Origin of the sequence: Mycobacterium simulans (assembly GCF_900232995.1) — a bacterium.
Taxonomy (GTDB): Bacteria; Actinomycetota; Actinomycetes; order Mycobacteriales; family Mycobacteriaceae; genus Mycobacterium; species Mycobacterium simulans.
The window spans coordinates 2,479,445-2,531,507 of the sequence record NZ_OCVX01000003.1 but is presented as its reverse complement, the minus strand read 5'-3'; the positions used below and the strand labels follow the sequence as shown (position 1 = coordinate 2,531,507).

41 protein-coding genes and 6 pseudogenes are annotated in these 52,063 nt (G+C 65.1%); 22 read left to right on the top strand and 25 right to left on the bottom strand.

The window, feature by feature from the left end; all coding sequences use genetic code 11:
* Positions 1-229 precede the first annotated feature (229 nt).
* From MSIMFI_RS12280 to MSIMFI_RS12250, 7 genes are all read left to right on the top strand, one after another.
* Positions 230-1,402 (top strand): acyl-CoA dehydrogenase family protein, encoded by a 1,173-nt coding sequence (locus MSIMFI_RS12280; RefSeq protein WP_191497409.1) that lies wholly within the window; start codon positions 230-232, stop codon positions 1,400-1,402.
* 10 nt (positions 1,403-1,412) lie between these two features.
* The gene (locus MSIMFI_RS12275) at positions 1,413-2,351 is read left to right on the top strand and encodes an enoyl-CoA hydratase family protein (RefSeq protein ID WP_191497408.1); all 939 of its coding nucleotides are present in this window, start codon (positions 1,413-1,415) and stop codon (positions 2,349-2,351) included.
* Between the two features lie 87 nt (positions 2,352-2,438).
* Positions 2,439-3,041 carry a DUF1707 SHOCT-like domain-containing protein gene (locus tag MSIMFI_RS12270; RefSeq protein WP_191497407.1) on the top strand — a complete coding sequence of 201 codons (603 nt, stop codon included), beginning with the start codon at positions 2,439-2,441 and terminating at the stop codon, positions 3,039-3,041.
* A 96-nt stretch (positions 3,042-3,137) separates the two neighbouring features.
* Positions 3,138-3,467, top strand: coding sequence for a hypothetical protein (locus tag MSIMFI_RS12265; protein WP_224770165.1), 330 nt, complete (start codon positions 3,138-3,140; stop codon positions 3,465-3,467).
* The gene (locus MSIMFI_RS12260; protein ID WP_191497406.1) at positions 3,464-5,158 is read left to right on the top strand and encodes an alpha/beta hydrolase family protein; all 1,695 of its coding nucleotides are present in this window, start codon (positions 3,464-3,466) and stop codon (positions 5,156-5,158) included. Before MSIMFI_RS12265 ends, MSIMFI_RS12260 begins: the two co-directional genes overlap by 4 nt.
* Entirely contained in the window at positions 5,155-5,820 is a 666-nt protein-coding gene (locus MSIMFI_RS12255; RefSeq protein ID WP_191497405.1) for an LppA family lipoprotein, read from the top strand. The genes MSIMFI_RS12260 and MSIMFI_RS12255 overlap by 4 nt, the downstream gene beginning before the upstream one ends.
* A 347-nt stretch (positions 5,821-6,167) precedes the next feature.
* Positions 6,168-7,442: an Rv1453 family transcriptional regulator gene (locus MSIMFI_RS12250; protein ID WP_191497404.1), complete on the top strand. Its 1,275-nt coding sequence runs from the start codon at positions 6,168-6,170 to the stop codon at positions 7,440-7,442.
* A 33-nt stretch (positions 7,443-7,475) separates the two neighbouring features.
* Here MSIMFI_RS12250 and MSIMFI_RS12245 read toward each other — a convergent pair whose 3' ends face one another.
* From MSIMFI_RS12245 to MSIMFI_RS12220, 6 genes are all read right to left on the bottom strand, one after another.
* Complete coding sequence (locus tag MSIMFI_RS12245; RefSeq protein WP_191497403.1) at positions 7,476-9,512, bottom strand: vWA domain-containing protein; 2,037 nt, start codon at positions 9,510-9,512, stop codon at positions 7,476-7,478.
* Positions 9,505-10,899, bottom strand: coding sequence for a sigma 54-interacting transcriptional regulator (locus MSIMFI_RS12240; RefSeq protein WP_191497402.1), 1,395 nt, complete (start codon positions 10,897-10,899; stop codon positions 9,505-9,507). The genes MSIMFI_RS12245 and MSIMFI_RS12240 overlap by 8 nt, the downstream gene beginning before the upstream one ends.
* 52 nt (positions 10,900-10,951) lie before the next feature.
* Entirely contained in the window at positions 10,952-12,520 is a 1,569-nt protein-coding gene (purH, locus tag MSIMFI_RS12235; protein WP_191497401.1) for a bifunctional phosphoribosylaminoimidazolecarboxamide formyltransferase/IMP cyclohydrolase, read from the bottom strand.
* A complete protein-coding gene (gene purN / locus MSIMFI_RS12230; RefSeq protein WP_191497400.1) occupies positions 12,517-13,146 on the bottom strand; it encodes a phosphoribosylglycinamide formyltransferase in 630 nt (209 codons plus the stop codon). Before purN ends, purH begins: the two co-directional genes overlap by 4 nt.
* Positions 13,147-13,341: 195 nt before the next feature.
* Complete coding sequence (locus MSIMFI_RS12225) at positions 13,342-14,646, bottom strand: cell division protein PerM (protein ID WP_191497399.1); 1,305 nt, start codon at positions 14,644-14,646, stop codon at positions 13,342-13,344.
* Between the two features lie 39 nt (positions 14,647-14,685).
* A complete protein-coding gene (locus MSIMFI_RS12220) occupies positions 14,686-15,588 on the bottom strand; it encodes a DUF5336 domain-containing protein (RefSeq protein ID WP_191497398.1) in 903 nt (300 codons plus the stop codon).
* Between the two features lie 180 nt (positions 15,589-15,768).
* Between MSIMFI_RS12220 and MSIMFI_RS12215 the strand changes: the two genes are divergently transcribed.
* Together MSIMFI_RS12215 and MSIMFI_RS30005 are read left to right on the top strand one after the other, a co-directional pair.
* Positions 15,769-16,617 (top strand): LLM class F420-dependent oxidoreductase, encoded by an 849-nt coding sequence (locus MSIMFI_RS12215; protein ID WP_191497397.1) that lies wholly within the window; start codon positions 15,769-15,771, stop codon positions 16,615-16,617.
* A gap of 89 nt (positions 16,618-16,706) precedes the next feature.
* Positions 16,707-17,333 (top strand): annotated as a pseudogene (locus tag MSIMFI_RS30005) (PE family protein); the annotation flags it as partial.
* Between the two features lie 711 nt (positions 17,334-18,044).
* Here the strand turns inward: MSIMFI_RS30005 and sucD are convergent.
* Together sucD and sucC are read right to left on the bottom strand one after the other, a co-directional pair.
* A complete protein-coding gene (gene sucD / locus MSIMFI_RS12205; protein ID WP_191497396.1) occupies positions 18,045-18,947 on the bottom strand; it encodes a succinate--CoA ligase subunit alpha in 903 nt (300 codons plus the stop codon).
* Positions 18,948-18,967: 20 nt separating this feature from the next.
* The gene (gene sucC / locus MSIMFI_RS12200; protein WP_191497395.1) at positions 18,968-20,131 is read right to left on the bottom strand and encodes an ADP-forming succinate--CoA ligase subunit beta; all 1,164 of its coding nucleotides are present in this window, start codon (positions 20,129-20,131) and stop codon (positions 18,968-18,970) included.
* Between the two features lie 306 nt (positions 20,132-20,437).
* Here sucC and MSIMFI_RS12195 point away from each other — a divergent pair, with 306 nt between their 5' ends.
* Complete coding sequence (locus MSIMFI_RS12195) at positions 20,438-21,466, top strand: M23 family metallopeptidase (protein ID WP_191498157.1); 1,029 nt, start codon at positions 20,438-20,440, stop codon at positions 21,464-21,466.
* A gap of 3 nt (positions 21,467-21,469) precedes the next feature.
* Positions 21,470-22,066, top strand: a complete 597-nt coding sequence (locus MSIMFI_RS29250) for a hypothetical protein (protein ID WP_191497394.1) — start codon at positions 21,470-21,472, stop codon at positions 22,064-22,066.
* A gap of 4 nt (positions 22,067-22,070) precedes the next feature.
* On the opposite strand, the gene pcrA is transcribed toward MSIMFI_RS29250, so the two are convergent.
* From pcrA to MSIMFI_RS29645, 3 genes and pseudogenes are all read right to left on the bottom strand, one after another.
* Positions 22,071-24,383, bottom strand: a complete 2,313-nt coding sequence (gene pcrA / locus MSIMFI_RS12185) for a DNA helicase PcrA (RefSeq protein ID WP_191497393.1) — start codon at positions 24,381-24,383, stop codon at positions 22,071-22,073.
* A 54-nt stretch (positions 24,384-24,437) separates the two neighbouring features.
* Positions 24,438-25,322: pseudogene (locus tag MSIMFI_RS29650) on the bottom strand (hypothetical protein); the annotation flags it as partial.
* A gap of 42 nt (positions 25,323-25,364) precedes the next feature.
* A pseudogene (locus tag MSIMFI_RS29645) lies at positions 25,365-26,462 on the bottom strand (PPE family protein); the annotation flags it as partial.
* 331 nt (positions 26,463-26,793) lie between these two features.
* Here MSIMFI_RS29645 and MSIMFI_RS12175 point away from each other — a divergent pair.
* From MSIMFI_RS12175 to pgi, 4 genes are all read left to right on the top strand, one after another.
* Positions 26,794-27,102, top strand: coding sequence for a chorismate mutase (locus MSIMFI_RS12175; protein WP_186244419.1), 309 nt, complete (start codon positions 26,794-26,796; stop codon positions 27,100-27,102).
* 60 nt (positions 27,103-27,162) lie between these two features.
* Entirely contained in the window at positions 27,163-28,137 is a 975-nt protein-coding gene (locus MSIMFI_RS12170; protein WP_191497391.1) for an esterase family protein, read from the top strand.
* A gap of 9 nt (positions 28,138-28,146) precedes the next feature.
* A complete protein-coding gene (locus MSIMFI_RS12165; RefSeq protein WP_191497390.1) occupies positions 28,147-28,959 on the top strand; it encodes an SDR family oxidoreductase in 813 nt (270 codons plus the stop codon).
* A gap of 198 nt (positions 28,960-29,157) precedes the next feature.
* Positions 29,158-30,822 carry a glucose-6-phosphate isomerase gene (pgi, locus tag MSIMFI_RS12160; RefSeq protein WP_191497389.1) on the top strand — a complete coding sequence of 555 codons (1,665 nt, stop codon included), beginning with the start codon at positions 29,158-29,160 and terminating at the stop codon, positions 30,820-30,822.
* A 72-nt stretch (positions 30,823-30,894) separates the two neighbouring features.
* On the opposite strand, the gene MSIMFI_RS12155 is transcribed toward pgi, so the two are convergent.
* The 7 genes and pseudogenes from MSIMFI_RS12155 to cobF all read right to left on the bottom strand — a co-directional run bounded on the left by MSIMFI_RS12155 (position 30,895) and on the right by cobF (position 36,455).
* Entirely contained in the window at positions 30,895-31,644 is a 750-nt protein-coding gene (locus tag MSIMFI_RS12155; protein ID WP_191497388.1) for an SDR family oxidoreductase, read from the bottom strand.
* A gap of 16 nt (positions 31,645-31,660) precedes the next feature.
* Complete coding sequence (locus tag MSIMFI_RS28060) at positions 31,661-32,128, bottom strand: zinc finger domain-containing protein (RefSeq protein ID WP_224770259.1); 468 nt, start codon at positions 32,126-32,128, stop codon at positions 31,661-31,663.
* Between the two features lie 165 nt (positions 32,129-32,293).
* Positions 32,294-32,524, bottom strand: a pseudogene (locus MSIMFI_RS28055) (DNA-formamidopyrimidine glycosylase family protein); the annotation flags it as partial.
* A gap of 48 nt (positions 32,525-32,572) precedes the next feature.
* Entirely contained in the window at positions 32,573-32,950 is a 378-nt protein-coding gene (locus tag MSIMFI_RS30000; RefSeq protein WP_449869707.1) for a hypothetical protein, read from the bottom strand.
* A gap of 265 nt (positions 32,951-33,215) precedes the next feature.
* Positions 33,216-33,731: pseudogene (locus tag MSIMFI_RS29995) on the bottom strand (PE family protein); the annotation flags it as partial.
* 118 nt (positions 33,732-33,849) lie between these two features.
* Positions 33,850-35,547, bottom strand: a complete 1,698-nt coding sequence (locus MSIMFI_RS12140) for a PE family protein (RefSeq protein ID WP_191497386.1) — start codon at positions 35,545-35,547, stop codon at positions 33,850-33,852.
* A 149-nt stretch (positions 35,548-35,696) separates the two neighbouring features.
* Positions 35,697-36,455 (bottom strand): precorrin-6A synthase (deacetylating), encoded by a 759-nt coding sequence (gene cobF, locus MSIMFI_RS12135; RefSeq protein ID WP_191497385.1) that lies wholly within the window; start codon positions 36,453-36,455, stop codon positions 35,697-35,699.
* 152 nt (positions 36,456-36,607) lie between these two features.
* On the opposite strand from cobF, the gene MSIMFI_RS12130 reads away from it, so the two are divergent.
* The 4 genes from MSIMFI_RS12130 (at position 36,608) to MSIMFI_RS12115 (ending at position 40,912) form a co-directional block, all read left to right on the top strand.
* Entirely contained in the window at positions 36,608-37,555 is a 948-nt protein-coding gene (locus MSIMFI_RS12130) for an AurF N-oxygenase family protein (protein WP_191498156.1), read from the top strand.
* A gap of 188 nt (positions 37,556-37,743) precedes the next feature.
* Positions 37,744-38,712, top strand: a complete 969-nt coding sequence (locus MSIMFI_RS12125) for a DUF4873 domain-containing protein (RefSeq protein WP_224770258.1) — start codon at positions 37,744-37,746, stop codon at positions 38,710-38,712.
* 470 nt (positions 38,713-39,182) lie between these two features.
* Positions 39,183-39,947: an STAS domain-containing protein gene (locus tag MSIMFI_RS12120; RefSeq protein WP_191497383.1), complete on the top strand. Its 765-nt coding sequence runs from the start codon at positions 39,183-39,185 to the stop codon at positions 39,945-39,947.
* A gap of 95 nt (positions 39,948-40,042) precedes the next feature.
* Positions 40,043-40,912, top strand: a complete 870-nt coding sequence (locus MSIMFI_RS12115) for an LLM class flavin-dependent oxidoreductase (protein WP_191497382.1) — start codon at positions 40,043-40,045, stop codon at positions 40,910-40,912.
* 119 nt (positions 40,913-41,031) lie between these two features.
* Here the strand turns inward: MSIMFI_RS12115 and MSIMFI_RS12110 are convergent, their stop codons facing one another.
* From MSIMFI_RS12110 to MSIMFI_RS12100, 3 genes are all read right to left on the bottom strand, one after another.
* The gene (locus MSIMFI_RS12110) at positions 41,032-42,435 is read right to left on the bottom strand and encodes a WS/DGAT/MGAT family O-acyltransferase (RefSeq protein ID WP_191497381.1); all 1,404 of its coding nucleotides are present in this window, start codon (positions 42,433-42,435) and stop codon (positions 41,032-41,034) included.
* A 274-nt stretch (positions 42,436-42,709) separates the two neighbouring features.
* A complete protein-coding gene (locus MSIMFI_RS12105; protein ID WP_191497380.1) occupies positions 42,710-43,408 on the bottom strand; it encodes a GAF and ANTAR domain-containing protein in 699 nt (232 codons plus the stop codon).
* A gap of 171 nt (positions 43,409-43,579) precedes the next feature.
* Entirely contained in the window at positions 43,580-44,410 is an 831-nt protein-coding gene (locus MSIMFI_RS12100) for an enoyl-CoA hydratase/isomerase family protein (RefSeq protein ID WP_186244432.1), read from the bottom strand.
* A 75-nt stretch (positions 44,411-44,485) separates the two neighbouring features.
* Between MSIMFI_RS12100 and MSIMFI_RS12095 the strand changes: the two genes are divergently transcribed.
* Positions 44,486-45,403, top strand: coding sequence for an SAM-dependent methyltransferase (locus MSIMFI_RS12095; RefSeq protein ID WP_191497379.1), 918 nt, complete (start codon positions 44,486-44,488; stop codon positions 45,401-45,403).
* 395 nt (positions 45,404-45,798) lie between these two features.
* Here the strand turns inward: MSIMFI_RS12095 and MSIMFI_RS12090 are convergent, their stop codons facing one another.
* Positions 45,799-47,733: a fumarylacetoacetate hydrolase family protein gene (locus tag MSIMFI_RS12090; RefSeq protein ID WP_191497378.1), complete on the bottom strand. Its 1,935-nt coding sequence runs from the start codon at positions 47,731-47,733 to the stop codon at positions 45,799-45,801.
* Entirely contained in the window at positions 47,730-50,006 is a 2,277-nt protein-coding gene (locus MSIMFI_RS12085) for an ATP-dependent DNA ligase (protein ID WP_191497377.1), read from the bottom strand. The genes MSIMFI_RS12090 and MSIMFI_RS12085 overlap by 4 nt, the downstream gene beginning before the upstream one ends.
* Positions 50,007-50,028: 22 nt before the next feature.
* Between MSIMFI_RS12085 and MSIMFI_RS12080 the strand changes: the two genes are divergently transcribed.
* On the top strand, positions 50,029-50,955 hold the full coding sequence (locus MSIMFI_RS12080; protein WP_191497376.1) for a carbohydrate kinase family protein: 927 nt from the start codon (positions 50,029-50,031) through the stop codon (positions 50,953-50,955).
* 63 nt (positions 50,956-51,018) lie between these two features.
* Here the strand turns inward: MSIMFI_RS12080 and MSIMFI_RS28035 are convergent.
* Together MSIMFI_RS28035 and MSIMFI_RS12075 are read right to left on the bottom strand one after the other, a co-directional pair.
* Positions 51,019-51,154, bottom strand: a pseudogene (locus MSIMFI_RS28035) (IS3-like element ISRhosp1 family transposase); the annotation flags it as partial.
* Complete coding sequence (locus MSIMFI_RS12075) at positions 51,153-51,347, bottom strand: hypothetical protein (protein ID WP_224770162.1); 195 nt, start codon at positions 51,345-51,347, stop codon at positions 51,153-51,155. The pseudogene MSIMFI_RS28035 and the gene MSIMFI_RS12075, both read right to left, overlap by 2 nt.
* A 205-nt stretch (positions 51,348-51,552) precedes the next feature.
* Between MSIMFI_RS12075 and MSIMFI_RS12070 the strand changes: the two genes are divergently transcribed.
* On the top strand, positions 51,553-52,063 hold a 511-nt coding region (locus tag MSIMFI_RS12070; RefSeq protein WP_191497375.1), incomplete at its 3' end, for a PE family protein.

Sequence of the window (52,063 nt, the reverse complement as noted above, 5' to 3'; positions counted from 1 at the left end):
CTTCACTTGACGTTACGGACCGTTCGGTTGCACACCCCGCCACGCGGGATGCTCGACGCTGGGCTTCGGCCCCGCCCGTTTCCAGACGACACCGCCAGCCTGCTACCGGGCCTCCTGACAGCTACCCGGACCGGACTTACACCGGCAAGCGACGACGAGCTTTCGAATCAGCCGTCAACCGTTCACACGATCAACCACCTTTCACAACTGGACACACAGGAGATCCGTCATGACCGATACCAGTTTCATCGAAAGCGAGGAACGCCAGGCGCTGCGCAAGTCGGTGGCCGAGTGGGCGTCCAACTACGGCGCCGAGTACTACCTGGCGAAGGCCCGCAAGCACGAGCACACCGACGAATTGTGGGCCGAGGCAGGAAAACTCGGCTTCCTTGGCGTGAACCTGCCGGAAGAGTACGGCGGCGGGGGCGCCGGGATGTACGAGCTGTCACTGGTTATGGAGGAGATGGCGGCCGCCGGCAGCGCCCTGCTTCTCATGGTGGTGTCCCCCGCCATCAACGGAACCATCATCAGCAAGTTCGGCACTGACGAACAAAAGAAGCGCTGGATTCCCGGCATCGCCGACGGCTCCTTGACGATGGCCTTCGCCATCACCGAGCCCGACGCCGGTTCGAACTCGCACAAGATCACCACCACCGCCCGCCGCGACGGTAGTGACTGGATCATTAAGGGCCAGAAGGTATTTATTTCCGGCATCGACCAGGCGCAGGCGGTGCTGGTGGTCGGTCGCACCTACAAGGACACAGGGGCGAAGTCCTCCTTGCGTCCCGCGCTGTTCGTGGTGCCTACCGACGCGCCCGGGTTCACCTATACCCCGATCGACATGGAACTGGTTAGCCCCGAGCGCCAATTCCAGGTCTTCCTCGACGACGTGCGGTTACCCAGTGACGCGCTCGTCGGCGCCGAAGACGCAGCCATCGCACAGCTTTTCGCGGGCCTGAACCCCGAGCGCATTATGGGAGCGGCCAGCGCAGTGGGGATGGGGCGGTTCGCGCTCAGCAAAGCCGTCGACTACGTCAAGACCCGCAAAGTCTGGTCCACGCCAATCGGCGCGCATCAGGGCCTGTCACATCCGCTCGCGCAGTGCCACATCGAAGTAGAGCTGGCCAAGCTGATGATGCAGAAGGCAGCGACGCTCTACGACCACGGCGATGACGGCGGCGCCGCTGAAGCGGCCAATATGGCGAAATACGCTGCGGCCGAGGCGTCGTCACGCGCGGTCGACCAGGCAGTGCAGTCAATGGGCGGCAATGGGCTGACCAAGGAGTACGGCGTTGCCGCCATGATGACGTCAGCCCGGTTGGCGCGGATCGCGCCGATCAGTCGGGAGATGGTGCTGAACTTCGTCGCGCAGACGTCACTGGGCCTGCCGAGATCCTACTGAAACCCTACTGATGGACACACTCGTCGAGTATGCGTGCGATGGACCGGTTGCCAGGCTGACGCTGAACTCTCCGCACAACCGCAATGCGTTGTCCACCACGCTGGTCAGCCAGCTACATCAGGGTCTGCGGGACGCGGCCACCGATCCGGCGGTACGCGCAGTGGTGCTCGGGCATACCGGTAGCACGTTCTGTGCGGGCGCGGATTTGAGCGAGGCCGGCGGTGGTGAACCCCGTGGCGATCGCGAGGGCGGCGTAGCCGGGCGAAGCGGGTCGCCACCATCGGCCCGTGGCGATCGCGAGGGCGGCGTAGCCGGGCGAAGCGGGTCGCCACCATCGGCCCGTGGCGATCGCGAGGGCGGCGTAGCCGGGCGAAGCGGGTCGCCACCATCAGCATTCGACATGGCCGTGGCGCGGGCCCGGGAAATGACCACGCTGCTGCGCGCAATGGTCTCCTCGCCGCTGCCGGTGATCGGCGCCATCAACGGGCATGTCCGGGCGGGCGGCTTCGGTCTGGTCGGTGCGTGCGACATTGTGATCGCTGGCCCACGCTGCACTTTCGCCTTGACCGAGGCCCGGATTGGCGTAGCCCCGGCGATCATCTCGCTGACCTTGCTGCCCAAACTGTCGCCCCGCGCAGCGGCCCGTTATTTCCTGACCGGGGAAACGTTCGGCGCCAGCGAAGCCGCCGATATCGGCTTGGTGACCATAGCGGCCGAAGATGTCGACGCGGCGGTGGCCGCGCTGATCGCCGACGTGGGCCGCGGTTCACCTCAGGGGCTGGCGGCGACAAAGGCGCTGACCACCGCCGCCGTACTCGAAGGATTCGACCGTGACGCCGAACGGCTCACCGAGGAGTCGGCCCGGCTATTCGTTTCCGACGAGGCGCGCGAAGGCATGCTGGCCTTCTTGCAGAAACGTCCTCCTAGCTGGGCACCCGCTGGCCAATAGCGTTACGGTGGGCCAGGGTCCCGGTGAAGGTTGCAGTTTAGCCAACCCCTCTTGCAGCAAAATCTCTACGTCGTACGCTCGTGGGTGATGAGCAACTCAGCGCAACGTGACGCGAACCCAGCTCGCGACCAGTCTTCGCGTGCGGCCGATACCGATCGCATCCAACTTGCGCAATTGCTGGCCTACGCCGCCGAGCAGGGACGCTTGGAGCTGAACGAGTACGAAGACCGTCTTACCAGGGCCTATGCCGCAACGACGTACCAGGAACTGGATCGGCTGCGGGCCGACCTGCCGGATTCGCCGGTCAATCCCCGTAGGGGCGGCACGTGCAATCCGGCGCCGTCCACGCTGCTGCTGGCCCTCATGAGTGGGTTTGAGCGACGCGGCCGATGGAACGTGCCGAAGAAGCTCACGACGGTCACGCTCTGGGGCAGCGGGGTGGTGGATCTGCGCTATGCCGACTTCACCTCGACCGAGGTCGACATCCGTGCGTACTCAATCATGGGCGTACAGAACATCCTGTTACCGCCCGAAGTCAACGTCGAAATCCATGGCCGCGGTCTGATGGGTGGCTTCGACCGCCACGTCGTGGGAGACGGCACGCCCGGCGCGCCGACAGTGAAGATTCGTGGCTTCTCACTGTGGGGCGGTGTGGGCATCAAGCGCAAGGCCCGCAGGCCGCGCAAGTAGCACCCGAAGACGCTCCAAGCCGACTGGCCCGCACTTTTGTCGTGTGCCATACTCCGCCGGAAGCACGGCGTGCATCGGGCGAAAGTTGGGCTAGTTATGGCGGCGGAGTTGCGGGCGATTCCTGAGCTGCTGTGCCATGTGGGTAATGAACTTGCCAACCATGGTGAGTCGTTGCTGGCTGTGCAGCAGTCTTGCCACAGTGAGGCAGCGGGTGCGCGGTCGGGCTGGGTTGGCTCGTCGGCGGGTGCGTTGTTGGGGTTGCTTGATCGGTGGGCGACGGACAGCACCACCCACATCGGCCGCTTCGGTGAGCATTCCCGTGGTATGCATTTCGCCGCTACCGGGTTCGCCGCGATGGAGCAACGTCACGCCGCGGCGCTGGCGCAGATCGCTGCGGACGGCGGTGCCGCCCGGTCCGCGCGATGACGTTGACTTTGGCCGATATTGAGCGCTGGGATCCCGCCGCGATCGCGGCCGTGTTCGATGCCGCGATCAAGCGCTCATACGGCGCCCACACCGCGTCCGCTGCACTCGGTGAAACCATGCGGTTGCTCGACTTTGGCGGCGACGCCGCCGAAGCCGCGCGTGCGGCAACCCACCGCACGACGCTTATCCTCGACACTCACGCCGACGCCTGCGAGACGGTCGGGCACGCGGCGGCAAAGTCGGCCGAAGAGGTCGCCGCGATCAAGTTGCGCCTGCAGACAATCCGAGAGACCGCTCGGGATTTTCACCTGACAATCGACAACGCGACCGGTGCGGTGTCTCCGCCGACGAACTTGTTGTCATTCTCGCCTGGCGATCAGCGCGTCATCGTTGACGAAGCGGTCCGGCTGACCGAAAGCATCAACCGGCTGTTGGCTGACGCCGAGTGCGCCGATGAGGATTTGGCGGCCGCGATTCGTGGCGCCGACGGAGATCTGTCACCCGAGCAGATCAATGCTCAACTCAGCCACGAGCCACCCAAGATGCCGCAGGTGCCGCCACCAGGCAGCGATCCAGAAACGGTCAAGAAGTGGTGGCATTCGCTCACCCCGAGCCAGCAGGACCGGGTCAAAGAGTGGTACCCCAATGCCGTCCGCAACCTCGACGGCATCCCGACCAATATCCGTGATGAACTCAATATTCCTGTGCTGCAACGCGAAATCATCCGGCTACAGCACGGTTGGTTAGACCGCAACGGCGTGTGGCACACCGACCCTGAGAAGTTGGCAGACTTGCGGGCGCTACGAGATGCGCTTGCCGCAAACCCCGGCACCAGTCTGATCTTGCTGGACACCACCGGCAATCCGCGAAAAGTGCTGGCGGCAGTCGGAATTGGCGATGTCGACAATGCCGAACGGGTCGGCGTCACCGTGGGTGGCCTCAACACCAGGGTGAGCTCAAGTGTGGGAGATATGGTGCGGGAAGCCGAAGCACAACGCAACAAGGCGAGCGACCTGCGCAAGTACGCGGGCACACCGAATTACGATGCAGTGGCGTCGATTGCGTGGCTAGGGTATGACGCACCGGACAGTCTCACAGACGTGACGCACGATTGGCTTGCACGCGCGGCCGCAGGGCCACTCAACAGGTTCTATAGGGGGCTAGCCGGTGCCGCGAATGTCTCGGATCAGCACATCACGGCGTTCGGCCACTCCTATGGGTCGCTGGTGACTAGCCTTGCGCTGCAACAGGGTGCACCGGTGAGCGACGTCGTCCTGTACGGTTCGCCAGGCACCGAGCTGACCAATGTCTCACAGCTGGGCGTTGAAACCGGGCATGCCTACTACATGATCGGCGTGAATGACCATGTGTCCGATATCATCCCCGATTTCGGAGCATTCGGTGCAGCCCCGCAGGATCTACCTGGAATGACCGAATTGTCCACCAGTACCGGGCTGGCCCTCGGCGGTGACTATGGTGACGGCCAACTCCATGAGCGGGCCTACGGCCACTCCGAATACGCACGCATGGGCAGCAACGGGCAACTGCGCATGAGTGCTTACAATATGGCGGCGGTGTTGGCCGGGCTCCCCGCCGCCCTCACCCCCCCTCGCGCGGTGGGTGTGGACGCGCTCCCCGACGGGTCAGGTCCTTACGAAGTCCCCCCGCCGATCCCCCTTCACCACGAATGAGCCGAACACACCGCGTCCTGATTGCTGGGTTGCTCAGCACTTCTTTGCTGCTCGCCGGCTGTATCAAGCCGACAACACTTGATCCCCACGCCAATCCCGGGCGCGATGAACTAGACCGCTTGCAGAAGATCGTCAACGGCCGACCCGATTTGGAAACAGTCGAACAGCAACTAACCAACGTGGACGCCACGATTCGGGCGGCGATCGCGAAATACTCACCACAGACCCAGTTCTCAAGCACTGCAATCATCCATCCGACCAACGGATGCAAGGACCCGTTCAACCGCACCATCGGCAAGCAGGAGGAAAGCGATCATTTCTTCGGCGAACCAGCACCCAATAACGAACAATGGCTGCAGGTCGTTACCGAGCTGGCACCGGTGTTCTCGGCCGCGGGATTTCGGCCAAACAATTCCGCACCCGGCATGCCGCCGCCAACACCTGGTGCGCCCAACGACTCTCAGATCCGCGATGATGGCGCTTTGATCAATTTGGTGAACCACGGAAAGTTGGTGGATTACAACTATGACACCGGTTGCCACCTTCCCGCCGCTTGGCGCACCGCTCCGCCGCCGCCGGATATGCGGCCCCCGAACGACCCCAACGTGTACTACCCATACTTGTACGGATCGCCCGGCGGCCGAAGCGTCGATGCGTACTGATGAACTGGCCCAACTCGACCGCTTGCAGAAGATCGTCGACGAAGAGCGAAATATGCTCCTTAATCCCCCCTGCTACCTGGGCACGACGGTAACCGGGCACCGGGCTTGGTGGTGTTGCAGAGCCGAGCGTCCGCTGTGACTAGCACACAGTCGAGGTTTTCCGCCAGGGCGACGTAGCCTGCGTCGTGTGCGGACGGGTTCTCGCGGGTTTCCCAGATTCGCTCGAAGAGGCCGGGGCGAGCGACGCACAATGACGATCCCGACGATGCGGCGCCGAGATATATGCGTTCAGCTCGAACAAAAGCCAAAACTCGATGCAAAATGAACGAACGGCGTACAGTCCGGACGTGGTAGCCGATCAACCCACACCACGCATACGTGAACTCATCCGTCAGGCGGCCTGGATTGCCCTCAATCCCAGCCCGCAGTGGCTCGACGAGTTTGACCGAGCCACGCTGACCGCCCACCCGGCCCTCGCCGCGGACCCCAAGCTCGCGCAAACGGTCAGCCGCTCCAACCGCACCAATCTGTACCGCTTCACGGTCGCGCACCTGCGTGACCCCGGTGGCCCCGTGCCCGCAAACCTCGGCGGTAATCCGCTGCGCCTGGCCCGGGAGCTGATGCGCCGTGGCCTCGACGCATCGGCCGCCGCCATCTATCGCAACGGACTCAACATGGCCTTGGGGCGCTGGACGGACATCGTGTTCGACCTCACCTCTGACCGTAATGAGCTGCGCGAGCTACTCGACGTCGTCTCTCGATCGGCCAACGACTATCTGGACGCCACCCTTGCCGGCATCGCCAAGCAACTGCAGTTTGAACACGACGAGCTGCTGCGAGACATTTGTACCGAGCGGCTCAACCTCGTCCAAGCTCTGCTCGACGGCCGCCCAATGAACCGTGCCCACGCCGAAGCGCGATTAGGGTATGCCCTGAACAGACGTCACACCGCCGCCATCATCTGGTGCGACGAAGTCGATGCCGGCCATAGCCATCTTGACCGTGCCGCCGACGCGTACAGCCAAGCCGTCGGATGCCCCCAATCCCTGAAGGTGACCCCTAACGCCGCGACTCGCTGGGTATGGGTCAAAGACGTCGGTGCACTCGATAGCGACCAGGTCCAGCCGGTACTTCAGGACATCCCCAACGTGCGTATCGCGATCGGGACCAACGCGCTAGGAATCGACGGATTCCGGCGCAGCCATCAGGAAGCACTTAACACCCAGCAAACGTTGGTCCGTCTAGGGTCATCCCAGCCGATCGCCTTCTTCGACGCCATCCAAATGGTCGCGTTGCTCACGCAAGACCGCAAGGGCGCCGACGCTTTCATCCAAACCACCCTCGGCGACTTCGCCTCAGCCAGCCCTGTTCTGCAGACAACGCTGCTGACATACATCAACGAAAGCTGCAACGCCGTCCGCACCGCGCAACGACTGCATATCCACCGCAATACCTTGCTGTACCGGCTCGAATCCGCTCAGCGACTGCTCCCCCGACCGCTTGACAACAGCGCCGTTCGCGTTGCTGTCGCACTCGAAGCCCTGCAATGGCGCGGCCATCCTGCCATTCCAGCGAAACACCCGACCGAAGAGCCGTCCGAGGAGACCGCGTCACAGCACTGAGCATCAAGTGGCTGAACGCCGCCAAAGCATCGTCTACCGTCGCCGTCGCCGCGACCGCAGGTAGTCGCCTACCACGGCCGCACCCAGCCCGTCGAGATCAGGCACCACCACGCGTCCTTCGACTCGCCGCGCGACCTGGTCGATGAACCGCGCAAGCCCGGGGTCACTGCCCAGCCGGAAGATCGTTACCTGCGCGCCCAGCCTGGCCATGTCGTCGAATCCGCGCACGGTGTGGGCAATCGTCCGGGGATGCGGCGGGTAATCGAAAAACACCGACGAACCGTCCCCGTCAAAATCCTCCAGGTGAGCGGTCGGCTCACCGTCAGTCACCACCAGCACAACAGGCTGCGCGTTGGGGTGCCGGCGCAGATGCCGACCCGCTAGCGCCAGCGCGTGATGCAGGTTGGTGCCCTGCTCGTAGACGCCCTCCAAACCCGTCAGCTCCGCGGCTGTCACCGTCCGCGCATATCGGCCAAATGCAATGATCTGCAACGCATCCGAACGGAACCGCGTGCACACCAGATGATTGAGCGCCAGCGCCGTACGCTTCATCGGCAGCCAGCGATTCTCCATCACCATCGAAAACGAGGTATCCACCAGCAGCGCCACCGCCGCCTGCGTGCGGGTCTCGGTCTCGGAGACTTCCACGTCGTCGACGGTGATTTGAATGGCCGAGCCTGGGCCGTCCGCTGAACTTCCAGCCTGACGCAGCACCGCATTTGTCAGCGTGCGCGAGATGTGCCACGGCTCGGTGTCGCCGAACTGCCAGGGACGGGTCGCACCGGTCAGCTCGCCGGCGGCCCCCGCACGCCTGTGATCGCGTTCGCCGTGTCGACCGGAAAGCTGTTGCACCACATCACGTAATGCCGTCTCACCGAGCCTGCGCATGGCCTTTGGCGAAAGCCGCCACTGGCCGTCAGAACCGCGATCGAGAAAACCTTGATTGACCAACGCGCGTTCCAATTCGGCCAAAGTTCGGGCATCAATGGACGCCTGGTCGCCGAGCTGGCGTGCCAGCGCGTCGACGTCGACGTCGTCCATGGTGGCACCCGGATAGCTCTGCGACAGCTGCTCGGCCAGCTGCTCCAGCTCACCGATATCGGCCAGCGCTTGGGCGCCCTCGCCCATGCCGAACGGATTGTCGCCGGAGAACTGCTGCGACCCGGTCCAGTCTTCACCTGGGCGCGCGGACTGCAGATGTGCGTCCAGTCGGCTGAGCGACTGCATCAGCCGAGGGGATCCAAATGCTTGCTGCGCCAAGGCATCCAGTTCGTCTCGCTGTTCCTGGGTAAGGCTGTTGCGGAATCGCTGCGCGGCGGCCGCGCGCTTGGCCAGCGAGTCCAGCAGCTCCTCGACATTGCGCGGGTTCTCCGGGAAGAACTCTCCGTGCTTGTTCATGAAGTCTTGAAAATCCTGCTGGGTGTCTTCGCCGCGTGCGTGTTTGTCCAGCAGGTCGTTGAGGTCGTCCAGCATCTCGTTGACGCGCTGGCGATCCTCATCGGTGGCACGTGAAAGTGCCTGCTTCATGCCCGCGAAGCGTTGGTCCAGCATCTCGCGGCCGAGCAAATCCTGGATCTGCTCATACTTTTCGCGGGCTTCCGCGCTGCGCCAGTTGTAATCGGACAGTTCCTGGACGGCTTTGGCCGGCGACGCCGGAAGCGCATCCAACTGCAGTTCAGCGAACCGGGCGTCGTCGTCCAGGGCGCGCGCCAGTTCCTTGCGTTCGGCCAGCACCGCCTCGTCGAGCAGCTTTTTGATCTCCTGCAGAGTGCCGTCTAAGTTGTTGCGGCGCAACAACTCCCGTCGACGACGGTTCGCCTCCGCCGCCAATCGATCGGCGCCGGTCAGGTTCTTGGTGCCCCGCCGCAGTAGCTCGGACAACGCCCGCCGCGGCGAGGTGCCCGCCATGACGTCCTGTCCGATCTGTTCGAGCGCCTCACGCAGATCCACCGGCGGCGCCAGCGGGTCAGGTCCGCCGGTATATGCCGAGTAGCGTGACGAGTGCGCTCGTGACGATCGCAAGCGCCGCGAAGCCGGGCGCAGCGGGTCGTCACCATCAGACTTAGCCATAAACGGTTTGGCCCTCCCCGGACACCTTGTCGATTCGCTTCGCGAGGTACAACGCCTCCAACGCGAGCTCCAGCGCCGCGGCGCGCTCCCCCTCGGACTCGGCGCCCAGTTTTCGCGCGATTCGGTCCACGACTGCCAGCCCCGGAACCGCGGCCAGCACATCCTTGGCCGACACCCGCTCACCCGTCGTCACCACGGAACCGCCCTCGACGGCGGCCACCAACGAGCCGACGTCCACGGCGTTCGGGCCGCCGAGCACTCGCGACGCGGTATCGGCGGTCGCACGCCGCAACAGATGCTCGAGTACGGCCTGTTCGCGACCCTCCTCACCGGACTCGAACTCCAGCTTGCCGCGCAGGACGTCGATCACCGTGCCCAGATCGACCACTCGGGCCACCGGATCCGTCTCCCCCAGTACCGCACCGCGGTGCCGGGCCGCGGCGGCGACCGTCTCGGCGGCCGCGATAGCGAACCGCGCCGACACTCCGGATCGCTGGTCGATCGAGTGGGATTCCCGCAGGTACCGAGCAAATCGCGCGATCACCTGGTTCAGGTAGTCGGGTACCTGCGCGCTCAGGTGCGCCTCCTGGGCGATGAGGCCCATTTCCGCGTCCAACTCCAGGGGGTAATGGGTGCGGATCTCGGCGCCGAACCTGTCCTTGAGCGGGGTAATGATGCGACCGCGGTTGGTGTAGTCCTCCGGGTTGGCGCTGGCGACCACCAACACATCCAACGGCAGGCGCAGCGTGTAACCGCGGACCTGGATGTCGCGCTCCTCCATGACGTTGAGCATCGACACCTGGATGCGCTCGGCCAGGTCGGGCAGTTCGTTGACCGCGACGATGCCGCGGTGCGCACGCGGGATGAGCCCGTAGGCGATGGTCTCGGGGTCCCCGAGGCTGCGGCCCTCGGCGACCTTGATCGGGTCGATGTCACCGACCAGGTCGGCGACGCTGGTGTCGGGCGTGGCCAGCTTCTCGGTGTAGCGCTCGCTGCGGTGCTTCCACGCGACCGGCAGGTCGTCGCCGAGTTCATAGGCCCGCCGGATCGATTCCGGCGTGATCGGCGTATAGGGGTGCTCACCCAGTTCGGCCCCGCCGATCACCGGTGTCCACTCGTCGAGCAGTCCCGCCAATGCCCTTAGCAGCCGGGTCTTGCCTTGGCCGCGTTCGCCGAGCAGCACGAAGTCATGACCCGCGATCAGTGCGCGTTCTACCTGGGGTATCACGGTGTCGTCGAAGCCGACGATGCCTGGCCACATATCGTCACCCTCGGCCAGCGCGGTCAGCAGATTCTCCCGGATTTCCTGCTTGACCCCTCGTTCGCGGTGACCAGCGGCACGGAGCTCGCCGACGGTGCGGGGCAGGTTGCGCGGTGAAGTCACCACTCCACGCTACGACGCGTTGCAAACAGGCGCCGAAAAACCCGGGCCAGTGGCCTTAATGAGCAAAGTGGCGTGCGCCGGTGAGATACAACGTGACTCCGGCGTTGGCCGCCGCTTCGGTCACCTCATCGTCGCGCACCGAGCCTCCGGGGTGCACTATCGCCTTGACCCCGGCGGCGGCCAGCTTCTGTAAACCGTCAGGGAACGGGAAGAACGCATCGGATGCCGCGACGGCGCCGTCAACCCGGTCGCCGCCTCTTTCAACGGCCAGCCGCGCGGCGTCGACCCGGTTGACCTGACCCATGCCCACACCGATGGTGGCGCCGTCGGCAACGATCACGATGGCATTCGACTTGACCGCGCGACACGCGCGCCAGGCGAACACCAGGTCGGTCAATGTCGCCGGGTCGGCCGGTGATCCGGTCGCCAGGGTCCAATTCGCCGGATCGTCACCGTGCGCATCGAGTTCGTCGCGCTGCTGCATCAGCAGTCCCCCGCTGATCGGACGCAGTTCGGTGCCCCCGGTCAGCGGCGCGGAGGCCACCAGCACCCGGATGTTCTTCTTGCGTGTCAGCAGATCAAGAGCGCCCGGCGCGTAGGCCGGCGCGACGATCACTTCGGTGAAGATGGTGCTCACGTACTCCGCCATCTCCGCGCTGACCTCAGTGTTGGCCGCGATCACTCCGCCGTAGGCGCTTAGCGGATCGCATTCGTGGGCCTTGCGATGCGCGTCGGCAACCGAGGTACTCGAGATCGCGATGCCGCACGGGTTGGCGTGCTTGATGATCGCCACGCACGTCTGTTCGTGGTCGAAGGCCGCTCGCCAGGCCGCGTCGGCATCGGTGAAGTTGTTGTAGGACATGTCTTTTCCATGCAGCTGCTCGGCTTGCGCCAGCCCCGGCCAAGCGCCTGGGTCGATGTACAGCGCCGCCTGCTGGTGCGGGTTCTCCCCGTAGCGCAACATCGCCGTGCGGCTCCAGTTTCTGGCGAACCACCGCGGGAAAGATACTTCGGGATGCTCGGGCGCCAGGGTCGACTGCATCCAACTCGCGACCGCGATGTCGTACTCCGCGGTGTGCTGAAATGCCAGTGACGCCAGCCTTTTACGCTCGGCGAGGGTAAATCCGCCGTTGTGCACCGCGGCGAGCACCCCGTCATACCCGAGCGGGTCGGTGACCACGGCGACGCTGGGATGATTCTTCGCCGCCGCCCGCACCATCGAGGGGCCACCGATGTCGATCTGCTCGACGCATTCGTCGATGCCCGCGCCGGATTCAACCGTCTGGCTAAAGGGATACAAGTTGACCACAACCAGTTCGAATGCCGCTATCCCGAGCTGCTCGAGCGCTGCGGCGTGCTCCGGCTTGCGCAGGTCAGCCAGCAACCCAGCGTGCACTCGCGGGTGCAGTGTCTTGACTCGGCCGTCAAGTACCTCGGGAAAGCCGGTCAGCTCCTCCACTGGCGTCACCGGAATCCCTTTGCTAGCAATAGTTTTCGCCGTCGATCCGGTCGAGACGATATCGACACCGGCCGCGGCTAGGCCGTTGGCAAGCTCGACCAGCCCGGTCTTGTCGTACACGCTGATCAACGCGCGCCGGATCGGCCTTCTTGCCTCGTCGGTCATCCTAGGGTCGCCTTTCGTCCGTTCACCGTCATGCCGCCGTTCGCTATCGCGGCCACCACGTCCACCAACAGCCGCCGTTCGATGACCTTAATGCGTTCATGCAACGTTGCATCGTCGTCACCGTCGATCACTGGAACGGGTTGCTGCGCCAATATCGGCCCGGTGTCCGTGCCGGCATCCACCAGGTGCACGGTACAACCGGTGACCTTCACACCGTAGGCCAGCGCGTCGGCCACTCCGTGCGCACCCGGGAACGCCGGCAACAGCGCGGGATGGGTATTGATGATGCGTCCGTAGTAATGTGAAAGAAATTGCGGGCCAAGGATTTTCATGAAACCTGCGGACACGATAAGGTCGGGCGAGTGGGCCGCGGTGGCGTCGGTGATGGCGGCGTCCCAGGCGTCGCGGTCCGCATAGTCCTTGAGCCGCACGGTAAAGACCGGCAGTGAAGCCTGAGCAGCGATCTCGGTGGCCCGGCAGTGGCGATCCACACCGACGGCGACGACCCGCGCCGGGTAGTCGCCGACGGCCGCATCGATCAATGAGTTCAGCAGCGAACCGGTGCCCGATGCCAGTACCACCAGCCGCGCGGGCGCACTCGGGGGCACACGGAGCGGTTCCTGCACACGGGCGAGCCTAGTCTGGCGACGATGCCGGCCGCGCGAGCGGCCGGAGGAGGAGGCAGACAATCGAGCCTAGTCTGGCGACGATGCCGGCCGCGCCAGCGGCCGGAGGAGGAGGCAGACAATCGAGCCCCAGTGGGTACCGCGCGGGCGTCGAGTCTGCGTCCAGGGCTATATCCGCTCGGCGTGTCGACACCATCAGCGCAGGCTCGGCTCTTCCGGGTTCTCGTCGTCGGTCGACTCATCCAGCGGCTCGTCCGGGTCGGACGGCTCATCCGGTTCGGGCGGCTCATCCGGTTCGGGCGGCGGGGCCGGTTCGGGCGGCGGGGCCGACTTGGGTTTGGGCCGCTTGGGAGGCCGGCTGACCCCGCCCGTCATCACCACCGTGACCCAACCAACGACCGCGAACCAGAAAAAGACACCGATCACCATGGCGCCTTCGTCCACGCCGACGTCGCCGAAGTTGCCCAGTTGTCCGCCACCGCCGTAACCAAGCAGTCCCATCACCAACGCTCCGGCGGCCGCCGCAACCAGCAGCTTGGCCGTTGCCGGGACTATTGGTAGGGCACGGCGAGCACACTGCTGCCCGACCGCGACGCCAGACGATGCACCGATGATCAATAGGGCGACCCACGCCGGCCCGAGCGGTGGCGTGGGGGCGGCCGCCAATATCGGCAACGCCGGGACGTCGCCGCCGAACACGGTGAACGAACTGAACGTCGCGAAGCCAATATGAGCACTGGAGCCAACCGCGACGGCTGAGGCGCCGACGATGACGTTGGGCGCGTAAAGCACCGACAGCACGGTCAGGCTCAACTGGCCGAAAATCGAATCGGTGATCCCGTAGAGCTCTTGCATCGTTGCCCAATGCACAACCAGCGACCCCGCGGTCACCACGCCGGAGAGCCCCAGTAACGCCAATACCCCGGCCGCGGCGGCCCGTACCGAGTCCCCCAGCCAGTTGGGCAGGGGCGAGGCCGCCAGCGCACGTCGACCCACCCGGGACCACACGCCGATGGCCGCACCTATGGCGTGCACCACCAGTACGCTGACGAACGCGCGCAGGGCGCTGGGCGTCTGCAACTCCGTGATCACCGACGACGCGTCGTGGATCACCGCCAACGCAATGGCCGCCATCAGCAACGGCCCGCCCAGCGCTGAGGCGAATACCCAACGGACCACTAGCCACGACGAGTGCGGTGAGGTGGCTCGCGCCGTGGTACGCGCGGTACCCCACACCATCAACAAGACCGGCAATAGCGGCATTACGCCCAGTTCGCGGCCACCGATGGAGATCGGCACTTGGTGCACGCCGAGCCACATACTGGCGATGGCGCCCAACGCGCCGGTCATGTCGCTGTTGGCGATCAGCAACTGCAACAGTGTGACCGCGGCGATGACGACCAGCGCCACCACCGCAGGAGCGAAGGCGACCCTGACGAGGTCACGCGCCTGGCGAGCACCCGCTGACCGATTCTCGTCGCTTTTTGACACGCGTTTCACTCGCGGCGCACGTGCCCGACTCGGCGCGAGAGCGCCCGGTTAGACCGGCGCCGGCCCGGAGGACGACGACTGCTGGCCTTGACCGTAGGACTGCTGCTGGCCACCGGCGGGGCTTGAGTAGTTGACCGGGGCCGAACCAGCCTGGGATCCCGCCCCAGCGCTGACCGGCGGGGGTGGGCTGAAGCTCGGGAAACCCGTTGGCGGCGTCGATGGTCCCTGGTGCGCTGCCTGGGGCGCCTGCTGCGTGGCGGCCTGGGCGCCGAATCCGCCGCTCGGCGGGTTCGGGTTGGATGAATAGCCGCCGCCGTACTGCTGCTGCTGCGGCGATCCATACCCGGAAGCTTGTTGCGGGTTGGCCGCGGGCTGTTGCGCACCCGGCTGACCGTAATACCCGCCCGGCTGGCCCCCGTACTGGCCGTACTGTCCGTACTGGCCGTACTGGCTGTATGGGTCAAACTTGGGCCGCGGCGCGGGCGCGGTGATGACACCCGCATCCAGCAGCAGCGCGCCCACTGCGGCCACCGCCTGGAACACGCTGAAAACCAGGACAATCCACAGCGCCCAGCCGAACGAAAGGGCACCGGGTTTGTTGACGGTCGCCGAGATGACCAGCAGCACACCCAGCACCGCGAGCACCGCGACGACCGCGAGGTAGCTCTTTGCCTTGGGCAGCAAACCCACCCCGGCAAGCAGCGCCGCCAGCAGCGCCACGCTGACCGCCAGCCCCGCGTCGCCGGACACCGCGCCACCGCCCGCTCCGAGTTCAGAGCTGATGGTGAATAGCGGACCGAAGCTCGCAAAATACGCCGCCAGGCCAAGCGCCACGACCGCGATGCTCAGGTACATCGGAAGCTTGCTCTGTCCGTCACCCGACGTGACACCTCCGTAGGAGCCGGCAGGCTGCGCGGGTGGATATCCGGGGCTGCCGGGCGAGTAGGTCATGGCTCCTCCTGTTGCTTCCGGTGCCATCGCGGCGCCACTGTTGCCGTGCGACGCTGTGCTCCTGCGACGCGACTCGATCAACAACGCTAGCGCACCCCCTGGTGCCCCCGCCGAACCCACTGCTAGCCGGTCGGCCCGGCCGCTTGCCCGTCGTAGGTAGAACACGTTCTAATTCGGTACATGGATTACGGGCTCGTGCTCTTCACCAGCGACCGTGGCATCTCTCCGGCGGCAGCCGCGAAGCTTGCCGACGACCATGGCTTTCAGACGTTCTACGTACCCGAACACACCCACATCCCGGTCAAGCGTGAGGCTGCGCACCCGACGACGGGTGACGCGTCGCTGCCCGACGATCGCTACATGCGCACGCTCGACCCGTGGGTGAGTTTGGGTGCGGCGTGCGCGGTGACGTCGCGAGTCCGGCTGTCCACCGCCGTGGCGCTACCGGTCGAGCATGATCCCCTCACGCTGGCAAAAAGCATTGCGACGCTGGACCATCTGTCCGGGGGTCGGGTGAGCCTGGGCGTCGGGTTCGGCTGGAACACCGACGAACTCGCCGACCACGGAGTGCCGCCCGGACGCCGCCGCACCATGCTGCGTGAATACCTCGAGGCCATGCGGGCGTTGTGGACACAGGAAGAAGCGGCCTACGACGGAGAGTTCGTGAAGTTCGGCCCCAGCTGGGCGTGGCCGAAGCCGGTGCAGCCACACATCCCGGTGCTAGTCGGCGCGGCCGGCACCGAGAAGAACTTCAAGTGGATCGCACGAAGCGCCGACGGCTGGATCACCACTCCGCGCGACTTCGACATCGAGGAACCGGTGAAGTTGTTGCAGGACATCTGGGTGGCCGCGGGCCGCGATTGCGCGCCGCAGATCGTGGCGCTGGACTTCAAACCAGTGCCCGAGAAGCTCGCGCGTTGGGCCCAACTGGGTGTGACTGAGGTGCTGTTCGGCCTGCCGGACCGTTCCGAAGACGAGATCGCCGCCTACGTGGAGCGCTTGGCCGGCAAACTGGCCGGTTTGGTCTGAGCGACTACGGCCGAAACCAAAGCAAGAGCACCGGATGGCGATACGATCAATAGTCACCCGAGTGGTCACGCCACAATCGGAGGTGGCACATGTCGTTTGTGATCGCGGCGCCGGAGTTCGTGGCGGCGGCCGCTTCGGATCTAGCGAATATCGGTTCGGCTATCGGTGCGGCCAATTCGGCCGCGGCGGCCTCGACCACTCAAGTGCTGGCCGCGGGCGCCGACGAGGTGTCGGCGGCCATCGCGGCGGCCTTCACGGCGCACGCTGAGGGCTATCAGACGCTGAGCGCTCAGGCGGCGGCCTTTCATCAGCAGTTCGTAGCGCTCATGAACGCGGGTGCGGCACAGTATGCGACGGCCGAAGCCGCCGCGGCCACGCCGCTGCAGACCTTGGAGCAGCAGCTGCTCGCCGCGATCAATGCGCCCACCCTCGCGTTCTTAGGACGCCCGCTGATCGGCAACGGCGCCAACGGCGCCCCTGGCACCGGCGCAGACGGTCAACCCGGGGGGTTGCTGTGGGGCAATGGCGGCGCCGGGGGATCCGGCATGGCCTCCGGCAATCGAGACGGTGGCAACGGCGGGGCCGCCGGGCTATTCGGCAACGGCGGAGCCGGCGGTGGCGCGGCGGGGGGCGGGGGGGGTGGGGGGGACGGCGGGGGGGGGGGGGCCCCCGGGGGGGGCGGGCGGGTGGCGTTGCAACACGCGGCGGCCCGGGGGGACGCCCCGGGGGACGTGAGGAACAGGAAGCCCCCGGTGCCCCCTGCGCCGCCGGCGCCGCCGGTAAGGCCGGACGCCCCGGCGCCGCCTGCACCGAAGAGCGGAGTGCTACCACCCATGCCGCCGGTGCCGCCGACGCCCATGAGCGCGCCACCGCTGCCGCCGTCGCCTCCCGCGCCGCCGGTTCCGCCGGTGGAGAACCCACCGGGCCCGCCGGCACCACCGAAGCCGAAGAGCCCGGCGTTGCCGCCGGGTCCGCCGGCACCGGCGGCGCCGGCGGAGCTAGCGACTTCGGTGGGGCTGGCGGAGTGGGTGGGGCCGGCGCGATGCTGTCCGGCTCCGGCGGCGTCGGCGGCAACGGCGGGTTCGGCACCGACCGCGGGGGTATCGGCGGAGACGGCGGCAACGGCGGTCTCATGTTCGGTTCCGGTGGCAGCGGTGGCGTCGGCGGCCGAGCGTTCTTTGCCATCATTGGCCAGGCCGGGGCCGGCGGAAACGGCGGCGCCGCAATCCTCTTCGGCAACGGCGGGAATGGTGGCAACGGCGGCAGCGGCGGCAACACCGGGGCCGGCGGGGCGGGCGGTGCCGGCGGGCAGCTGTTCGGGGTGGACGGCGTGCCCGGATTACATGGGTAACGGGCGTGACGCGGCGCGAGCAGACGCAAACGCCCCGCGAACACGGCGTGTCGCGGGGCGTTTGTGTCTGCTCGCGCTAAAGGGTCTTCAGGATCTCCCGGGCGAGCGCCGCCGTCTCCGACGGGGTCTTGCCGACCTTGACGCCGGCCGCCTCGAGTGCATCTTTCTTGGCGGCCGCGGTTCCCGACGAGCCGGACACGATAGCGCCGGCATGGCCCATCGTCTTGCCTTCTGGCGCAGTGAATCCGGCGACGTAGCCCACCACCGGCTTGGACACGTTGGCCTTGATGAAATCCGCCGCCCGCTCCTCGGCGTCACCACCGATCTCACCGATCATCACGATGAGCTTGGTGTCGGGATCCTTCTCGAACGCCTCGATGGCGTCGATGTGGGTGGTACCGATAACCGGGTCGCCGCCGATGCCGATCGAGGTAGTGAACCCGAAATCGCGCAGTTCGTACATCATTTGGTAGGTCAGCGTGCCCGACTTGGAAACCAGCCCGATGGGCCCGGGTCCGGTGATGTTGGCCGGAGTGATGCCGACGAGTGACTGACCGGGGCTGATAATGCCCGGGCAGTTCGGCCCGATGATGCGAGTCTTGCCACCCTTGTCCAGGTTGTAGGCCCAGGCATATGCGGTGTCCTGCACCGGAATTCCCTCGGTGATGACCACCAGCAGCGGAATTTCGGCGTCGATCGCCTCGATAATCGCGTCCTTGGCGAACTTCGGCGGCACGAAGATGATCGACACGTCTGCGCCGGTCTTCTCAATGGCCTCGACGACGGTGCCGAACACCGGAAGCTCGATGATTCTGCCACCTTTGTCCTCGTGCGTGACGGTGGTGCCCGCCTTGCGCGCGTTGACCCCACCGACGATCTGGGTGCCCGCCTTGAGCATCCGCGCGGTGTGGACGGTGGCCTCAGAGCCGGTGATGCCCTGGACGATGACCTTGTTTTCGGAGGTCAGGAATATTGCCATGAGTCATCGGGTCCTTTCGCTCAGGCGCTCGCCAGCTCGGCGGCCTTGTCGGCGGCCTCGTCCATCGTCGGCACCAGCGTCACCAGCGGGTGGTTCGCCTCGGCCAGAATGCGGCGCCCTTCGTCGACGTTGTTGCCGTCCAGTCGCACCACCAGCGGCTTGTTGGCCTCGTCGCCCAGGATTTCCAGCGCCTTGACGATCCCGGTGGCAACCGCGTCGCACGCGGTAATACCGCCGAAGACGTTGACGAACACGGCCTTGACCTGCTCGTCGTGCAGGACCACGTCCAGGCCGGCGGCCATCACCTCGGCCGAAGCGCCGCCGCCGATGTCCAGGAAGTTGGCCGGCTTCACGCCACCATGCTTCTCGCCCGCATACGCGACGACGTCGAGGGTTGACATCACCAAACCGGCGCCATTGCCGATGATCCCCACCTCACCGTCGAGCTTGACGTAGTTGAGGTCGTGCTCTTTGGCCTTGAGCTCCAGCGGGTCGGTGGCCGCGCGATCCTCGAACGCGTCGTGGCCGGGCTGTCGGAAGTCGGCGTTGGCGTCGAGGGTGACCTTGCCGTCCAGCGCCAGGATCCGGGAGTCGGGGGTGCGCACCAGCGGGTTGACCTCGACCAGCGTGGCGTCCTCGCCGACGAAGACCCCCCACAACTTCTCGATCGTGACCGCGGCGGCGTCGAGCACCTCGGCCGGCAGGTGCCCCTGCTCGGCGATGGAACGCGCGAACGCCAGGTCAACGCCTTTGACGGCGTTGACAGGAACCTTGGCGAGCCGCTCCGGTTTGGTGGCGGCCACCTCTTCGATCTCCATGCCGCCCTCCACCGAGCACATCGCCAGATAGGTGCGGTTGGCCCGGTCGAGCAGGAAAGACAGGTAGTACTCCTCGGCGATGTCGCTGGCCTCGGCAACCAGCAACTTCTTGACGATGTGGCCCTTGATGTCCAGGCCAAGAATGTTCTTGGCGTGCTCGTAGGCCTCGTCGGGGGTAGCGGCATATTTGACGCCGCCCGCCTTGCCGCGCCCGCCGGTCTTTACCTGCGCCTTGACCATCACCGGGGCACCGATTTCGGTGGCGATGGCCTTCGCGCCTTCCGCCGTGTCGGTCACCCGTCCTTGTGTGCCGGGTACACCGTGCTTGGCGAATAACTCCTTGGCTTGGTATTCGAAAAGATCCATGGACTCACTGTCTTCTTTGACTTGCTGCTAGGCCAGTAGGGACGCGGTGCCGGATAAGGCAACGCGCACTGAGGAACTGTATCGAGACGCCAAACGCGCTCAGCGGTCGCATCCACCCGTGTGGCGCAGGTCACCGAATGTTCAGCAGTTGAAACGTGATCCAAGTCACATTATTGGTCGGGATTCCGAACTGAGGTTGCCAGTCCCATCCGTCAGCGGATACCGTCTCAGGGTCCAGATAACGTTATGGTCACGATCCGAGGACATTTCAGGTTGTCCCTGCACCAATTTCCCCGCTCTGGCTCCATTGGAGCGGCTCGCGCGCCCCGGGATCGTTGGCTGCACCATCACCGCAATGAAATCACCGAGATCATCGCGTTGGACGACTTCGGCGAGCTCGATGACCTCGATTTTGCCGACCTCGATGAGCTGGATTTCGGTGACGAATTCAACTTCGATAACGAAGCTCAACTACTCAGCGCCCCTGAACTCGACGACCTGGACGATGCCGACAACCTGACACCCCAACCGCTGGCGCCTCCCACCGAGGTGCTGGCCCTGGTGACAGTCGAACCCAGCGCGGACCCTCGTTCGGATGTCACCGACGTCATACCAATCCCGCGCCGCGGTGGGCAGCACCGCAAACAGCCGACCAGCGCCGCCAGGGGACGCCTGCTGATCTCGGCAATGGCGGCCGGCGCGGCGGCCGCGGCAGCGCATACGGTGACCCATCACTCGAAGAATCCAAGCGCCGAGACGGTGCTGACCGCTAACGCCTCGGCGCTTACTGGAGCGGCGGGCGGCAACGCACCGCGAGGCGTGCAGGTCATCGCGGCCCAGCCGGCCGCCGATGCCGCGGTGCACAACGCGGAGTTCGCCCGGGGCGTGGCCTTCGCGCAGGAACGCGCCCAGCGCGAGGCGCGGCTGCAGCAGCCGCTGTACGTGATGCCCACAAGAGGCATATTCACCTCTAGTTTCGGGTACCGCTGGGGTGTGCTGCACGCCGGTATCGACCTGGCCAACGCGATCGGGACGCCCATCTATGCGGTGTCGGATGGTGTCGTCATCGACGCCGGCCCCACCGCTGGCTACGGAATGTGGGTCAAGCTGCTCCACGCCGACGGCACCGTCACCCTCTACGGCCACGTCAACACCACGCTGGTCAGCGTCGGCGAGCGCGTAATGGCCGGCGACCAGATAGCGACCATGGGGAATCGAGGCAATTCCACCGGCCCGCACCTGCACTTCGAGGTGCTGCAGGGCGGCTCCCAGCGCATTGACCCCGTGCCGTGGCTGGCTAAGCGTGGACTTTTCGTCGGCAATTACGCCGGCTGACCAGTGACCGCGCCGAGCGACCCCCCTTCGCGCGAAAACCCGCCCGAGGCCGCTGAGAAGGCAGGGCCCGCAGCCCCCTCGGAATCACGGACCCGGATCATCCGCCGTGCGCCGACCGGACCGATACCCCCGATCGAAACTCCCGAGACCGCCCGAATTCCCCGTCGGCCACCCCCTTTGGACGCCACCGTCCGCGCCGGCCGAATACATCTGCCGGGCATGCCCACCAGCGAGCCAAGCTCCTGGACGGCCGTGGTCGCTTGCGCGATCAGCATCATCAGCGGGTGGACCACCTCGGTCGTGGCTACCGATTTGATCATCGGCTGGTGGGTAAGCGACCGGTTGTTTTGCATCGCGGTCGCGTTTCTCGCCCTGGTCTTCGCGATAGCCACCATCACCGGCGTCATCATGCTGCTGCTCCGCCGGCCCCTCGGGCGCTACCTCATCACGGCGGGCGCGGTGGTCGCGCTGCTGACATATGGCGGTGTGTTCATCGCGGGGGCTCGCGTCGCGTGGATCGTGCACACGCTGCCAGTGCTGCCGATCGCCAGCGTGGTGCTGGCACTGCATCCGCAAACCAAGCGCTGGCTGTTCGAGTAAGGCGTCAGAGCTTGGCCACCGGAGCGTGGTTGTGCATCAGCTTTACCCGCCCCGAACTGCCAAAGTCGATCAACGACATCGCCGATTCACCGACACCGGAGACTTCCTCGACACGGCCCAGGCCGTACTTGTCGTGCGTCACCCGGTCGCCGGGCTGCAAGACCAGCAGCGGGCGCTTGCTCGCCCCCGAGCGCGTTGGCGACGGGCGCGGGGAACCGAACCGGCCGGCGCCGCTGACCGGCGCGCTGAACGACGGCTTCGGGGCGAGTCGCCGCCAGTCGATGAGCTCCTGCGGAATCTCGCGCAGGAACCGGGATTCCGGGTTCAGCATTGGCTGTCCCCACGACGACCGGACGATGGCCCTACTCACGTATAGCCGTTGCCGGGCCCGGGTGATGCCGACGTAGGCCAGACGCCGCTCCTCGGACAGCTCGGTGGGATCGTCCAGCGCCCGCATGTGCGGGAACATCCCGTCCTCCCAACCGGTTACGAACACCACCGGGAACTCCAGGCCCTTGGCGGTATGCAACGTCATCAACGTGACCACACCCGCGCTGTGTTCGGGGATTTCGTCGGTGTCGGCGACCAGCGACACCCTTTCCAGAAATGCGGCCAGCACACCGGTGTCCGGCACGTCTTCGTTCTCCGGCGCCAGCGCGGCCGCATTAGCTTGGTCGGTGCTGAATTCGTGTGCGACGCTGACGAGTTCGTTGAGATTGTCCAGCCGCGCCAGCTCCTGGGGGTCGGTGGACGATTCCAGCTCACGGCGATATCCGCTGCGTTCCAGCACTGCCTCGACCAGTTCCCCGAGGTCGTCATCGAGGCGCCCGCGCAACTCGTCAAGCATCTCGACGAAACCCGCAATCGCCTTCTCCGCACGGGAATTCAGCATCGGCACTTTGCCTTGGGCCGCGGCCTGTAGCGCGTCGGCGAAGCTGGCGCCGGTGTTCTCGGCATACACCGCCACACATGACTCGGCACGATCACCGATGCCGCGCCTCGGCGTGTTGAGAATGCGACGCATGCTCACCGAATCGCCGGGGTTGTCCAGCACACGCAGGTACGCGACGATGTCGCGAATCTCCTTGCGTTCGTAAAAGCGCACTCCCCCAACTACTTTGTAGGGAATACCGGCACGGATGAACACCTCTTCGAGCGACCGCGACGAGTTGTTGGTGCGGTAGAAAACGGCCACATCGTTGTAAGTGATCGCACCGCGCTCGGCCAGCGCATCGATCTCTTCGGCAACGAACCTAGCCTCGTCGTGCTCGTTGTCGGCGACGTAGCCGACGATCAGTTCGCCGGCACCCGCGTCGGTCCACAACCGCTTCTCGCGGCGTCCGGAGTTGCGTGCGATCACGGAGTTGGCCGCCGACAGGATGTTCTGCGTCGAGCGGTAATTCTGTTCCAGCAGAATAGTTGTGGCGTCCGGGTAGTCGCGTTCGAAGTCTTCGATGTTGCGAATCGTGGCGCCGCGGAACGCATAGATCGACTGGTCGGCGTCGCCGACTACGCACAACTCGGCGGGCGGAACACCATCGCTGCCGTCGGGGGTGTCGCGACCGACCAATTCCCGCACCAGTACGTACTGCGCGTGGTTGGTGTCTTGGTATTCGTCGACGAGCACGTGCCGGAACCGCCGCCGGTAGTACTGGGCGATCTGCGGGAACGTCTGCAGCACCGCCACCGTCTCGCCGATGAGGTCGTCGAAGTCCAGCGCGTTGGCCGCACGCAGCCGTCGCTGGTACTCGGCGTAGACGGACGCGACGGTGCGCGCCAAGTCATCGGAGTCCTCCGCGAGCGCCGACAGCGCCTGGTCGGGATCGATCAACTCGTTCTTCAGGTTGGAGATAGCGTTGGCCAGCAGTCGTGGCGAATACCGCTTGATGTCTAGACCCATGTCTCGGCCGATCATCTGCAGCAGCCGCCGCGAATCGTCGGCATCGTAGATCGAGAAGTTGGAGTTGAGGCCTTCGATCAACGACGCCTGGTTACGCAGAATGCGCACGCAGCTCGAGTGGAATGTCGACACCCACATGTAGCGGGCGCGGTCACCGACCAGGCTCACCACCCGCTCACGCATCTCGGCGGCGGCCTTGTTGGTGAAGGTGATGGCCAAGATCTGACCGACCCCGACGCCGCGGGCCGCGATCAGGTATGCGATCCGTCGGGTCAGCACCGCCGTCTTACCGGAGCCTGCACCGGCCACGATCAGCAGCGGCGAACCCTCATGCACCACCGCAAGGCGCTGCTGGGGGTTGAGCCCGTCGAGCAGTCGATCTGCGTCGGGCTTCGCATAGGTCGCGTGCACACTCATGTCGGTCCAAACCTACCGCCGCCCGCTGACGACTCGGCTCGGGCGGTCGGACCGCTAGAACTCGAACCCTGACTGGTCTGTGCCTGTGTGATTGCTGCCCGAGCTGTTTGTGCCCGAGTTGCCCCAGCCGGAGTTAAGTGTCCCGGACTGACCGAAGCCGGAGTTATCGGTGCCAACGTTCATGAAGCCCACGTTGCCGGTAACGCCGCCGTTCGCGTAGCCGATTGCAAAGCTGCTCGTATTCGAGAATCCGACGGAATTGAAGCCGGAGTTGAAGAACCCGGTATTGCGGCTATTCGTGTTCATGAAGCCCGTCTGGAAGTTGCCGACGTTTCCGTAACCCTCGCTCGAGTTGCCGGTGTTCTCCCATCCCGAAGTACTGTTCCCATGGTTGTTGAAGCCCGAGGTTCCGGTGCCGGTGTTTCCGAAGCCGGAGTTTGTAGCACCGGTGTCGGTCGCACTTCCGAAGCCGGTATTCACATCGCCGGCATTGCCGGCACCTGTGTTGATGTTTCCCGAATTCCAAAAACCCGTGTTGGTGTTGCCCGAATTTCCAAAGCCGGTGTTGCCCGAGCCGGAGTTGTAGAAGCCCACGCTGCTGGCGCCTGAGTTGAAGAAACCCACCGCGCCGCTGGAGCCCGAGTTGAAAGCACCCACCGCAAAGCCGCCCCCATTTCCGACGCCGACGTTATCGCTTCCCGCGTTCCAGAAACCGACATTTCCGTGGCCGGAGTTCCCGAATCCGACATTGGTGTTGGTGGTGTTCACCCAGCCCGTGTTGTGGTTACCCGAGTTCATGAGGCCGGTGTTGGTATTGCCCGAGTTGGCGATTCCCGTATTTGTGTCACCGGAGTTACCGATTCCCCAGTTTCCATGGCCAGAGTTGAAGAAGCCGACGTTGTTGTTGCCCGAATTGAATAATCCGATGTTGCCGCTGCCCGAGTTCAGTCCGTTGAGATTGATTCCGAACTCGTTTTCGCCGGTGAGACCGATGCCGAAGTTGTTCTTCCCCGAGTTGCCGAAGCCGATATTGAACTCGCCAGTATTGCCCAGTCCAATGTTGAAGTTGCCGAAGTTACCTATACCGAAGTTGGAGTTGCCGGTATTGCCAAATCCGAAATTTGAGTTGCCCGCCGTGGGCATGGTCCCGGGACCGCTGTTGCCGAAGCCGATGTTGGCATTGCCGAAGTTTCCGCTGCCGATATTGAGATTGCCGGTATTCCCGTTGCCAATATTCCCGCTACCGCTGTTTCCGCTCCCGACGTTGCCACCGCCGGTCGCCTGAGAATTTCCGAAACCAAAGTTTCCATTGCCACGATTACCAGCGCCGAAGTTTCTGTTGCCCGTGTTGCCGCTGCCCATGTTGAAACTGCCGGTGTTTCCGCTGCCGAAATTGAGGATTCCGTTTAAGTTTCCGTCGCCGAAGTTGAGATTGCCTCTGTTCCCGCTGCCGAAGTTGAGGCTGCCGGTGTTGCCGCTGCCCTGGTTCAGGCTGCCGATGTTTCCCAGCCCTAGGTTTGCTAGACCGATATTGCTGTCCTGCGACAGCGCACTAAGCCCGGCAAACGCCTGCTGCCACGGAACCAGCTGGGCCGCCGCGGCCGACGCCCCGGTGTAATAGCCCACCATCGCCGCGACATCCTGGGCCCACATCTCCTCGTATACGGCTTCGACGGCCGCAATCGCCGGCGCGTTTTGACCGAATAGGTTCGACAGCACCAGCTGCACTACCTGAGAACGATTGATCGCGACCGCAACCGGCTGGACCGTCGCCGCTTGAGCGGCCTCGAATGCGCTCGCAACCGTGCGGGCCTGCCCGGCAGCGCCCGCAGCCTGCGCCGCCGCCGCACTCAGCCAACCCGCATATGGCGCGGCCGCGGCCGCCATCGCCGCGGATGCCGGGCCCTGCCACGCCTGACCCACCAGTCCCGTGGTCACGGTTCCGAACAAGTCCGCGGCCGTCCCCAGCTCATCGGCCAGCCCGTCCCAGGCCACTGCGGCATTGAGCATCGGGGCCGGCCCCGCACCGGCAAACATCAACCAAGAGTTGATCTCGGGCGGCAACACCGAAAAGTTCATTACCAAGGTCCTTCCCGAGCTGGTTACCTCAGCGTGTCGCGCGCCGCGGGGCGACTCGATCGACCGGCTACTACAGCGTCTCGAGCGTACGGCCATTCACACGGGCATTGCGGGCATTTCCGGCGAACTTCCTGGCAACGGCATACACCCAATTCCGACCATTTTTTGCGCGGGCGTGGCCGTTGGTGGCACACTCGGTTGGTGCTCAACGCGCAGCGCCGATTTTTCTACGGGTACCGGCCAGCGGTGCCCGTGGTCTAGCTGCTTTCGCAGAGCCCCGTGGTCCGCTTCCGGATTCGGGGCTCGTTTCTTGTGTGAGGCCCTACACCGGATGAGACCAGACCCCCCACATCACGAGAACGCGGAGTTGGCAGAGATGAACACCGAAACAGTCGACCTACCCGACGTCGATGACCTACGCGACGAAATCGACCGGCTAGACGCCGAGATCCTCGCCGCGGTCAAACGGCGCGTGGAAGTGTCCCAAGCGATCGGCAGGGTCCGGATGGCATCCGGCGGCACCCGCCTGGTCCACAGCCGTGAGATGAAGGTGATCGAGCGCTACGGCGAACTCGGCCCCGACGGTAAGGATCTGGCAATCCTGCTCTTGCGATTGGGCCGGGGCCGACTCGGTCACTAATTGATCAATATTTCCCTTCTTTGCGGGCATTTCTGGCCGGCTGCGGTAAATTCCGCCGAAATGGCTACAGCAAACCCGGTTGGGGTTTCGCAAATGCGTCGGCTGATGTTCCTGTCGGCGGGTACGCTGCTCGCTGCGCTCGGCGGTTTTTCCGGTTTTCCCGGAACCCCAGCAACTTCCTCCGCGTGGTCACGAAGCGGCGTTGCCATCGAGTACCTGATGGTTCCCTCGCCATCGATGAACCGTCAGGTCAAGGTGGAGTTTCAAGCCGGCGGCCCGCACGCGGTGTACTTGCTCGACGGCATGCTTGCCCGTGACGACTACAACGGCTGGGACATCCACCTCCCGGTGTTCGAGTGGTTCGACCGATCGGGCCTCTCCCTCGCCCTGCCCACCGGTGGCATGGCGAGTTTCTACTCCAACTGGTACCGACCCGCGGTCGGCAACGGCGGGGTGTGGACGTACAAGTGGGAAACCTTCCTGACTCAGGAGCTGCCGCAGTGGCTGGCGACGAATAAGGGAATCACCCCCAGCGGAAATGCCGTGGTGGGCGCGTCGATGTCGGGATCGGCGGCACTGATCCTGGCGGCCAATCATCCCGAGAACTTCATCTACGCAGCCTCGATGTCGGGATTCCTCAACCTGTCCGCCGGACAATGGCCGTCCCTCGTCGGCGCTGCGCAAATGGGCGCCGGCGGCTTTCGGTCCGATGCAATGTGGGGCCCTCCCACCGACCCGGCCTGGGCTCAAAACGACCCCACGATCAATGCGGCCAAGCTCGTTGCTAACAACACGCGTATCTGGGTCTATACCGGCAACGGCGGGGACTCGGATTTGGGCACCAAGCTGGACGCCACTCTGCTGGAAAGCGCGACCCGGTTGAGCAACAAGGTCTTTCAGGCCCGGTACAAACTCAAAGGTGGGCACAATGGCGTGTTCAACTTCCCGGATAACGGCACCCACACGTGGTCCTACTGGGGCACACAACTGCAGGCCATGCTGCCCGATCTGCAACGAGTGCTGGGCGGGGGTTAACTGGGCCTCATGCCCAAACGCATCCTGGTCACCGGCGGCACCGGAACCGTCGGCCGCGTTGTAGCCCAGCTTCTGCTCGACTCAGGTGCACACGTACGGATTCTCAGCCGCGGGCGCCGCGCAGGAGGCCAGACGCGGCAGGCCGAGTATGCGATTGGTGACGTGAAGACCGGCGAGGGGCTCACCGAGGCGGTCGCCGGTGTCGACACCATCGTGCATTGCGTCGACCCCGTGCATCATGTTCTCGACGCCGCGCTCAAGTCCGGACACCCGCATCTGGTGTACATCTCGATCGTCGGCATCGACCGAATTCCGCTCGGCTACTACCGCCGCAAGCTCGCCGAAGAACAGCTGATCAGCGCATCCGGGCTGCCCTGGACGGTGCTGCGCGCCACCCAGTTCCACGATCTGGTCGTGGTCATGCTGCGGGGATTGGCCGCGCTGCCGATCATGGTCGTCCCCGCAGGCTTTCGCTTCCAGCCGGTCGACGTCCGTGATGTCGGCGGCGAGCTGGCCGACCTGGCCCTCGCCGAACCCGCGGGACGGGTGCCCGATATCGCCGGGCCCGAGGTATTGCCCATCGCCGAGTTGGCGCGGCGCTATCTGGCCGCGGTAGGCAAACGCCGTGCAATCGTGCCGGCACCACTGCCTGGGCGCATTGCCCGCGGCTACCGATCCGGCGGCAACCTGGCCCCTGACCGCGCCGTCGGGACCGTCACGTTCGATCGCTACCTCGAAGAGCAGCTGATGGCGGGCACGATGCCCTACGGCGACGCGATTCGGTCCTACCTCAGGTTCCCGCGCCTGCGGCGCGGCCAGTGACGCGGTTGACGCGGTTCACAGTCCCAATAGGGTCGAACCATGACTCGCGTCGGCGACGATGCAGAGCGAAGCGATGAGGAGGAGCGGCGCATATGACCACCGTCGGCGACGATGCAGAGCGAAGCGATGAGGAGGAGCGGCGCATATGACCACCGTCGGCGACGATGCAGAGCGAAGCGATGAGGAGGAACGGCGTCCATGACTTCCGTGCAATCAATTCCTGACATCACCGCCACCCCGGCGTGGGACGCCCTGCGCAGGCATTACGAGCGGATTGGGAAAACCCACCTCCGTCAGTTCTTTGCCGACGACCCCGATCGCGGCCGCGAACTCGCCGTCACGGTTGGCGATCTCTACATCGACTACAGCAAGCACCGCGTCACCCGTGAGACGCTACGGTTGCTTATCGATCTGGCCCGGGCGGCCAACCTTGAGGAACACCGCGATCAGATGTTCGCGGGTGCGCACATCAACACCTCGGAGGATCGCGCGGTATTGCACACCGCGTTGCGGCTGCCCCGCGAGGCCGAGCTGCTCGTTGACGGCCAAAACGTCGTCAGGGACGTGCATTCCGTGCTCGACGCGATGGGTGACTTCACCGACCGGCTGCGCAGCGGCGAGTGGACCGGTGCCACCGGCAAACGGATCAGCGCCGTCGTCAACATCGGCATCGGCGGCTCCGACCTGGGTCCGGTGATGGTGTACGAGGCACTGCGCCACTACGCCGACGCGGGCATTTCGGCGCGGTTCGTCTCCAACGTCGATCCCGCCGACCTCGTCGCAACATTGGCCGATTTGGACCCTGCCACAACACTTTTCATCGTTGCCTCCAAGACATTCTCCACTCTGGAGACGTTGACCAACGCCACCGCCGCGCGACGCTGGTTAGTCGACGCGCTCGGCGACGCAGCGGTGGCCAAGCACTTCGTCGCGGTATCTACCAACCGGCGCCTGGTTGACGAATTCGGCATCAACACCGACAACATGTTCGGGTTCTGGGATTGGGTCGGTGGCCGCTATTCGGTCGATTCGGCGATCGGGCTGTCGGTGATGGCCGCCGTCGGCCGAGAAGCCTTCGCCGACTTCCTTTCTGGATTCCATATCGTCGACGAGCATTTCCGAACCGCGCCGCTGGAATCCAATGCGCCTGCCCTGCTTGGGCTTATCGGCCTGTGGTACTCCAACTTCTTTGACGCGCAATCACGTGCCGTGCTGCCCTACTCCAATGATCTGGCGCGTTTCGCGGCGTATCTGCAGCAGCTGACCATGGAGTCCAACGGCAAGTCGACCCGCGCCGACGGCACACCGGTGACTACCGATACGGGCGAAATCTTTTGGGGTGAACCGGGAACCAACGGTCAGCATGCGTTCTATCAACTACTGCATCAGGGCACTCGGTTGGTCCCCGCCGATTTCATCGGGTTCAGTGAACCCCTCGACGACCTGGCTACGGCCGAGGGCACCGGCAGCATGCACGACCTGTTGATGAGCAACTTCTTCGCCCAAACTAAGGTGCTGGCGTTCGGCAAGACCGCCGCGGAGATCGCCGAGGAAGGCACTCCCGCTGATGTGGTGCCGCACAAGGTAATGCCTGGGAACAGGCCGTCGACTTCGATTCTGGCCAGCCGACTTACGCCGTCGGTGCTGGGGCAACTGATTGCGCTCTACGAGCATCAGGTGTTCACCGAGGGTGTGGTCTGGGGTATCGACTCGTTCGACCAATGGGGTGTGGAACTGGGCAAGACGCAGGCCAAGGCATTGCTCCCGGTGATTACCGGCGACACATCACCCGCGCCCCAGTCGGACAGCTCGACGGATGCCCTGGTGCGGCGCTACCGGACCCAAAGGGGACGCACCGGCTGACGGCGAGCAGACGCAAAAGCCCGCGAAATCTAACGATTTCGGGGGCTTTTGCGTCTGCTCGCGCCGGGAACGTTAGGCGAAGCGTTTGGTCAACGGCGGCGGCAGCACTCGCATCAGCTGAACCAAAGGCGCCCAGGGCCACCACGGCACCGCGGCCCTGCCAGGCTCGCGCTCGATGGCATCGACGAGAGCCTTGACGCCAGTTGCGTTGTCCACCATCAACATTGTGCTCGCCGACTTGGCCGTCATCTCCGACTCGATATAGCCCGGCTCCATCACCGAGACCTTGATGGGGCCCTTTGCGTATTCGGCGCGCAGTGATTCGCCTAGTGAGCTCAAACCGGCCTTGCTTGCGGCATACGCGGCTTTGACCCCCGGCACCCCTTTGTTGCCGAGCACCGAGGAGATGAGCACCAGATGGCCCGAGCCGCTCTTGGTGAACATTTCCAGCGCCGTCTCGATCTGTACCAGCGCGGCCACCAGGTTGGTCTCGATGGTTGCCTTGTTCGCCCATAGCTTGCCCGAGCCCAGCCTGGCGCCCTTGCCGATACCGGCGTTGACAATGACGCGATCAATGCCGCCAAGCTCGTCGCTCAACGCGGCGAACACCTTTGGCACCTGTTCGTGGTCGTTGACGTCGAGCTCTGCCACCGCAACCTTGACAGTCGGATATTGTTGCGACAGCTCGGCTTTCAGTTCTTCGAGTCGGTCGGTGCGACGGGCGCACAGCCCCACGTCACGCCCCTTGGCGGCGAAGGATCGGGCCATCCCGGCACCCAGACCCGAACTGGCGCCGGTGATGAGGATTTTCTGGCGAGTCACCCGGGCAGCATATCGACTACTTGAGCAGCCGCGACAAGCGCCGGTCGGCCAGCACCTTCCCGCCGGTCTGGCAGGTCGGACAGTACTGAAAAGACTTGTCCGCGACGGACACTTCCCGCACCGCGTCACCGCATACCGGGCACGGCAGCCCGGTGCGTGCGTGCACCCGCAGCCCGGACCGCTTCTCCCCTTTGAGCGTGGCAGCCTGCTGTCCGACGGATCTGCTCACCGCGTCGGAGAGCACCGACACCATCGCCTCGTGCAGCGTGAGCAATTGTTTCTCGGACAGCTTCCCCGCGGTGGCGAACGGCGAGATCTTGGCGACATGCAGAATCTCGTCGCTGTAGGCGTTGCCGATGCCGGCGATCACTTTCTGGTCGGTGATGACGGACTTGATCCGACCGGTGTTACCGCCGAGAAGCCCGGCCAACTCGTCGCTGCTGATGCCCAGCGCGTCTGGGCCGAGCGCGGCAATGCCGGGCACTTTAACCGGGTCATCGACCAGCCATACCGCCAGTCGTTTTTGGGTCCCGGCCTCGGTGAGGTCGAAGCCCGGCGCACTACCCGGCGTGCCCAAATGGACGCGCAGCCCGATGGGACCCTTGCCTGGTCGCAGCGGCGCCCCTGCCAGCTTGTCCGACCAGCGCAACCATCCCGCACGAGACAGGTGGGCGATCAACAGCAGCTCACCGGCTTGCAGTCCCAGGTACTTGCCCCATCGCTGGGCCCCGACAACGGTCTGGCCATGCAAGGAGTTGATCGGCGGATCGAAGGTTTTCAGCACCGACAGCGCGGCGACATCAACGCGGCCGACCGTCGTTCCAACGGCGTGCCGCCGCAAATGGTCTACCAGCGCTTCGATCTCGGGGAGTTCGGGCACCCGTTCAGTCTGCCGACCGCGGCTGGCGGGTGTCCATCCGCCCGGGTGCTAGGCGGGTCCGGTGACCCCTGGCGTACCAAACAGCACCCCGCGGGTACCGCCTACACCGCCCACACCGCCGAAGGCCGCACCGGCGCCGGCTCCGCCGTCGCCGCCGTTGCCGATCAGCTGGGCGTTGCCGCCGGCACCGCCATGGCCACCTATACCGCCGGGCATCGGCGCGGCCCCGGCGGTGCCGGCGTTACCGCCTCGTCCGCCGTTGCCGTAGAAAATCCCGCCGTCGCCACCGTCGCCGCCGTTGCTGATCTGAACCACCTGGCCCGTCGCGGTATTACCGCCGTTGCCGCCGGCGCCGCCGTTGCCCAACAGCAGTGCGTTGCTCCCGAAGCCACCGAAGCCACCGACGCCGGCCTGGCTGGTGTTCACCCCATCGGTGCCACCGTTTCCGCCGTGCCCGCCGGCCCCACCGGCACCACCGTTGCCGATAAACCCGGAGTGACCGCCGGAGCCACCAAATCCCCCGACACCCCCGCTTCCGCTAAAGCTGCCCGGAGTGGCCGTGAAATCGCCCGCGGCGCCGCCCTGCCCGCCGATCCCGCCTACGCCGCCGTTGCCCCAAATCCACCCGGCACACCCCGACGACCACCACGGGTGGCTCCGGCGGCGGCTCCAGTGGTGTAAAAGCGCCGGGACCGGCCCCCCCGTTCCCGCCTTGCCCCCCCGCCCCCGCCGAGCCGCCGTTACCGCCGGGCTGACCGGGCGCGCCGGATCCGCCGTTACCACCGTTGCCGAACAACAACCCACCGGCGCCACCGTTTTGCCCGGTCCCCGGGGCCCCGTCGGTCCCATTGCCGATCAGTGGACGTCCCAACAGCGCCTGGGTCGGCGCATTGATCAGGTCCAGGACCGGCTGCAGAGGCGAAGCACTCGCCGCCTCAGCGGTCGTATACGCGGCGGCACCCGAATTCAACGCCTGCACGAATTGCTGGTGAAACGAAGCCGCCTGAGCGCTCAGCACCTGGTAGCCCTGCGCCTGGGCATTAAACAACGCCGCAACCGCGGCTGACACCTGATCGGCGCCGGCCGCCACCACCCCGGTCGTCGGCGCCGCCGCGGCGGAGCTGGCCTGCGTGATCGACGAACCAATCCGCGCCAAATCGGTTGCTGCGGAAGCCACTAACTCCGGCGAGGCGATCACAAAGGACATCGGACACCTCCGTCCGGCGCATCCGCAGCGACACGCGCCTAGGGCGGATCGTACCCTGATCTAGCTGCCGGTTCGCGGGCTTCGGCAAATTTGTCACGAGACCGACCAGCCGGAACGGCTATGCGGGTCCGTTGCTCCCCCGCTGGCCAAACAGCTGGCCACCGGCGCCGCCGATGCCACCGACCCCACCCTGGCTGGCGCCGGCACCGGCGCCACCGTTGCCGCCGTTGCCGATCAGCTGGGCGTTGCCGCCGTTACCGCCGATGCCATTCGCGGAGGGGGCGTTGAAACCCGCGGGAATGCCGCCGGCGAACCCGCCGTCGCCGCCGTTGCCGTAGAAGTAGCCGCCCGCGCCACCATTGCCGCCGTTGCCGGTCTGGAACACGTCACCCTGGAACGTCCCGCCGTAGTTTCCGGGGAGTCCGGTGTTTCCGCCGTTGCCACCGGCGCCACCACTGCCGAACAGCACGGCGTCCCCGCCGAAGCCGCCGAGCGAACCGGGACCGGCATCCCCGCCATTGTGGCCGCCGTTGCCGCCGTTGCCGCCGTTGCCGCCATTGCCGATCAGGCCGGATTGCCCGCCGCTGCCACCGAAGCCGCCGTAGCCGCCGGAGCCGTTGAACGTTCCCCCTGCGTCAGGGGCCCCGCCTCCGTTGGCCCCGTTGCCACCGACCCCGCCGGCCCCGCCGTTGCCGTAGAGGAAGCCGCCGTTGCCGCCGGTGCCGCCAATGAGGCCACTGCCGCCCTGACCGCCAGCGCTCAGGAGGCCGGCGCTGACCGTCTGACCGGCACCACCCAGGCCTCCGTTGCCACCGGCGCCCCCGTTACCGAATAGTCCAGAGTTGCCGCCGTTACCGCCGGTTGCGGCGAAGCCTCCGCCGTTAGCGCCGGAAACGACGTTGTTGTTGGCCACGAATGACCCGCCGTTCCCGCTGTTGCCGCCGGCACCACCATCGCCATACAGCCACCCGCTGTGGCCCCCGTTGCCGCCGCTGCCGGCTTCTCCGCCATTGCCGGCGCCCTGGCCCGTGGCGCCACCGGTGGCATTGCCGCCGTTGCCGCCGAGACCGCCAACCCCGCCCTGGCCGAAGACCAGGCCACCCCGGCCACCGGCGCCGCCGTTGCCGCCGTTACCGCCATTGAGGCCGCCACCGGCCGGAGTGGCGCCGTTGGCGTTGCTGCCGTTGCCACCGAGGCCCCCCGCGCCGCCCAGCCCGTAGAGCCAGCCGCCGGCACCGCCGTTGCCACCGTTGGCGCCGGCCAGGCCGGCATTGCCGCTTGCAACCGTCGCGGCGTTACCACCGGCACCGCCACTGCCGCCGTTGCCCCACAGCCCCGCCGACCCGCCGGCGCCGCCGTTCTGGCCCGGCGCCCCGGAGCCGCCGTTGCCGCCATTGCCGTACAACCACCCGCCATCGCCGCCAGCTGCTCCGGTCCAGGGGGCCCCATTGGCGCCGTTGCCGATCAACGGACGCCCGGTCAGCGCCAGCACCGGGTCGGTGAGGAAGGCCTGGGCCTGTTGCATTGGCGATGCGTTGAGTGCCTCGGCATTGGCGTACTGCGCCGCACCGGAATTCATGAGCTGAACAATCTGGCTGTGGAACATCGACGCCTGCGCGCTAAGCGCTTGATAGGCCTGGGCGTGGGCGCCGAATAGCGCGGAAAGCGCCACTGAGACCTCGTCGGCGCCAGCGGCCAGCACGGCGGTTGTCGGGAAGGCCGCTGCGGCGTTAGCCGAGCTGATTGTTGAACCAATCCCAGCCAGATCGCCGGCCGCTGCCTCCAAATATTCGGTGGCGGCGATCACCCACGACATCTACAACCTCCCGACAACCTCGGCGGCTTGACTAGCTGCGAGTGACCCACGACACAATTACTCATTCGGGAGCAGATGTTAACGCGTTACGACGGTTAGTCCCGCGCTTCGGAAAAATTTGTACTGCCGTATCAAAATTGCCGCGCTATTCAGCGTGTCGCGCCCCGCAATAAGTAGGTATCCATGATCCAGCCGTGGCGCGCTCTGGCGTCGGCACGCAGCGCCGCGATGCGCGGCCCGACGTCCCCGACGGTGCCGGAGATCAGCAGCTCATCCTCGGTTCCGAGATAGGCACCCCACCAGATGCGAGTGTCCGGCGGGCACGCCTGAAACGAGCAGTCGGCATCGAGCATGACCACCGCCGAGCCAGACACACCGTGCGCGCGCAGTTGCCTACCCGTTGTGATGAGAACCGGTTCGCCGACATCGTTGAGCGGGATGCGGTGCCGAGCGGTTAGCGCTTGCACCGCGGTGATACCCGGAATCACGTCGTAGCTGATATCCGCCTCGGCTGCCACGGCGTCGAGGATGCGTAGCGTGCTGTCGTACAGCGACGGGTCACCCCAGGCCAGAAACGCGCCCACCCCATCGGGCCCGAGTTCGTCGGAGATGGCCTTCGCCCAGATCCGGGCGCGCGCCGCGTGCCAATCGGAAACCGCTTTGCGGTAGTCGCCATCACGCGATCGCTGCGGGTCAGGCAGCTCGACAAATCGGTATCCGGGCTCGCGGATGAACCGCGCACAGATCGCCCGGCGCAGCGCCACCAGGTCGTCCTTCGCGTCTCCTTTGTTCCGGCCCTTGTCCATCGCGAAGAACACTTGGGTGTCGTTGAGCGCCTTGATGGCTTGGAGCGTCATGTACTCGGGGTCCCCCACGCCGATGCCGATCACGTGGATGCGCCGACTCACCGCGCCAGTCAACCGAATTGAAACCTCAAAGATCTAGTCGGGACCCCAAGTACCCGATACCATGGGTACCGACTGCGAATTCCCTCCCCTCTGAAACACCTGATGAAGGGATGTCAACGATGACTCGCGCCAAGACGATGCAGAGCGAAGCGATGAGGTGGGGGTACCTCCCGCTTGCGGGGGAAAGCGGCGCCACAACCTCAGCGGTGAAGCCTGGTGGGCCGAGTCGTGAAGAATTCTCCGAGCGTCTGCTCAAAGGCTCGGTCAAAAAATCCTACGAACCCATAGTCGACATCGACTGGGACGCCCCGCTCGACCCGGACAAGTTCTACCTACCGGCCAAGCTGGTGTCGCTGTACGGGACCCCGATGTGGGACGAGATGACCCGCGAACAACAAATTGAGCTGTCCCGCCAGGAATTGGTCAACACGCTCTCGGCCGGGATCTGGTTCGAGAACATGCTCAATCAATCATTGCTGCGCACCATCCTGCATGAAGACCCCACCAGCCGGTCGACGCATTACAAGCTGACCGAGTTGGGCGACGAAACTCGCCACATGGTCATGTTCGGCAAAGCCATCGAACGCATCGGCGCCAAGCCGGTACGCCCGCGGCGCATCCACCGGTGGATCATCAACGCACTTCCGCTGGCATTCCAGCGGGGCTCGATGCTGTGGGTGGCGGCCCTGATCGGCGAGGAGATCTTCGACTCGCTGCAACGACAGATGATGGACGACCCGGAACTGCAGCCAATTATCCAGCGGCTCATGCGGATTCACGTCACCGAAGAGGCCCGCCACATTCAGTTCGCTCGTGATGGCGCGCGCAAACGGGTGGCCGAAATGCCTCGGATCAACCGCTGGTTCATGGCCAACATCAACGGCCTCGGCGGGTACTTCTTCCGCTACCTGTTCAGCAACCCGATCCCGTATGCGCGCACGGGTCTGGACCCACGGCGGGCCCGCGCCACAGCCCGCAACAGCCCACACCGTCACCAAATGCAGATAGCCGGATTCGCGCCGCTGGCAGCGTTTTTGACCGAAGTGGGCCTGATGGGACCGATCGCCCGCCGCGGCTGGAAACGCAGCAAGTTTCTGTGACCGATTCGCCTCGTCACATCGTCATTGTTGGCGCTCGGGAAACCGCCGGGCCGCTGGCTGCCGACCTGGTGCTCGCCAACCGTGATGTCCTTGGTTCGGCGTTCGACGACGCGACCGACACTTGGGTGCTGACCACGTCCGGCGGCGAGACTGTGCGCGCTCGTGTCGTCATCGCCACCAAGCCTGCGGTGTACGTTCCGTGGATACCGGACATCCCCGGCGTCTTTGCGGGCGAATCATTTCACGCGGCGGCGTGGGACCCTGATTTCGATCCGGCCGACAAGCGCATTGCGGTCATCGGCACCGACGCCGCGGTCGGTCACCGCATCGGCCGGCTGGTCGAATCGGCAAGATCGGTAGCCGCGTTCGCGTACGCACCACGTCGGTTTGTCACCGAAGTGTCGCTGCCGACAACGCGCGCCAAACGCTGGTTGCGCCGCCACGTGCGACGTGAGCGGCCGCCGGCGCTTCACCTGGTGCGGTCGGCGATCGACGCGATGACCTCCTCGGGTGTCCGCGCCAGCGATGGTGTCGAACACCGCGTCGACGCCATCGTTTACGGCACCGGATACACGGTCGGCGACCAGGCGCTGGTCGGCTCCGGCGGACTGACCATCCGACAGGCCTGGGCCGACGGCATGGAGCCATTTTTCGGGGTGGCCGTTCACGGCTTTCCCAACTACTTCTTCATCACCGGGCCCGATATCGGCGCGCAGGCGCGCTACATCGTTAAGTGCATGGAGCTGATGGGACGCACCGCCAGCACCCGCATGGAGGTGCGCCGCAGCAGCCAGCACGTGTTCAATGAGCGCGCCCAACTCGAACCCGCGGAGCCCCAACCGGTGGCATCCGCGTTCGACCTGTCAGCCAGCGCACCCGAGGACGATGACACCTACGACGGCGCGGCGACGCTGGAGATAGCCGGCATCCGCCAGTCGGTGCGCGTCCGCCTTGCCGGTCACCTCGACCCCATCGACGGCAACTACCACTGGCAAGGCACGGTTTTCGATCAACTACCTCAAGTCAAGCAAGCACGGGCGGCCACATTATCGGTAGGCGAGCACAGCGCGCCTGCGCGCATCATCGAAGAAACGCCGTGGGGCACGCATTCGGTGGCGGGTGTGGGCACGCCACCTTACGCGCGGCGCTGCCCGTGATGGGCTCGATGCGCGAATTTGCGGGCTTTGCCCATTGGAATCCGGCTAGGCTGGGTATCTCCTAGACAAGTGGTTGGCCTCGCGCGTTAAGTGGGTAACCAGGCTGGGTGGCGCGTGCTGTAGCAGACGGCAAACAAGCGAGAACGGTAGTTTCGGCGTGGTGGCGGTCGGTGCTTCGGACGGGCGAGGTCGGGACGTCTACCCGACCTGCGTCCAGCTTGCAGCGCCATCAGGGATTCCTGCGATGCCCCGCACTCCACGTGCACAAGGCGGGGCCATTATCCGAAGATAGGGATTCGACCGCCTGAAGCCTGAAGAAGGCTATGTAGGCGGCATCCTCAGCAATTGGCGGGGCAAGAGTTCGAGGAGCAGGAGATGGAGCCGGACGACCGGACAGAACTGGCACGCCGGTTCATGACGTCTCGCCGTTTTGCACTGGGTGAAGCCTCGGATGTACAGGGGTGGCGTAAGTGAGCGCGGTAGCCAACTCACCAAGCTCGTTAGCCATTGAGGAGCGGACTGAGCACTCGGTCGTCTGCCTGACGGCCGAGGGTGTACTCGACGCAAACAACTCCGCGGAGCTGCGTGACAGCGTTACGAAGGCAACGGTCGACACGCCGTCCGCCGTGATCGTCGACGTCACCGCACTTCAAGTCCCCGATGAAGCCGTATGGTCGGTCTTCATCAGCGCCCGCTGGCAGGCCGATACCCGCCCGGAGGTTCCGATCCTGCTGGTCTGCGGTAGTCGAGCCGCGCGTGAGGCAATTACCCGCAGCGGGGTCGCCCGCTTCATGCCCGTGTATACAACCGAGAAATCGGCGATAAAGGGCCTCGGTAAACTCGCGCGTCGCGGCTTCCGACATGCCCAGACCCAACTACCCGCCAACCTGACCAGCCTTCGCGAGTCGCGCCGACTCGTCCGCGAGTGGCTCACCGACTGGTCGAAACCCAGGCTGATCCCGGTCGCGTTGGTAGTGGTCAACGTGTTCGTGGAAAACGTGCTGGAACACACCGGCAGCGATCCGGTGATGCGGCTCGAATGCGACGGTCCAACAGCAACAATCGGGGTTTCCGACGGCAGCGGAGCGCCCGCGGTGCGGTTGCCGTCGCCCCCGAAGGGAATCGACGTGTCCGGCCTGGCCATCGTTGAGGCATTGTCCCGTGCGTGGGGCAGCACTCCCACGGCGTCAGGCAAGACGGTCTGGGCCATCATCGGCCCCGAAAACCAGCTCTAAGCCGCAGCGGCGACATCGAGTGTGCGCTAGCGGCTTGCGCGTGTATTCAGGGCGGGAATTTTGCGATTCACCCGCCCTCGGCTCACACTCAACGCGTGCGGTTCACCTACGCGGAGGCAATGACCGACCCGGCGTTCTACATTCCGCTGGCCCAGGCGGCCGAGGCCGCCGGTTACCACAGCATGACGATCGCCGACAGCCTCGCCTATCCCTTTGAGTCCGACTCGAAGTACCCGTACACGCCGGACGGCAACCGCGAATTTCTGGACGGCAAGGAAATCATCGAAGCCATTGTCCTGACAGCGGCGTTGGGTGCGGTGACAACGACACTGCGGTTCAACTTCTTTGTCCTCAAGCTCCCCGTCCGGCCGCCGGCGCTGGTGGCCAAGCAGGTGGGTTCGCTGGCCTCGCTGATCGGCAACCGGGTGGGTCTCGGCGTGGGCACCAGTCCGTGGCCGGAGGACTACGAGTTGATGGGAATCCCATTCGCTAAGCGCGGCAAGCGGATTGACGAATGTATCGAGATTGTGAGAGGCCTCACCACCGGAGATTACTTCGAATTCCATGGCGAGTTCTACGACATCCCGAGAACCAAGATGACCCCGGCTCCGAGCAAGCCGATCCCGATACTGGTTGGCGGCCACGCCGATGCCGCACTACGTCGCGCCGCGCGCCTGGACGGCTGGATGCACGGCGGCGGTAGCGACCCCGAGGAACTCGACCGACTCATCGCCCGGGTCAAGCACTTTCGCGAGGAAGAGGGCAAGACCGGACCGTTCGAGATCCACGCGATCTCGATGGACAGCTACACCGTGGACGGCATCAAACGGCTCGAGGACAACGGCGTTACCGACGTCATCGTTGGCTTTCGGATTCCCTACATCAAGGGACCGGACACCGAGCCGCTGGAGAAGAAGATTCGTCACCTGGAGAAGTACGCCAACAAGGTGATCTCGAAATGCTAGATCCGACCGCACTACAATCGCCGGCGCCGGCCGATGCCATAACTCGGAACAGGTTGACCTGCAGCGACTTCCGGCCAATGGGGCAGTAATGGCACACTTTCGTCGACGGAAGTCCCGTCCTAATTCCACGGTCCGATGGCGTCTTCGAGCAGCTCGAGTTCGCGAGCAAGCTGATCGGTGAGCGTGCTCATTGCGGGGACGACGCGGCGACAGCTGATCAAGCCGAAGGCGATCTGGTCATTGGTGCTGGTGCAGGTGATGTTCAATGCCTGACCGTCGACAGGGATCGACATCGGGTAGAGCGCGTCCAGGTGGGCGCCGTTCCAGTACAGCGGGCCACGCGGACCGGGCACGTTGGAGATCATCACGTTCGGCGGGCGCAGGGGCCCGGGGGCGTGTCCCAGCGTCATGGCAAGTGCCAGCGGGGCAGCGCCGAGTGCGCTCATCGCGATCACCTGCTCGCGGCTGCGGCCGGCGATCGCGGCCTTACCCTCCCGCATGCTGGCCCGCACGGCCGACAGGCGCTCGGCCGGATCGGCTAGGTGCGTGGCCAGCGAGCACATCAAGGTCCCGATCTTATTGCCGGGAACCCCATGCATCACGTCGACGGCGTCGGCGCCGCGCAGCGACACGGGCACCATCGCTGTCAGCGGCGCGACCGGCAGCGCCCTGCGGGTGATCAGGTAACTGCGCAACGCACCAGCACACATGGCCAGCACGACGTCATTGATGGTGGCATCAGCACGCTTCGCAACCAATCTCAGCCGCTCGATCGGGAATGTGCAGCCCGCGAAAGATCGGGCACTGTCGATCGGCACGTTCAGTGGGGTGTGTGGTGCGGCCAGCGTCAGCGGACCGCCACGGCGGCGCGCAGCCCGCCACGCGGTGTCCGCTAGCGCAGGCGCCATGCCCGCAAGCACCCCAGCCGCGCCAAGCACTGCTCGGGCCAGCGTCAGCGGGCCCGCCGGGGCCCAAGGTGCCGCCGTATCCGACGTTCGTGCCTGTTCGCCCACCTCCCACAGTGCAGGCATCCCACGCCGATCGGGGTCCGCGCTGACGGTCTGTTGTAGAAGCCGCATCGCCGAGACGCCATCCGCCAGCGCATGGTGGGTTTTGATATACATCGCGTACTGCCCGTGGGGCAGGCCCTCGATCAAATGCAACTGCCAAAGTGGGCGGGAGCGATCCAGCATCCCAGCGTGCAATTGCGAAACCAGCTCCCACAGCGCAGCCAGGCCGGCTCGCCGCGGCAAAGCGCTGAGCTGCACGTGGTAGTCCAAATCGACCTCAGCCTCGGTGCGCCAATACCACTGCCCCAGAGAGGTCAGCGAGCGGTGCGGACGTCGTCGCCACAGCGACGCCACTTGGTTACGCGCCAACGCGGTGGCGAACATATCGCGCACGTAGCGTTCGTCGGCGCTCTCCGGTCGGCTCAGTAGCGCCAGCGCACCCACATGCATCGGCCGCTGCGGCGTCTCAGCAAAGAGAAACATCGCATCGGCTGCAGACATGGGAAAAAGCATGAGCGGCAGACCCTTTCAGGGGCGGCCGAAACGCCCCCGCCGCGGAAGGCCGTTCCACAAGAACGTGTCGGATGCTGACTACCGCCGGGACTGGACGGCCAAACACTCCGAAAAAGGGCTGGGTACTTCGGTCACATTAGCCACCGCAATGAGTACTCGCAACCGCCGGGCTGGCTCAATTTAAAACCCGCGCTTGGCTAGCCGGTATCAGAACGCAGCCATTCCCGGCGCCGCTGCGCAATTTGTGCGGCAACGCGCCTCGCGCGCAGCACGGTCATCGGCGCGGAGGCTTGTCCTCGATGAGACGGAGCGCGATCTCGACAACGGCCGTATTCGAGTTCTGCGACAACTGCGAGAGCATCGCGAATGCGCGAACGGCGTCGATATTGAAGCGTTCCATCAGTATGCCCTTAGCCTGACCGATGAGGTCGCGGGAAGCGAGTGCGCTGCGGAGTTGCTGGTCGTGGCGCAGCATGTTCCACGCCATTGCGGCATGAGTAGCCATAATCAACGCCATCTCCACCGATTCGGCGTCGAACGCATGGGGACGCGAAGCATAAAAGTTGAGCGCACCCATGCTGTGGCGGTTGACGAACAACGGGATCGTCATGATTGACCGGATCGGCGTTTCGTCGGCAACGTCGCGGCAATAGGCCGGCCAGCGCTGTTCGGCGGTCACGTCGTCGATGCGGATGACCTGGCCCTCCCATGTGTCGGTGCCGCACATGTCCTTATGACGTTGCTGAATTTCGCCCAACAGGATCGGGTACCCGGCACTTGCCCACACCGTCCGCACCCCGTCACGGCTGCCCATCGTGAGTGCAGCATGCTCAGCACCGGGTACGGATTTAACGGTGGTGTCAAGCAGATTGCCGAGCGTCGTGTCGATGTCATCGGTGGGCTGGTGCGCCTGGAGATTTCGCGCCAATTCGGCGACCCGGAGAGCAATTGCGTGCGCGTGACTCGCTGTCATTGTGGTCTTCTCCGATCGAGCGCCGATGGAGGCCACCTTATTTTTCACACCAAGTGGTGTTGCTCGCAAGGGTTGTGGGGTCCAACGCGAAACACGTTCTACCGTTTCAGGCCAGATTCAGACCCGACCTATCATTTTCCGTTGGTCAACGTTGTCGCGAAAGTCTTGACCTCACAAAGGATCCCACTTTGGGGCACGCTTCTCCCGGTGCGCCTTGGCTGCCTCGGCTGGATTATTGGTGAAGCCGGTGAGCAGCTGAGTGCGGTTCTCAATCTCTATGGCGTGCCGCAAGCTCGGCGCATCCAACGCAGCATTGAGACCAATCTTGGTCTGCCACACGCCGAAAGCGTTGTTTTCGACGATCTCGCGGGCCTTGGCCAGGGACGCCGCAAGCAGGTCGTCGGGCGCAACCACCTTGTGTACCAGCCTGATGCGATAAGCCTCGGCCGCATCGATGATGCGACCGGTCAGCATGAGTTCCCGCGCCGCTCCCGCGCCGACGATCTTCGGCAACAGGTAACTGGTCCCCATGTCCATCGACGAGAATCCGGCCTTTATGAACACCGATCCGAATCGGGCGTGTTCGGACGCGATCCGGATGTCGGAGTGCAATGCGAACGCCAGTCCGCCTCCGACGGCCACACCGTTGACCGCGGCGATCACCGGTATGGGCAGCTCGTAGAGCCGGACATATTGGTCGGCCAGCCGTACCTGGGCGTCGTAATTGGTCTTGTACGCCGGGGTTGCCCGGTCGACCCTGGACGTGGGCTGGACCCAGGGTTTGCCGGTGCCGCTTATATCGGCGCCGGCGCAGAATCCCCGTCCGGCGCCGGTGAGGATCGCTACCCGGAAATCGCCTCCGCTGAGCGCATCCAACGCGTCGTCCATGGCATCGATCAGCGATCCATCGATCGCGTTCAGGCGCTCAGGCCGGTTCAGGGTGACCAGGGCAATGCCTTGTTCGACGGCTGCAAATTCCACGGGGCGTTGTCCTGAAGGCATATCCGCACGGTACAGCGGACATTAAGGAACCCGGCCTAACGTGGATGCGGCCGGGACAAGTCCAAAGGAGTAACCATGGCACGAACCGATGACGACACGTGGGACCTGGCTAACAGCGTGGGAGCCACTGCCACCATGGTCGCGGCAGCCCGAGCGGCCGCAAGCCGGCGTCCTCGGCCGGTCATCAACGACCCGTTCGCCGAGCCACTGGTGCGCGCGGTCGGGCTGGACCTGTTCACCCGGTTGGCCAGCGGCGCGTTGGATCCCGTCGACCTCGACGGAAATCTGGGTTTCCCCAGGATGATCGATACGTTCGCGGCCCGCGCAGTGTTCTTCGACGACTATTTCGCCGAGGCCGGCACGGCGGGAGTGCAGCAGGTCGTCATCGTGGCTTCCGGCCTGGATTCTCTTCCGTACCGCCTGACCTGGCCGGCCGGGACAACGGTGTACGAGATCGACCAGCCTCAGGTGATCGAGTTCAAGACCTCGACGCTGTCGAAACTTGGCGCTGTGTCCAACGCCGAGCACCGCGCCGTCGGGATCGATCTCCGCGACGACTGGCCGACGGCGTTGCTCGGCGCCGGCTTCGATGCCGACCAACCGACCGCATGGCTCGCCGAGGGGGTGCTGATCGGTTTTCTGCCGCAAGAAGCCGAAGTTCGATTGTTGGACAACATCGTCTCGCTCAGTGGTGACGGAAGCCGGCTGGCGGCTGACTATGGACAGGTCGCGGGTCAGTCCGAGGAGGCCCAACAGCAGGCCCGGGCAATGACCGACCGGTGGCGCGACCTCGGCTTGGACCTCGACATCGCCGCCCTGACCTACCCTGGTGAACACACCGACGTCGCAGCCTATCTGTGGGCGCATGGGTGGCAGACGGTCACGTCCGATCTCGAGGAGATCTTTACGGCTGCCGGGCTGCCCCCGCTGGGGGATGCCGGCCAACAGGCCCCTGCCAATTCGATTGGCTTTGTCCGAGCATCGCTCGGGTAGTCGCCAGCGCCGCTAGAGCGGCTAGGAGCGTTGCTAGTACCACGTTGGCAGCGATCGGCATGCCGATCACGTTGATAAGTCCCTGAACCGGGTCACCGCTGGCCATTTGCGAGATCCCGCTTAGGAACAGGTTGACGCCCTAGGACGGCAGCGATGTTACGCGGTCGCGATATTGACTGTCGGCTGCACTTTCGCGAAGGCGCTCGTAAAGTCAGTGGGCAAGGCGCCTAACGCCGACAACGGATTCGATTAAGGAACCGCAGTATCCGCCCCTGGCAGAGCAGGTCTCGTGGTGCCCGCCTCGCATCGACAAACGCTCGTCCGTCGCAGATAGGTGGGCAATTTGGGTGCCACCCAACGGAGAGACTCCTAATTGCGGATGTGGCCGCGGACAGTCACGCCGAGCGTTTTGCCAACCACTCCGCCTGCATCACCATCAGCCCGAACAGCTCCGGCATCGGGGTGTCGGGGTCGAGTTCGCGATAACACTGATAGATGTTGACGACGACGCGTTCGGAGTCCAGCCAGCTCGCGTATTCGCCGAGATCGACGGTGTCGACGGCCTCCGCGAACGACAGCCCATTGTGGTAGGCCACCTCGGCCTGCTCGGCAACGTGAACGAGATAGCCACGCACAGCGCGTATTCCATCCGGATCGGTAACCGGGCCATGACCCGGGATCACCGTTGGCGTGTCCAGCGCGATCATCGCATCGCACGCCGCAACCCAGTTGGCGATCGGCCCGGCCCACACAATCGGTGTGCAGCCGATGAACAGCAGATCCCCGGCGAACAGCACACCGGCGTCGGGCACATGCACCACCGAATCGGCGGCGGTGTGCGCCGGACCGAGGTTGTGCAGATCGACTCGCCTGCCGCCAACCTCGATGGTCAGGTCACGGTCGAATGTCATATCGGCGTTGCGCACCGTGATGCCGCTGAAGTCGAAGTGCCCGAAGCGGTCTCGCGCATATCGAGTCGCGACGGGGCCCAGGTCTGCGATCTGGGTGCGGGCCAGCATCTCCGGGCCGGCGCCGTGCTCGATCTCCTCCGCGGTGCCCTCGGCGGCGATGACCCGGACCGAGTTGTCCAGCAGTTGATTGCCGTGGGTGTGGTCGCCGTTGGAATGAGTGATCAGGGCGTCGGTAATGGGCGAGCGCTCGGTGATGGGTCGCATCGCGGCCAGCATTTCCCGGGTCAGCGCCAGGTCGAACAACGTGTCCACGAGAAGCGATGCGCCGTCACCTGCGACTAGACCCGCATTGCTCCAACCGTATCCCCCGTCCGGCAGCGTCCACGCCCACACTCGGTCGCCGACCTCGTGCAGCCCACGGGTGTAGGGCACCCGCGCCGGCGCCCGGTTGGCACGGGGCCGGGGTGGTTGCGCATCCGGATTCGGCCGGGGGGCCAACGGAATGGGCGCTTCGCTCCCACGAACCGTCTGGCGCGTCTCCCCGAGACCCTCGACCTTGAGGGTCACGACGTCACCGTCGCGCAACCAGCCCGGAAACGACTCGGCGTCCCTCAGATGCTCGACAAGCGTACAGGTGGGCACCGTGCCGGAGCCGAATACGTCACCGGGGTTCAGGCTCACGCCCCGCGAGGCGTAGGAAATGACTTCACCGAAAGTCCAGTCCATCGCCCCGGTAGACCCCGAGCCGATCACGGTCTCGTTGACCAGCGCGGTCACCGGCAGGCTCAGCTTGCCGTCACGCCGGTAGGGCTCCAGCTCATCCGGGGTGACGAGATACGGGCCCAGCGTAACTCCGCTGTCCTTGCCCTTGGCCTGTCCGATCCGCAGCTGCCCCTCCAGCATCTGCAGGTCACGTGCGGACCAGTCATTAAAGATCATGTAACCGATGATCGACCGTTCCGCTTGCTCGACCGACAGGTTCTTGCCGGCGGCTCCGATGACGGCCGCAATCTCCAATTCGAAGTCCTGCCAAGCACTTCCGGGAGCGGTCGGCGCATCATCGTAGGGACCCAAAACGGTTGCCGGACATGCGAAGTAGAACGCCGGGATGCGGTACCAGGTGTCCATGAGCACCCGGCCCGCTCCCATCGCCTCCTGACAATTGCGCATGTGATCCAGAAAGCACAGCGAATCACGGATTGACGGCGGGCGCGGGATCGGCGCCGCCAGCGACACTTCATCGAGACGAACCGCCGCCGCAGGCGACCGCAATACCTCCTCGCCCGCTGCGCGCAGACCGTCGGCGCCGCGCCCAATCAGATCAAGCAGTGTCACTCCGGAGGGTGTGGCATAGATCCGGTCACCGGAGAGCACTCCGCAGCGATCCCCCTGGTCGCTTCGATATGTCACCCACTTCATTCGCGCACCACCTCGCTCGGCTTCTTATCCGGCCGCAGCCCACGCCAGCTCGATTGGCGCAGCCGGTTGTCCGGGGTCCACTCGCTGTAGCGCACCTCCCCGACCAACGTCGGCTTCACGAACGTCACACCCTTGGTCTCGTTCGCGGGAAGTGAAGCGCCGAAGGGAGATTCATCGGTGTGCAGCGGGGCCAGCGTCTTCTTCAGGTTGGCCAAGTCACGTTCGGTGAAGCCGGTGCCGACCCGCCCGGCGAACTGCAATCCGTCGGGGCCCGGAATGCCCATCAGCAGTGCTCCGATGCCGCTGCTGCGCCCGCCTTCCCCCACCCGCCAGCCGCCGATGACGACTTCTTGGGTGTTCCAGTGCTTGTCCTTGATCCACGACGCCGAGCGTCGGCCCGGCTGATAACTCGAGTCGCGTCTCTTGGCGACCACACCCTCCCAGCCGTGCTTGCGTGAATACTCCAGCGCCTCCGTGCCATCCCCGGGCGCGAGCTCGGGAACGATGAGATCGCCTGCACTGCCCAGGGTTTCCAGCAACTTGCGCCGGTCTTGGTAGCGGGCTCGCAGCAGCGAGCGGCCATCCAGGTAGAGCAGGTCGAACGCCCAGAACTCGATGCGGGTGGCGCGGACGCGGTTCTGCATCTCATTGAAGCTGGGCACTCCGGACTGGTTGAGCGCGACCACTTCGCCGTCGATCACCACATGGTGATCGACGAGATCTGCTGCCAGCGACTGCAATTGGGGATACTCCGCGGTGACATCGCGTCCGCTGCGTGATCGCAGCCGCAGCACGCCGTGGTCGGCGTCCACCAACAGCCGATAGCCGTCCCACTTGCCCTCGAACGCCCACTGCCCCGCCTTGAGCCCCGCAACCGAACCGTGCGTGGCGAACATCGGCGCGAGCGTGTCGAACTCGAAAACCTTCTGGTCCTTCATCCGGTGCGCCAGCCACTGGTCGCCACTGGTCTGGATCAGCGCATAGCGCCCGGAGATTCGATTGCCGTGCAGGTTGACGATTACTTCCCCGTTTTCGGCAGAGTCGTTGAACTTCTCGGCCTCGTAGGTCCCGGCGTCCCAGATGACCACCTTGCCGGCGCCGTATTCGCCCCTGGGGATGGTGCCCTCGAAGGTGCCGTATTCCAGCGGATGATCCTCGGTGTGTACCGCCAGATGGTTCACCGACGTGGTCTCGGGCAGGTTCTTCGGCACCGCCCACGACACGAGCACTCCGTCCCTTTCCAGCCGGAAGTCATAGTGCAGGCGACGGGCGTGATGCTCCTGGATGACGAACGTATTGTTCTGCCCAACAGCTGGTTTCGCGCTCGGCACCGGCTCGGGAGTCTTCGACGCATCGCGCATGCTGCGGTATTTGGTCAGGCGGTCGCGGCTGGGCAGGTCGGCATCCAGGGGTGCGAGCAGGTCCCCGTCGCGGGCAACCCGGTCCAGCACCTCGTCGTAGCGCAGCTGCCGCAGGCGTTTGTCGTCGAGTTCGTCCCAGGTGCGCGGTGCCGCGACAGTCGGGTACTGCCGGCCACGCATTGAGTACGGCGCGATGGTGGTCTTCGACCCATTGTTTTGGCTCCAGTCCAAAAACACCTTCCCCGCCCGCACGCTCTTGGTCATGGCCGACGTGACCAACTTGGGCATGGACTGTTCCAGTTGCTGCGCAACGCGTTTGGCCAACACGGTGGCACCGGAGCTGCTCACCGGTTCGTTGAGCGGGGCGTAGAGGTGCAGGCCCTTGCTACCGCTGGTGAGCGGGAAGGTGGTCAGCCCGATATCGGCCATCAGATCCCGGACCTCACGGGCCACCTCGGCCAGCTTGGCCATGGTCACGCCCTCACCTGGGTCGAGATCGAACACCAATCGCGTTGCCGGGCCGGGCTTCAGGCTTTCGCCGCTTCGTGTCCACTCCGCGACGAACCGCCATTGCGGCACGTGCACCTCCAACGCCGCCTGCTGGGCGATCCAGGCCAGCCCCGTCGTGCTGTCGATGATCGGATAGGTCGTGGTACCGGACCGGTGGGTGATGCTGGCGCGCGGCAGCCAGTCCGGCGCCGACGACGCCAATTGCTTTTCGAAGAACGAATCCTGGTCGACGCCGTTGGGCCAGCGCTTGCGTGTCGCCGGGCGCCCGGCGATGTGCGGCACCATCACCTCGGCGATCCGGGTGTAGTAGTCGAAGATGTCTTGCTTTGTGGTACCGGTCGCTGGGTAGAGCACCTTGTCGGCGTTGGTGAGCTTCACCCGCTGCTCTGCCGACGAACCCATATTGTCAACGTAACCTGTCCGCATGGGGCGTGGACTGGTGATCGGTGAAGCGCTGATCGATATCGTCCAGACCCGAGCCACCGCCGAGCATGTCGGCGGGAGTCCGTTGAATGTCGCCGTCGGCCTGGCCAGGCTGGGCCGCGACATCGATTTCCTCACGCACATCGCTAACGACGTGCACGGCCAACGAATCGGTGACTACATCAAAGCCTCTGGGGCACAGCTTGTTCCGGGAAGCAACGCGGCCGCCCGGACGCCCACCGCGGTTGCGACGATTGCCGAAGACGGGTCGGCCAGCTATGAGTTCAACCTGGACTGGCAGCTCTCCGGGATACCGCCCGTTCCGCCGCCGCTTTTCGTGCACACCGGATCCATCGCCGCCGTACGTGAACCGGGATGCTTGGCCGTCGCGGCCCTGCTGGACGCCTATCGAGTGTCGGCCACAGTCACGTTCGATCCCAATGTGCGTCCCTCGCTGATCGTCGACCGAGATCTGGCCCGGGAACGCATCGAGAACCTCGTCGAACGCAGCGACATCGTCAAGGCTAGCGACGAGGACCTGGGGTGGATCGATCCCAACCACAGCCCCGAGCACACCGCACGCACCTGGTTGGCGTCGGGGCCGGCAATCGTGGCGCTGACCATGGGCGATCGGGGTGCGGTAGCGTTCTGCGCGGCCGGCGAGGCACGGGTGGCCGCAAGGCCGGTTCGGGTGGTGGACACCGTCGGCGCCGGCGACGCGTTCATGGTCGGTCTGCTCGACAGGCTATGGGAGCTGGGCTTGATGGGCGCCACCCAGCGAGCTGACCTGCAGCGCATTGGGCTGGACGCGTTGACGTCCGCCCTGGATGCGGCGTGCTTGTCCGCGGCCTTCACCGTCGCCCGCGTCGGTGCCGATCTAGCGGATCGAGCCGCCCTCGACACCGCAGCGCGTACGCATAAGAGCTGATTGCCCCGAAACGCGTTTGCGCTCGCCTTTTTCGGCGGTTAGCGGACGCACGCTGCAGGCAGTCCCGATCAGGATGCAGGATCACACCCGGACAGCGGCCGCCGCGCACGAACACCGCCCGCTCGACCGCGAGGGTGACCAGCTCGGTGCGCATGTGGTCAGCGACTGCTCAGCCCAGCACCCGCCGCGAATGCTCGTCACGGATCGCGCACAAGTGCATATCTCCGATGTTTGTGTCGCCGCGTCAGATTCGTGACCTTGTCGGTGATGGACATGAGCGCCTTCTTCGGCGGCCAGGTGTAGACGTCGTGCTTGGTCGTGCCCTTGTTGACCTGCCGCTGGATGCCGAAGCCGAGGAACTCGTACCCCTCGTCGATGTGGCAGTCGATCATGCAATGTGAAAATGGGGTACATATCCGGCCACCCAAGCGCGCGGGCCTGGCGAACCTCGGCACCTGTGCCGAAGTCCCCAGCCCGGCTGTTACCGAAGGTGGCCTGAAAATTCACGAAGACCGTCATGGTTTCGCGGCGCTTTAGTAGCATGGCAGGCGTTTGCTTTGCCCGGCGCGTCTGACGAATGGGACGGTCACGGCTCATGTGATTGTGGTTGCGGATGCGGTGGCTGCGGCGGGGTTGCGGGTCGCCGATATTGGTGGGGCGGTGAGTGTGGCTAATGCGGCCGCGGTGGTGCCGATCACTGAGGTGGTGGCCGCGGCTGAGGATGAGGTGTCGGCGGCAATTGCCGCCTTGTTCGCGGGCCATGGGCATGCCTATCAGTCGGTCAGTGCGCAGGCGGCGGCGTTTCATGGGCGGTTTGTGCAGGCGTTGACGGCTGCCGGGGCGGCTTATGGGGCCGCGGAGGCGACCAATGTGTCGCCGCTGCAGGCCCTTGAGCGTGACATTTTGGCGGTGATTAATGCCCCGACGGAGTGGTTGTTTGGTCGGCCGTTGATAGGTGATGGCGCTAACGGGTCGACCCCGGGTGCGGCTGGTGAGGCGGGCGGGTTTTTGATCGGCAAAGGGGGGGAAGGGGGCGGCGGGGCGAAAGGGGGGGGCCCCGGGGGGGCGGGGTCTTATAAAAAAATCCGGGGCCACGAGAGAGGGGGAA

What these genes read in the sequence shown, in the direction of transcription:
- MSIMFI_RS12280 (WP_191497409.1), top strand. Translation starts at nt 230, where the DNA reads ATGACCGATACCAGTTTCATCGAAAGCGAGGAACGCCAGGCGCTGCGC.
- MSIMFI_RS12275 (WP_191497408.1), top strand. Translation starts at nt 1,413, where the DNA reads ATGGACACACTCGTCGAGTATGCGTGCGATGGACCGGTTGCCAGGCTG.
- MSIMFI_RS12270 (WP_191497407.1), top strand. Translation starts at nt 2,439, where the DNA reads ATGAGCAACTCAGCGCAACGTGACGCGAACCCAGCTCGCGACCAGTCT.
- MSIMFI_RS12265 (WP_224770165.1), top strand. Translation starts at nt 3,138, where the DNA reads ATGGCGGCGGAGTTGCGGGCGATTCCTGAGCTGCTGTGCCATGTGGGT.
- MSIMFI_RS12260 (WP_191497406.1), top strand. Translation starts at nt 3,464, where the DNA reads ATGACGTTGACTTTGGCCGATATTGAGCGCTGGGATCCCGCCGCGATC.
- MSIMFI_RS12255 (WP_191497405.1), top strand. Translation starts at nt 5,155, where the DNA reads ATGAGCCGAACACACCGCGTCCTGATTGCTGGGTTGCTCAGCACTTCT.
- MSIMFI_RS12245 (WP_191497403.1), bottom strand. Translation starts at nt 9,512, where the DNA reads ATGGCTAAGTCTGATGGTGACGACCCGCTGCGCCCGGCTTCGCGGCGC.
- purH (WP_191497401.1), bottom strand. Translation starts at nt 12,520, where the DNA reads ATGACCGACGAGGCAAGAAGGCCGATCCGGCGCGCGTTGATCAGCGTG.
- MSIMFI_RS12220 (WP_191497398.1), bottom strand. Translation starts at nt 15,588, where the DNA reads ATGACCTACTCGCCCGGCAGCCCCGGATATCCACCCGCGCAGCCTGCC.
- MSIMFI_RS12215 (WP_191497397.1), top strand. Translation starts at nt 15,769, where the DNA reads ATGGATTACGGGCTCGTGCTCTTCACCAGCGACCGTGGCATCTCTCCG.
- sucD (WP_191497396.1), bottom strand. Translation starts at nt 18,947, where the DNA reads ATGGCAATATTCCTGACCTCCGAAAACAAGGTCATCGTCCAGGGCATC.
- sucC (WP_191497395.1), bottom strand. Translation starts at nt 20,131, where the DNA reads ATGGATCTTTTCGAATACCAAGCCAAGGAGTTATTCGCCAAGCACGGT.
- pcrA (WP_191497393.1), bottom strand. Translation starts at nt 24,383, where the DNA reads ATGAGTGTGCACGCGACCTATGCGAAGCCCGACGCAGATCGACTGCTC.
- MSIMFI_RS12175 (WP_186244419.1), top strand. Translation starts at nt 26,794, where the DNA reads ATGAGACCAGACCCCCCACATCACGAGAACGCGGAGTTGGCAGAGATG.
- MSIMFI_RS12170 (WP_191497391.1), top strand. Translation starts at nt 27,163, where the DNA reads ATGGCTACAGCAAACCCGGTTGGGGTTTCGCAAATGCGTCGGCTGATG.
- MSIMFI_RS12165 (WP_191497390.1), top strand. Translation starts at nt 28,147, where the DNA reads ATGCCCAAACGCATCCTGGTCACCGGCGGCACCGGAACCGTCGGCCGC.
- pgi (WP_191497389.1), top strand. Translation starts at nt 29,158, where the DNA reads ATGACTTCCGTGCAATCAATTCCTGACATCACCGCCACCCCGGCGTGG.
- MSIMFI_RS12140 (WP_191497386.1), bottom strand. Translation starts at nt 35,547, where the DNA reads ATGTCGTGGGTGATCGCCGCCACCGAATATTTGGAGGCAGCGGCCGGC.
- MSIMFI_RS12130 (WP_191498156.1), top strand. Translation starts at nt 36,608, where the DNA reads ATGAGGTGGGGGTACCTCCCGCTTGCGGGGGAAAGCGGCGCCACAACC.
- MSIMFI_RS12110 (WP_191497381.1), bottom strand. Translation starts at nt 42,435, where the DNA reads ATGCTTTTTCCCATGTCTGCAGCCGATGCGATGTTTCTCTTTGCTGAG.
- MSIMFI_RS12105 (WP_191497380.1), bottom strand. Translation starts at nt 43,408, where the DNA reads ATGACAGCGAGTCACGCGCACGCAATTGCTCTCCGGGTCGCCGAATTG.
- MSIMFI_RS12100 (WP_186244432.1), bottom strand. Translation starts at nt 44,410, where the DNA reads ATGCCTTCAGGACAACGCCCCGTGGAATTTGCAGCCGTCGAACAAGGC.
- MSIMFI_RS12095 (WP_191497379.1), top strand. Translation starts at nt 44,486, where the DNA reads ATGGCACGAACCGATGACGACACGTGGGACCTGGCTAACAGCGTGGGA.
- MSIMFI_RS12090 (WP_191497378.1), bottom strand. Translation starts at nt 47,733, where the DNA reads ATGAAGTGGGTGACATATCGAAGCGACCAGGGGGATCGCTGCGGAGTG.
- MSIMFI_RS12085 (WP_191497377.1), bottom strand. Translation starts at nt 50,006, where the DNA reads ATGGGTTCGTCGGCAGAGCAGCGGGTGAAGCTCACCAACGCCGACAAG.
- MSIMFI_RS12080 (WP_191497376.1), top strand. Translation starts at nt 50,029, where the DNA reads ATGGGGCGTGGACTGGTGATCGGTGAAGCGCTGATCGATATCGTCCAG.
- MSIMFI_RS12075 (WP_224770162.1), bottom strand. Translation starts at nt 51,347, where the DNA reads ATGATCGACTGCCACATCGACGAGGGGTACGAGTTCCTCGGCTTCGGC.